Origin of the sequence: Streptomyces sp. NBC_01260 (assembly GCF_036226405.1) — a bacterium.
In the GTDB taxonomy this organism is placed as follows: Bacteria; Actinomycetota; Actinomycetes; order Streptomycetales; family Streptomycetaceae; genus Streptomyces; species Streptomyces laculatispora.
Genome location: NZ_CP108464.1, coordinates 4971797 through 5028849 on the forward strand (window position 1 = coordinate 4971797; position 57053 = coordinate 5028849).

A 57053-nucleotide genomic window follows, 5' to 3' on the forward strand; every position below is an offset into this window, starting at 1 on the left:
GGGATGGACCGTATGAGCCAGTCCCCCGTCGCCCCCGTGCCGACCCCGCCGCCGTCCCTGGAGGTCGGCGGTCTCGCCTACGCCTACCCCGACGGCCACCAGGCGCTCTTCGGCGTCGATCTGACCGTCGCGCGCGGCGAGCGCGTCGCCCTGCTCGGCCCGAACGGAGCCGGCAAGACCACGCTCGTCCTGCACCTCAACGGCATCCTCGACGCGGGCGCCGGCACCGTCCGGGTCGCCGGGCTCCCGGTGGAGAAGCGCAACCTCGCCGAGATCCGCCGCCGCGTCGGCATCGTCTTCCAGGACCCCGACGACCAGCTCTTCATGCCCACCGTCCGCGAGGACGTCGCCTTCGGGCCCGCGTCGAGCGGTCTGCGCGGCGCCGAACTGGAGGAGCGGGTCACCGACGCACTGAAGCAGGTCGGCATGGAGGAGTACCTCAACCGGCCGCCGCACCACCTCTCCTTCGGCCAGCGCCGCCGCGTCGCCGTCGCCACGGTCCTCGCGATGCGGCCCGAGATCCTCGTCCTGGACGAGCCCTCCTCCAACCTGGACCCGGCCTCCCGCCGCGAACTCGCCGACATCCTGCGGTCCTTGGACGTCACCGTGCTGATGGTCACGCACGACCTGCCGTACGCCCTGGAGCTGTGCGGCCGCGCGGTCATCCTCAGCGACGGGGTCATCGTCGCCGACGACCGCACCCAGGACCTGCTCTGCGACGAGCAACTGATGCGCGCGCACCGGCTGGAGCTCCCCTTCGGGTTCGACCCGCGCTCCGTGAAGGTGAACATGAGGTAACGACCTCACCCGCGATTGGCAGCGGCGTCCGCTGACAATCGCGGGTGAGGTCGTGCCCCGCCCCACATCCGACCTGCGGCGCAATGCACCATGGGGGGATGAGCGGGAGCGCGGGAACAGGCGTGGACGTACGGGGCGCGGTGGTGCCCGGATTCGAACCGGTCCGGGATGCCTTCATCCGTAACTTCGAGCAGCGCGGCGACCGCGGGGCAGCGGTCACCGTCTACCGGCACGGGCGCAAGGTTGTCGATCTGTGGGCCGGGACCAGAGACGTCGACGGCGTGGAGCCGTGGGCCGTCGACACCGTGCAGGTCGTCCGCTCGGCCGGCAAGGGCATCGCCGCCGCCGTCCCGCTGCTGCTGCACCAGCGCGGCCAGATCGATCTGCACGCGCCGGTCGGCACCTACTGGCCCGAGTTCAAGGCCAACGGCAAGGAGCGCGTACTCGTGCGCCACCTCCTCGCCCACCGCGCCGGGGTCCCGGCCCTGGACCGGACGCTGACCCCCGAGGAGGCGGCCGACGGGGTGAGCGGGCCGCGGGCCGTCGCCGCCCAGCGCCCCGAGTGGGAGCCCGGCGCCGAACACGGCTACCACGCGCAGACCTACAGCTGGCTCCTCGGTGAACTGGTGCGACGCGTCACCGGACGCACCGTCGGCCGCTGGGTGGCCGAGGAGATCGCCCGCCCGCTCGGCCTGGACTTCTGGTTCGGCATCCCGGCGGACGAGGCACACCGGGTGGGCCGGATCGGACCGGCCGAGGCACCCGCGGGCGACGGCACGGGCGCGCTGCGGATGCGCCCCAAGCGCTCCGTCGTCGACGCCTACCGCGACCCGGACTCGCTGACCCGCCGGGCGTTCGGCGCCATCGACCCGTTCCCCGACGAGAACGACCCCGGCTACCGGGCGGCCGAACTCCCCGCGTCCAACGGCATCGCCACCGCCCGGGGTCTGGCCCGCTGCTACGCCGCGATGATCGGGCCGGTCGACGGCCACCGGCTGTTCGCCCCCGCCACGCTGACGCTGGCCCGCACCGAGGAGTCCGCGGGCCCCGACCGGGTGCTGGTCGTCAACACCCGTTTCGGGCTCGGCTACATGCTGCACGGACCGGCCTCCCCGCTGCTCTCCCCGGGCTCCTTCGGTCACCCCGGCCGGGGCGGTTCGCTCGGCTTCGCCGACCCCGAAGCGGGCATCGCGCTCGGCTATGTGACGAACGGTCTGCAGAAGGGAGTCACCGCCGACCCCCGTGCCCAGGCACTGGTCCGCGCAGTACGGTCGGCGCTATGACTTCTGCTGAGCTCGCGCGATTCGACGGATACGGCGTCCTCATCACCGGTGCGGGCCAGGGCATCGGCGCCGCCACGGCTCACCGGCTCGCGGCCGAGGGGGCCCGGGTCCTGGTCACCGACCTGGACCCGGACCGGGCCGCGCGGGTGGCGGCGCGGATCGTGGCGTCGGGCGGCACGGCAGAGTCGCTGGGCTGCGACGTGACCGACCGGGCGGCGGTCGAGGCGGCGGTGGCCCACGCGGTCTCGGCGTTCGGCGCGCTCGACGTACTGGTGAACAACGCCTACGCGTGCACCGCGGACGCCGCGCTCTTCGAGGACGAGCAGGACGAGGTCTGGGAGCGCGACCTCGACGTCACACTCAGCGGCGCCTACCGCTGCTCGCGTGCCGCGCTGCCCCACCTCGTGGCGTCCGGCCGGGGCGCGATCGTCAGCATCGGATCGGTCAACGGCGTGCAGGACTTCGGCAACCACGCCTACAGCGCCGCCAAGGCGGGCCTGGGCAGCCTCACCCGTACGCTCGCGGGCCACGCCGGACCGCGCGGGGTGCGGGTCAACCTGGTCACGCCCGGCACGATCCGTACCGACGCCTGGTCCGGCCGCGACGCCGAACTCTCCCGGGTCAGCGGCCTCTACCCGCTCGGCCGGATCGGCGAGCCGGAGGACATCGCGGCCGCCGTCGCCTTCCTCGCCTCCCGCGACGCGGCCTGGGTCACCGGGACGACGCTGTGCGTGGACGGCGGGCTGACCGCGGTGAACACGGGCTTCCGGCAGGCGATCGCGAAGGAGTAGCGGGCCGCCGCGAACGCTCGCTCCGCTCCTGTGCAAGTACGGGGTGAGACCGCCACCCGGGCGGGATCGGACAGGAGACCCCATGGATCCGGACGAGGACCTGCTCACTCGCGCCGCACGCGAGCCGACGGCCTTCGAGCCACTGGTCGCCCGGCACTCCGCCGCCCTGCACGGCTATCTCGTACGCCGGGCGCCCGCGGCCGCCGACGACCTGCTCTCCGAGGTATGGCTCCAGGCCTATGCCCACCGCGGCACCTACGACGCGGCGCGCGGCTCCGCCAAGGGCTGGCTGTTCGGCGTCGCCAGGAACGTCCTGGCCCGGCACCGGCAGTCCACGGCCCGCGCCGCCGATCGCCCGCAGGTGCCTGCCGACGCCGTCGTGGGCGACCCGTGGCAGGCCGTCGACCAGCGGCTCGACGCCGCCGCCGTGGGCCCGCAGCTGCGCAGCAGACTCGCCGAACTGTCCGAAGCGGAAAGGGAGCTGCTGCTGCTCGTGGCCTGGGAGCAGCTGACCCCGGCCGAGGCGGCCGCCGCCCTGGGGATACCCGCCGGCACCGCCCGCTCCCGACTGCACCGGGCCCGCGCCCGGCTGCGCGACGGACTCTCCGGCCCCGCCCGTACGACCCTCACGGGAGACTTCGCATGACGAACGACGACCAGTACACCGACGTGCTCGACTTTCCCGGCGCCGCCGCCCTCGAACGCGCGGGCCGGACCGAACCGCTCGACCCCGTCGTCCAGGCGCGGGCCCACTCACTCGTCCTCGGGGCGATCGCCGCGGACGCCGAGGCGACCGCCGTGCCCGCGCCCGCGGTGCGGCCCCGCTCCGGCCGGCGTCGGCTGCTCGTCGCCGCCGCCGCGGTCGCGGCCGTCGCGGCGGGCGCTGCCGTCCTCCCGGTCACCGACATCGGCGGCGGGCCCGCCGCCGGCGCCTCGGCGGCCGATGTGTTCGGCGCCATGGCGGACCGGGCGGCCGCGGGGAGCCCGAGCGCCGCCCCGTACTGGAGGACGACCGTGAAGACGTGGGTGGAGGGCCGACGGGCCTACACCGACGACATCCTTCTGGGCCGGGACGCGGTGGTCGTCAAGGCCGCGGACGGCCGGACCGTCACCAAGAGGATTCCGGGGGGCACCAGTTGGCCCGTCGGCAAGGGCGAGGTGAGCTGGGACGGCCTCGGCGATCTGCCCTCGGAGCCGGACGCGCTGCGGCGTGCCCTGTCGGCCGGGGCCGACGGGCCGGACGACGCCGCCGAGCAGACCGTCCAGCAGGCCGGCCGGCTGCTGACCGACGCACCCCTCTCACCGCGTCTGCGGTCCGCGCTCTTCCGCGTCCTGGCGAAGACGCCCGGGGCCACGGTGACGGAGGGGGTGAAGGACGGCAACGGCCGTTTTGGCACCCGGATCTCCTGGAGGTGGGAGGCGCGTCCCACCGAGAGCAACAAGGAGGACTGGGGCTGGGAGCCGGCGCGGGTCGCGGGCGAGGAGGACAAGGGCGGCTGGAAGATGGCCACGGCCGCGACACTGCGCCCGAACTGGATCGTGTCCCCGTCCGACGGCCGCCTCCTGGAGCTCGGCCTCGACCCGGACGACAGGCCCGGTCATGTCGTCCAGCGGCAGACGTATCTGTACGCGGGCCCGGCGAACAGCACGCGCTGAGGTCCCGTACCGCACACAGCGCGGCACCGGCCTCCCGGGGCAGTCCCGGGAGGCCGGTGCGGTGGGTATCCCGTGTGCCGCCGGGACCCGGCCCTGCTCCGGGTCAGCGGTTGGTCGCGTCGTCGTACACGCCCACGATCCGCTCCAGGAAGGCTGCCACGACGGCCTGTTCGCCCGGCGAGAGCTCCGCGGCGGCGTCGGTGACGCCCCTGATGACCGGTGCCACGTGCTCGTACGCCGTGGCGCCCCAGTGCTCGGCCGGGGTGACGATCACCTTGCGGCGATCGGTGGGGTGCGGCTCGCGGGTGGCGTGACCGGCCGCGACGAGCCGGTCGATCACCAGGGTCGTCGCCGCCGTCGAGGCGTCCAGCCTGCGGGCGAGCTCGGTGGGCGTCGTCGGCCCGACGTTGACGAGGTGGTCCATCACGGCGAGGCCCGCCGCGTCCACCCGCAACCGCCGCCCCAGATATCGCTCGAAACGCTGCTGCCGGAGCGTCAGGTTCCGTAGCTGCTCGCGGATGGCGTCGCCGGTCATCGCGGAGCCTGCGGGCGCCGGTGCGACCGCGGCGGGGTCGGTGGCGGGCGGTTTGACATCCATGCCGCTCAGGATACTCTCGATATTGCTAAGAATATTGGTAATCAATGATCTGAGGTAAAATGAGCGCGACGGAGCCGATCGCCGCACCGGGCGCCGACCAGGGCCCGCATCCGACCGGGGAAACCCCCTACCGGTGGCGCTGGCTGATCCTGGCGGTGATGCTCGTCGCGGAGATCATGGACCTGCTGGACGCGTCCATCGTCAACGTGGCCGGACCGGAGCTGGAGAAGTCGCTCGGGGCGGGCCCGGTCGGCCTCCAGTGGGTGATCGGCGGCTACGCACTCACCCTGGGCGCGGGCCTGATCCTCGGCGGCAGGCTCGGCGACCGGTACGGGCGGCGCCCGATGTTCCTGCTGGGCCTCGCCGCCTTCACGCTCACCTCGCTGCTCTGCGCGTGCGCACCCACCATCGAGTCGCTGATCGTCTTCCGGCTGCTCCAGGGCACCGCGGGCGCGATGCTCCTGCCACAGGGCCTCGGGCTGCTGCGGGAGAACTTCTCCGGCGCCGAACTCACCAAGGTCTTCGGCATCTTCGGCCCCGTCCTGGGCCTCGGCGGCATCGTCGGCCCGGTCCTGGGCGGCGGACTGATCCAGGGCGACTTCCTGGGCCTGGGCTGGCGGCTGGTCTTCCTGGTCAACCTGCCCATCGGCATCGTGGCCCTGATCGTCGCCGCGAAGGCCGTACCGAAGAGACCGGGCGACCGCACCGTGGTCGTGGACGGCGTGGGGGCCGCCCTGGTGGCCCTGTCCTGCGCCCTGCTGGTCCTGCCGCTGAACCAGGGCCAGGACGCCGGCTGGCCGCTGTGGACCTGGCTGTGCATGGCCGCGTCCGCCCTCGGCTTCGCCGCCTTCGCGCTCCAGCAGCGCCGCACCGCCGCCCGGGGGCGTCAGCCGCTGGTGACACCCGCGCTGCTGCGCAAGCCCGCGTTCACCGTGGGGCTCGGCGGGATCGCGCTGTTCTTCGGCGGACTGGTCGGCAGCCAGCTCGTCCTGACCCTCTACCTCCAGATCGGGCAGCGCTTCACCGCGGGTGAGGCCGGTCTCGGTAATCTGCCGCTCGCCGTGGGGACCGCGATCGGCGGTGCGGTCAGCGGCGCGTTCCTCGCCGAGCGGATCGGCCGGGCGGTCCTGCAGATCGGCCCGCTCGTGCAGCTCGCGGGCGCCGGACTGCTCTGGTACGAGCTCGGCGCCACCGGCTCGTTCTCCGTCTGGGACATCGCGCCGGGCGTGGCCGTCTCCGGCATCGGCGCGGGCATGGTGATCGCCGCCCTGTTCAGCTTCATCCTCGCCGCCGTCGACGACAGCGAGATCGGCTCCGCCTCCGGCGTGCTCACGGCGGTGCAGTCCATTGGCGGTTCGATCGGGGTGGCGGTCTTCGGTTCGGTGTTCTTCGACCGGGCCGGGGCGGGTGAGTTCACCGCCGGCTACCGCCACGCACTGATCGCCCAGGCCTGCCTGCTGGTCGCCTTCCTGGCCATCACCCTGCTGCTGCCGAAGAAGGCGCGGCCCGAGGGCGAGGAGTACGCGGGGGTTCGCGAGGACGCCGCGGTGTGAGGGCTGCGGGCAGGGGGCGCCACGCACACCACCGGCCTCCCGGGGGCAGTCCCGGGAGGCCGGTGCGCGGGGTAGCCGTCCCCTCAGGCGGGTATCCGCAGGTGCCGCTTCTGCTTGCCCTCCGCGTTCTCCGCGTCCCCCCGGGTGGCTCCGCGGGAGGTGAGCAGCCGGTCCGCGGCCAGCACGCCGGGACCGGAGAAGGCGATCAGCAGCAGCGTCCAGCAGAAGAGGACCGCGGCCTCGCCGCCGTTCTCCATCGGGAGCAGGCCCCGCTGCTGGTGCACGTCGAAGTACGCGAACGCCATGGAGCCGGAGCCCACCAGAGCGGCCGTTCTCGTACCGAGGCCGAGGAACACCAGGGCGCCCCCGGCCAGTTGGATGACAGCGGCGTACCAGCCCGGCCAGGTGCCCGCCGGAACCGGTGAGTCACCGAGGACGCCGAACAGCGAGGCGACCCCGTGGCAGGTGAAGAGCAACCCGATGACGATGCGGAACAGGCTGAGCGCGTAGGGCTGTGCCCGCCCCGGGCGAGTGATCATCATGAGGGCCGGTCTCCCGTCAGCTGTAGACGCCGAACTCGTAGATCGAGTAGCCGTAGTCGGTGCCGCGGGCCGTGCCGTTGATCCGCACGTACCGGCCCGTGCCATTGACGTCGAAGTCGTCGATGTCACCGTTGCCGTCGGTCACCGACTTCACCGTCGTCCAGTTCTGCCCGTCCTGGGACGTCTGGATTTCGTACCCCTTGGCGTACGCCGACTCCCAGGCGATCTGCACGTGCTTGAAGCTCTTCGAGGTGCCGAGGTCGACCTGGAGCCACTGCGGGTCGCTCCAGTCACTGGCCCAGCGGGTGTCGGACTTCCCGTCCACCGCGTTGGCCGCACCGCACGGGCAGCCGCCGGTCGGGTCGGTCTGGAACGAGGACGCGGTGGCGGTCCTGCCCAGGGCCACGTTCGTCCCGTCCGCCCTCGGCGGGATCACCTTCAGCGACTTGGTCTCGATGCCCGCGTTGCCGTGGCCGTCGGTGGCCTTCACATAGACCTTGTAGACACCCGTCCTGCTCGGCGCCTTCGCGGTCAGCGTGCCGTCACCGTTGTTCCTGGTCTCGGCGGGGACGAGCGACTTGTTCTGGTCGATGTAGTTGCTGCTGAACAGCACCTGGTAGCTGATCGCGTCGCCGTCCGGGTCGGACGCCCGGGTCCTGATCCTCACGTCACCCCCGGTGGGGACGCCGGAAGTGGCGCCGTCCACCGCCATGTCCGTGACTACCGGCGGGGTGTTGTCGCCCGAGGTGTTCGCCCCGTACGCCTTCTTCACGGCGTAGTACGAGAGCCGCTTCTGGCCGCCCGGCAGCAGGTTGAACCAGACGCCGCCGAAGTCGTCCTCGACGCCGTAGTGGAACATCGTGGCGCCGAGCGCGACCCCGGTGTGGCCGGTGATACAGCCCCACGCCTTGGTGTAGCCCTCGCCCTTGGCGACATCGGTCGGCTCGGTCGGTACGCCGTTCGCGTCGTCGTCGACCTCCCACTCACCGGCCGGGCCCGTCTCGGTGACGATGTAGGGCTTGTCGTAACCACCCTGCTCCCAGTCGGACTTGATGGTGCACACCGCGTTGTAGGCGTTGACGGCGTACAGGTCGAGATCCGGGGCGTTCCTCTTGTAGTACGGCCAGGCGCCCGTCCAGGCGTCGGTCGAGGTGACCGGGTGGTTGGGGTCGACCGCGTGGATCTTCTTCGCGATGTCGTTCACGAAGGTGGTGTACGCGTTGCGCTGGGCCTCCAGCTCGTCACCGCCGTAGCAGTTCTGCAGGCCGAGCGTCGACTCGTTGCCGACGTTCCACATCAGCACGCCGGGGTTGTCCTTGTAGGTGTCCACCCACTTGGGGAACTCCGCGAGCATGTTGTTCTTGTACTCGGTGTCCGTCAGGTAGTTGACGCAGCCGCCGCTGCCCGGCCCGCCGCCCGGCTGGAGCCAGAAGCCCGCGATCACCTTGACGCCGTGGGCCGCCGCCGAGTCGAAGAGCGGCTTGCTGGTGGCGTCGGTGCCCCAGGTGCGGATGGTGTTGACGCCCATGGACGCCACGTCCGGCATGTACTTCTCGGCGTCGGCGGCCGAGGGGCCCCAGGTCAGACCCTTGACCGTATACGGCGAACCGTCCACGGTCAGCTGCCAGGCACCCTGCGAACCGGTGACCTTGACGACGCTGCCGGCCGCCTGGGCGGCGGGCGCCTGGAGGGCCACCAGGGCGCCGGCCAGCAGTGCCGTGGCCGCCCAGGGGGCCACGAGGCGTTTGGCCGATCGGGTGGGGGGTTGGCGCATCTCATTCTCCTTGCGGGTGGGGGGAGGCCGGTGGGGGAGCAGCGGCCCGGGTGATCTTGGAGAGCGCTCTCCAAGACAGGCCGAAAAAAGGCCCCTGACCCGGGGGTGCGGATGTGCTGCCGTGCGGGCTACGGGAGTTCGTAGTCCCCGTTGAGCACGGGGCCCGCCCCGGGGTGGTTCTCGTCGTAGCCGCGCGGGTCGCACTGGAGGCCGCCCTTGACGCAGTGGGTGACCATCGCGTCGAGCGTGGCGGCGTCCCAGCCGTTCATGAAGTCGTAGTGGAAGGAGAAGCCGGCACCGCTGGCCAGTTTCACCCGTGACATGTCTCCGTTGACCGGCCAGGCCATCTTGAACTCGATCATCGGCAGCGCGACGGGGTGGTCGGCCGGGCAGGAGTTGTAGTTGGCGCCGCCCGCCACCGGGTACGCCATGTGGCTCTTGTGGTCGGGCGTGTCCAGGTGGATGCCGTCCCAGCAACTCGGAGCCTGGAGGCGCAGGTTGAGGTAGGTGTCCCGGCTGGTCGGGCAGGTGGCCGGGAAGTCGTAGTTCTTGAACGACTCGCCGCACTCCCAGCCCTCGACGGTGCCCTTGAGGTTCTTGAACTCGTCCTTGGTCTGCATCGGGCTGCCGACGACGTAGCGCAGTCCCCTCGGGAAGGGGCGGACGCTTCGGTAGTCGGTGACTCCCGACTTGTAGTAGATGGTCTGGACGCCCTCGGGGAGGATCTTCGTGTCCCCGTTGAACAGGCTCGGCATCCAGTACCCGGACTTGTCGCCGGGGGCCAGGCAGGTGGTGTCGCCCGCCTCCAGCGAGGCCGTGGTGGTGTTGGCGTTCGTCGTGGTGTTGCCCATGAACGTGTGGTCATGGGACTTCCCGGGCTGCCCCGGGTAGACGATCGGGTCGTCCGGAGCGGTGTGCGTCGGGGCGCACTTGGCCTGGAACTCGTGGAAGTACGCCTGCGGCGGAACCTCCATCGAGGGGGTGACGCCGGTGACCGGCGGGTCGGCCATGATGTAGCCGTCCCCGTCCGGGTCGTCGCCCGAGGCCTTGGTGGAGGCGGCCATGCCGGGCATCCCCGGCATGGAGTACGCGGCGTGCCCGGCGTGCGAACCCGCCGCCGCGGCCGTCGTTTCGGTGGACGCGTTCGCTGTCGCGGCGATCCCGGCGATCCCGGCCGTCGTCAGGGTCAGCGAGGTGAACAAGAGCAGTCCGGTGAGTGTTCTCGACCTCCGTGGCATGGAGACCTCCTGCTGCGTGGGTGGGGGTGCATGAGGGCGGGAGAGCGCTCTCCCGGTTCGGAGTGTTCCGCTCCTGACAAGAGCGTGTCAATAGTTTGTGAACGACCTCCGCCCCGCCCGGAGTTGCCGGAGCGGGGCAGCTTGGTGGCGGTGGGGCCGGGTGACCTGCGAGGAGGTCCACGGAGTGTTCAACTCGTGTGCAACGTGAACCTGTTACCAGTAGGCCGGCTGTCGGTGAGGTGGCCCACGTGGAGCGTCCGGACGGGCGGGTGTCGTGTCCAGGTGGAGCCGGCGGCTGAAGGTGCCTCGCCCGGTCAGGAGGCGGTCAGGGGAACCCCGTTCCCCGTGGAGGTCGTGGCCAGCAGGACGAGGTCGGCCTCCAGGGCGCTCGGGTAGCGGCGGAGCTGGCGCCGGCTGATCTCCTGAATCGGCAGGCGCTCCAGGTGAGGGTCGTATCCGCCAAACGCGTCCCGGCTGAGCACGCGTGCCGTTCCGGCCCATGCGCATGAGCGTTCCGGCAGGCAGGGCCTCCCGTTGCGGCGATCAGGGCCGGCACCTCGTGCTCATCGGGAGGCCTGCCTGCCTCCGCTCCCGCCCCGCGAAGCGATCCGAGCGCGTGCCGCGGTGGTGCGGGCCCGGTGACCTGGTGCTGGTCCGGGGCAGTGGCTCGCAGCGCGGGGATCGCGGCTGGATCGCTTCGCGGCCGGCGGCGTGGTTGCGGCTCCTCTGCATCGAGTCGGGGCGTCCGTGGCGGCTCCCCGACTTCAACTCGTGTGCAGCATCAGCCCGATGCCGACCACCATCAGCCCGGCCGCCGCGACCCGCGGGGCGCCGAACCGTTCCTTGAAGAACACCGTGCCGATGGCCGCGCCGACGATGATCGAGGACTCGCGCAGCGCCGCGACCGGGGCCAGCGGCGCCCGGGTCTGGGCCCACAGGACGAGTCCGTACGCGGTCACCGACAGGGCCGCGCCGAGCAGGCCGCGCACCGCGTACGGACGGAGCTGGGCGGTCAGGGCGGAGCGGCGGCGGTACAGGGCGTAGAGGGGGATGGCGGTGCCCTCCAGGATCATCAGCCAGGCGATGTACCCGAGCGAACTGCCCGAGGCGCGTACCCCCACGCCGTCGACCGTCGTGTAGCCGGCGATGGCGAGACCGGTCGCCAGCGCGGCCAGGATCGCGGGCCAGTGGGGGCGCTTGCCGGAGCCGCGGATGCCCCACAGGGCCAGCCCGACCAGCCCCGCCGAGGCCACCGCGACACCGGCGGTGGCCCAGCCGTCCGGGCGCTCTCCCACGAAGACGGCGGCGAGGACGGTGACCACGAGCGGGGCGGTGCCGCGGGCGATCGGGTACATCTGGCCGAAGTCGCCCAGGGTGAACGACCGCATCAGCAGCAGCATGTACGCCACGTGCAGGGCGGCGGAGAAGATCAGGTACGGCCAGGCCTCCGCCGCCGGGAACGGGACGAAGGGGGCCGCGGCGGCGCCGATCAGCAGTCCGCCGCCGGAGATCAGGGTGAACGAGATCAGCTGGTCCTTGATCGCGTGCGCGATCGCGTTCCACCCGGCGTGCGTGAACGCGGCGATCAGGACGGCGGTGGCCACCAGCGGCGTCATGCGGCCTGCTCGCGTACGTCCACCACCGTGCCGCCCGCGTGCCTGATCAGCGTCCCGGGGTCGAGCGGGAAGACCGTGTACGGGGTACCGGCCGCCGCCCAGACCACCTCGTGGGCGAGCAGCCCGCGGTCGGCGAGCACCCGGGTCCTGGTGCGGTGCCCGAAGGGCGGCACCCCGCCGATCGCGTAACCGGTGGCCTCCCGGACCACATCCGCTCCGGGCCGCCGGACCTTCGCCGCGCCCAACTCCTGCCGTACGCGTTCCACATCGACCCGCGAGGAGCCGTCCATCAGGACCAGGACCGGTACCCCGTCGGCCTCGAAGATCAGCGACTTGACGATCTCGCTGAGCGCGCAGCCCACGGCGGCCGCCGCCTCGGCGGCGGTCCGGGTGGCTTCCGGGAAGCGGCGGATCTCGACGTCCAGGCCCAGCTCGCGCAGGGCCTCGGCGAATCGGGGGTGGGCGGCGGCGCCGTCGCTGCCTGCCGGGGCGTTGGTGTCGGAAGTGCTCATGCCCCGCACGCTATCGGCCGTGGTCAGGGGCGGGCGAGCCGGATTCCCGGGCCGGGCGGACAGGCGTGCGAGCCGCCGTCACGGCCCCGCGAGCAGGACCTCCGCGACGACCGGGCCGGCCGCGTCCCCGCCGTGGCCGCCGGACTGGACGAGGGCCGCTGCCGCCAGGTCGTTGCTGAAACCGGTGAACCAGCTGTCGGACGTGGCGTGACCGCCGATCTCCGCCGAACCCGTCTTGGCGCCCTTGTCGCCGCCCACGCGCGCCATGGCCTGGGTGGCGGTGCCCTCCGGGGCCGTGGCGGTGTAGTGCAGCATCTCCTTCAGCTGCGCCGAGACCCCGCCCGGCAGCGGGTTCGCGGTGGCGAAGACCCGGTTGTCCAGGCTCTGCGCAACGATGTACGGCTGCCGGAAACGTCCGTTGACGGCGGTGGCGGTGACCGACGCCATGTTCAGCGGGTTCATCTGGACCTTGCCCTGGCCGATGTACGAGGCCGCCGTCTCCGCGCCTTCCGAGGCGGGCACCTTGCCGTCGACCGTGGCGATGCCGGTCCGCCAGACCTGGCCGATCCCGAAGTACTGCCCGGCTTCGTCCCGGAGCGCCGTGTCCCGCTTGCCGGCGCCGAGCGGCAGCACCGGCTTGATGAACGCGGTGTTGCAGGACCGGGCGAAGGCGGTCTTCAGGGTGGGATGCGGCATCGAGAACTCGTCCAGGTTGTGGAAGGTCACGCCCTCCCAGGGCACCGTGGACGGGCACTCGACCGCTGAGTTCGCGTTGCCGAGGCCGTTCTGGATGATCATCGCGGCGGTGATGATCTTCATCGTCGAGCCGGGGGCCACCGCTCCGCTCCGGGCCGGTTCGAAGCCGCTCGCCGGGTTGTTGGCGATGGCCCGGATCGCGCCGGTCGACGGCTCGACGGCCGTTACGGACGTCTTGTCGAACTTCTTCACCGCCCGCTCGGCCGCCGCCTGGACCTTCGCGTCCAGCGTGGTCGGGACCCTGCCCGGCTTCCCCTTCGCCAGGGTCAGCAGCGTCTTGTCGATGCCGTCCGCGTTCGCGCTGTTGATCCAGGTCTCGATACCGGTGGAGCCGCCGGCCTTCTCGCCGTACTTCTTGCGCAGTTCGTCCAGGATGCCGCCCAGCGAGGGGTACTTCTCCTTGCTGAGTACCTGGCCGTTGCGGTCGACCGCCTCGATCGACGCGGTCGACGCCTCGCCCGTCTCCAGCGTTTCGCCGGCCCGCAGTTCCGGGTGGACGACGGCGGGTTTCCAGTCGACGAGCGCGTGGCCGGTGGTCAGGCCGCGCACCACGGTCAGGTCGGATTCGTACGACCAGGCCTTGGTCTTCCCCTTGTACGAGACGGTTGCCCTGACCGTGTACGGGACCTTCGAGCCGGTCGCCGTGCCGGGGGTGATCACGGCCTTGGTGACATGAGCCGACTCGCTGTACTGCGTCAGGAGTGACTCGGCGTCCGCCTCGTTGTTGGTGAGCCGGGACGCGCCGGCCGCGTCACCCTTCGCCCACGCCGCGAGGAACTTCTTCGACGTCTCGGCTGTCTCCTGCTCGGTGACCGGGCCGGTCCTCACCTCTTCCGAGGCGGCCGTGATGTCCTTGCCGCCCCCGACGCCACTGTCCCCGAGCCCGTCCAGGACGTTGTACGCCCCGTAGCCCACCCCACCGACCACGACCGCGAACACCCCGCCGATCACGGCCACCTTCGTTCCACTGCGCATGTGCGCGGTCCCCCTCCCCAGGAAGCCCCCTTGAACACGTTCAAGGGGGCTTTTCCGGGCACCTTACGGGACTGCCGTGACAGCGGAGCCGGTTGTTATCGGAATGCGACCCGTTGCGGCATGAACGGAACGGTCAAATCCAGGTATCCAGCCACATGCGATCGCGCCAGGAGTTCTCCGGAATGGGGGTTCCTGTGTACAACGGCCAGAAATAGATGAAATTCCAGACGATCAGCAGGACCAGTACGCCTGCCACGACCGCCCCCAGTGTCCGGCGCCGTTCGCCCGAGGGATCACTGGTCGGCAGGCCCAATTCGTGTTTTGTCCCGGTACCCGCCGCCGGCCCCAGCATCGCGCCGATCATCATCGCCACCGCGAGGCACAGGAACGGCACGAACACGACCGCGTAGAAAAGGAAGATGGTGCGTTCCTGGTACAGGAACCACGGCACCCAGCCCGCGGCCACCCCGCAGGCGATCGCGCCCGCCCGCCAGTCGCGGCGGAAGAGCCAGCGCCACAGCACGTACAGCAGCGCGAAGCACGAGGCCCACCACAGCAGCGGCGTGCCGATGGCCAGCACCTCGCGGGCGCACTTGCCGGTCTCCGACGCGGCGCAGCCGTTCTGCTCCTCGTAGAAGTACGAGACCGGCCGGCCCAGCACGATCCAGCTCCACGGATTGGACTGGTAGGTGTGACCGGACGTCAGGTTCACATGGAATTCGTAGACCTGGTACTCGTAGTGCCACAGGCTGCGCAGCCAGTCCGGCAGCCAGGTCCAGCTGCCGCCCTTGCCGTCGGTCGCCGCCCAGTCCCGGTAGTAGCCGTGCCGGGTGGGGGAGTTGTGGACGATCCAGCCGGTCCACGAGGCGACGTAGGTGAGGATCGCGACCGGCACCGTGGAGACGAACGCCGGGACCAGGTCCCGCTTCAGCACCGTCACGTACGGCCGCACCGCACCCGCCGTACGCCTCGCGCCCACGTCCCACAGGACCGTCATCAGGCCGAACGCGACCATGATGTACAGCCCGTTCCACTTGGTGGCGAAGGCCAGGCCGAGCATGAGTCCGGCCGCGATCCGCCACGGCCGCCAGCCGAGCCGCAGCCGCTCGGCGACCCCGGCGTCCGGCCGCAGCACCCCGTCCGCGTCGACCGGCAGCGCGGCCGCGAGCCGGCGCCGCGCCCAGTCCCGGTCGATCAGCAGACAGCCGAACGAGGCCAGCACGAAGAACATCAGCACCAGGTCGAGCAGCGCGGTGCGGCTCATCACGAAGTGCAGCCCGTCCACCGCGAGCAGCGCGCCCGCCAGGCAGCCCAGGAACGTCGAGCGGAAGAGCCTGCGGCCGATCCGGCACAGCATCAGCACCGACAGCGTGCCGAGCACCGCGACCATGAACCGCCAGCCGAACGGGGTGAAGCCGAAGATCTGCTCACCGATCCCGATGATCCACTTGCCGACCGGCGGGTGCACCACGTAGCCGGGATCGACCGGGATGGTCACCTTGGACGGGTCGCTGAGGATCAGCTTGTCGATGTCCTTGGGCCAGGCCCCCTCGTAGCCCTGGTTGATCAGCGCCCAGGAGTCCTTGGCGTAGTACGTCTCGTCGAATATCACCGCGTGCGGGCTGCCCAGGTTCCAGAACCGCAGCACCCCGGCGACCAGTGCCACCAGCAGCGGGCCGCCCCAGGCCGACCAGCGCAGCAGCCGGTCCGCGAGCACCGGGGGCACTCCGAGCACCGCCCACAGCCGGCTCCCGGGGCGGGTGTACGGCGGCACCAGCCGTTCCCGCAGCCCGATCCCGGGCCGCGGTGAATGGCCGAAGCGGCGCAGCCGCTGCTGCCAGGAAGTCGGCTCCGGGCCGTACTGATCCCCGGCGTCTTGGCCCTGCCGGGCATCGGGCGCTGTACTCGTCACCGCGCCATCGTAGGGAACGCATCTGTGCGAGCGGCGCCGCCCGTGCTGGGAGGATGGACGTTGTGACGGAGACGACTGGAACGCTGGTACTCGCAGGGACCCCCATCGGCGATGTGGCGGACGCCCCGCCACGCCTCGCCACCGAACTGGAGACGGCGGACGTCGTCGCCGCCGAGGACACCCGCCGGCTGCGCCGGCTGACCCAGGCGCTGGGCATCCACACCACGGGGCGTGTCGTGTCCTATTTCGAGGGCAACGAGTCCGCCCGTACGCCGGAACTCGTCGAGGCGCTGACCGGCGGCGCCCGGGTGCTGCTGGTCACGGACGCCGGAATGCCGTCCGTCTCCGACCCCGGCTACCGGCTCGTCGCCGCCGCCGTGGAGCAGGGCATCAAGGTCACCGCGGTGCCCGGCCCGTCGGCCGTGCTCACCGCGCTCGCCCTGTCCGGGCTGCCGGTGGACCGGTTCTGCTTCGAGGGCTTCCTGCCGCGCAAGGGCGGCGAACGCCTCGGTAAGCTGCGCGAGGTCGCCGACGAGCGCCGCACCATGGTCTTCTTCGAGGCCCCGCACCGCCTCGACGACACCCTGGCCGCGATGGCCGAGGTGTTCGGCGCCGACCGGCGCGCCGCCGTGTGCCGGGAGCTGACCAAGACGTACGAGGAAGTGAAGCGCGGTCCGCTGGGCGAACTCGCCGCCTGGGCAGCGAGCGGCGTACGCGGTGAGATCACCGTCGTCGTCGAGGGCGCGGCCGACTCCGGAGCCGAGGAACTGGACGCCGGGGAGCTGGTGCGCAGGGTGCAGGTGCGCGAGGAGGCGGGGGAGCGGCGCAAGGAGGCGATCGCCGCCGTCGCCGCGGCGGCCGGGCTGCCCAAACGCGACGTGTTCGACGCGGTAGTGGCAGCAAAGAATGCGGCTCGGACCGGCCCGTCGGAGGGCAAAGGACTATCGTGAAAAGCAAAGCGACAGCCGCGTACCGGCCCCTTTTGCCACGAGAAGGCCAAGACCGCTCCAACACTCGACAGGGCCCGGTGCGCTTCCGCCGGTAAAGGCGTCCACTGGATAACAGGACGCATTCTCCGGAGTGCTTGTCCGGCGGACAAGAGGAGCAGGCATGAGTGAGATCGCAGCAACCACCGTGCACGAGGCATATGCCTTCGCCTGCATGAGGTGCGGACACGGCTGGGAACAGGCCTACGAAATAGAGCACCACGTCGACGCGTCCAACAACGCTTTCGTGGTCTACAAGGCGGACGGCGAACGAGTGCCCTCCCCCCTTTCCACGCCCACCTGCACCAACTGCGGCGGGCACGTCGTGCGGATCATGCGGGCCGGCCGGGTCTCCACCGTTCAGCAGCTGCTGCAGAACCGCCGGCCCTCCGACGACGCCCGCGAACGGAAGGCCGAGGCGGTGGCCGCCACCGCGGCCCCCGCGGCCGAGCACCACTGGCACCTCGCCGACCTGCTGCATCCCTTCCACCGCAAGTGAGGTCAGGGCCACGGTCCTCGTACGATCGTGGCCATGAGCCGTACCGAACCCCCGCCGCTGCCCGAACCCCTCCGGGTACCGGTCGCCGATTCGCACACCCACCTGGACATGCAGGACGGCACCGTGGAGGAGGGCCTCGCCAGGGCCGCCGCGGTGAACGTGACCACCGTGATCCAGGTGGGATGCGACGTGAAGGGCTCGCACTGGGCCGCCGAGACCGCCGCCGCCCACGCGAGCGTGCACGCGGCGGTGGCCCTGCACCCCAACGAGGCGCCGCGGATCGTGCACGGGGACCAGGGGGGCACCTCCCAGCCCCCCGGGGCTGGGGGAGGCCGGTCGCGGCAGGGGGCGCGCGAGGCGGGCGGCAGGGGCGCCCTGGAGGAAGCCCTCGCCGAGATCGACGCACTGGCCGCGCTGGACCACGTACGGGGCGTCGGGGAGACCGGACTCGACTACTACCGGACCGGCCCCGAGGGCATGGCCGCCCAGGAGGAGTCCTTCCGGGCCCATATCGAGATCGCCAAGCGGCACGGCAAGGCGCTCGTCATCCACGATCGCGAGGCGCACGCCGATGTGCTGCGCGTCCTGGCCGACGCGGGCGCCCCCGAGCGGACCGTGTTCCACTGCTACTCCGGCGACGCGGACATGGCCCGGATCTGCGCGGACGCCGGGTACTTCATGTCCTTCGCGGGCAACATGACGTTCAAGAACGCCCAGCCGCTGCGCGACGCACTGGCCGTCGCGCCCACCGAACTGGTCCTGGTCGAGACGGACGCACCGTTCCTGACCCCCGCCCCGTACCGCGGACGGCCTAACGCGCCGTACCTGATTCCGGTCACGCTGCGCGCCATGGCGGCGGTGAAGGGCATCGACGAGGACACCCTGGCTTCGGCGATCGCCGACAACACGGCTCGCGCGTTCGACTACTGATCCGGTTGTCCCACGACTGTCGCGACGGTGGGTAGTCGCGCCGCTTTGGAGAGTCACCACCGCTCCGCTGTCGTCCGGGCGCCAAGAGTGAGCCGGCCGGTACGGATCTTCTGGAGCGTCGTGAGCAATTCGCAGGGCAGTCACCGCGCGGTACGGGGCAGGGGGCGGGCGGCGGACGCGGCGGCGCGCGGCCCCGCCACCGTCGTCGTTCCGGGCCCCTCGCCCGTACCGCGGCCCGTGCCGCCGCACGAGGAGCCGACACTTCCGGCGTGGCCACCGCACGCACCGACCGCCGTCGACCTGCCGAGGCCACCGCGCCCGCCCACCGCCGTCGGCCCGCCGCGCCCCGGCGCCGGGGCGGCCGCACCGGCGCGCGACTCCCGTACGGGCCCCGCGCAGGCCGCCATGGCCGCCGCCCTCACCGTCGCGTCCGGCGCCGTGCCCGCTGCCGGTGGTGGCCGGGCCGGTGCGCGGCGGGCGGGGCGGCGGCGCAGGGTGTCCGGCCGCCCCGAGAACCTGCGCCGCCTGGTGCCGCAGGCGCTCGTCGTCGCGTTCCTGGCGGGCGGCACCTGCGCGTTCATCGCCGACGACAAGGCGGTGACGCTGGACATCGACGGGGAGCCGCACCCTGCACACCTTCGCGGACGACGTCGGTGAGCTCCTCGCCGACGAGGGCATCGCCGTGGACGGGCACCGGACGGTCTCCCCGGTCCCCGCCACCGCTCTCCCCGGCCCTGGCCGCGCAGGCGGCGGGGGCGAGATCCGGGGCCGCCCGGCGGCCGTAGGCTTGACGGGTGAGCACCACAGAGCCCGACGCCCTCCTGGGCCCCGCAGACATCCGCGAGCTGGCCGCGACGCTGGGCGTACGCCCCACCAAGCAGCGCGGCCAGAACTTCGTCATCGACGCCAACACGGTCCGGCGGATCGTGCGGACCGCGGAAGTCCGCCCGGACGACGTGGTGGTCGAGGTCGGCCCCGGTCTGGGTTCGCTGACCCTGGCGCTCCTGGAGGCGGCCGACCGGGTCGTCGCCGTCGAGATCGACGACGTGCTCGCCGGCGCCCTGCCGGCCACGGTCGCCGCCCGGATGCCGGAGCGCGCGGACCGGTTCACTCTCGTCCACTCGGACGCGATGCAGGTACGGGAACTGCCGGGCCCGCCGCCGACCGCACTGGTCGCCAACCTTCCGTACAACGTCGCCGTGCCCGTGCTCCTCACCATGCTCGACCGCTTCCCGACCATCGAGCGGACCCTGGTCATGGTCCAGGCCGAGGTCGCCGACCGGCTGGCCGCGCGGCCGGGCAACAAGGTCTACGGCGTGCCGTCGGTGAAGGCCAACTGGTACACGGACGTCAAGCGCGCCGGCTCCATCGGCCGCAAGGTCTTCTGGCCCGCCCCGAACGTCGACTCGGGACTGGTGTCCCTGGTGCGCCGGGCCGAGCCGGTCGCGACCACGGCGAGCAAGGCCGAGGTCTTCGCGGTCGTCGACGCCGCCTTCGCCCAGCGCCGCAAGACCCTGCGCGCGGCCCTGTCCGGCTGGGCGGGCTCCGCGCCCGCAGCCGAAGCCGCCCTGGTCGCGGCCGGGATCTCGCCGCAGGCCCGCGGCGAGGCACTGACCGTCGAGGAGTTCGCCGCCATCGCCGAGAACAAGCCCGCGCTGCCCGAAAGCGACAGCGCCGGAAGCGACAGTGCCGGGAGCGACAGCGCCGGGAGTGCCGAGTGAGCGTCACCGTCCGGGTACCGGCCAAGGTCAACGTCCAGCTCGCGGTCGGCGCCGCGCGCCCCGACGGCTTCCACGGCCTGGCCAACGTCTTCCTCGCCGTCGGCCTCTACGACGAGGTCACCGTCACCCCGGCCGACGAGCTGCGCATCACCTGCTCCGGGCCGGACGCCGCCCAGGTCCCGCTGGACGCCACCAACCTCGCCGCCCGCGCCGCCATCGCCCTGGCCGGGCGGCACGGCATCGACCCCCGGGTGCACATCCACATCGCCAAGGACATCCCGGTCGCGGGCGGTATGGCGGGCGGCAGCGCCGACGGGGCCGGTGCCCTGCTGGCCTGCGACGCGCTCTGGTCCACCGGCGCCACCCGGGACGAGCTCCTGGCCATCTGCGCGGAGCTGGGCAGCGATGTCCCGTTCAGCCTGGTCGGCGGCGCGGCCCTCGGGGTGGGCCGCGGCGAGCAGCTGACCCCGGTCGAGGTCGGCGGCACCTTCCACTGGGTCTTCGCGGTCGCCGACGGCGGCCTCTCCACCCCGGCCGTGTACCGCGAGTTCGACCGGCTCACGGCGGGAACCCGGGTGCCCGAGCCGGCCGCTTCCGGCGCGCTCCTGGACGCCCTGCGGACCGGTGACACCGCCGCCCTCGCCGCCGCCCTGAGCAACGGCCTGCAGCCCGCGGCGCTGTCGCTGCGGCCCTCGCTGGCCGACACCCTGGCGGCGGGCACCACCGCGGGCGCGGCGGCCGCGCTGGTCTCCGGCTCCGGGCCGACCACGGCGTTCCTGGCCGAGGACGGGGCAGCCGCCCGCAAGGTCGCCGATGCGCTGATGGCCTCGGGGACGTGCCGCGACGTCCGGATCGCCACGTCCCCGGCGCCGGGCGCCTCGCTCTGCTGACCGGGGCCGCGCGGAGGCCGGCCGGCGGGCCGGCCCCGGCCTGCCGGGCTCAGCCGAGCCGCAGGCTCCGCTTCGCCAGCTCGAACGCGGGCAGCATGGCCCGGTGCTCCTGGGAGTCCAGCCCGCCCAGGTGCACCACGACCGGTCCGTCCGGCGTGGCGACGGCGAAGGCCCTCGCCTCACGCGACTCCTCCATGATCTTGCTGTGGACGGTGTAGGCGACCTCGGTCACCGACAGCTTCCCGACCGTGCTCCGGGTGTACGCCGTCCTCGACGCGTTCTCGTCGGCCGCCACGAAGTCCTCCAGCACCTGACGGGGTGTGCCGCCCTTGCCGTCGCCCTGCCACACCCGCAGGAACCCGATGTGCCCGGCGGGCTTCGCGTCGATCTCGCAGACCATGGAGACCGGGCCCTGCGTCCCGAGCGCGGCGTCCACGGGCGAGTCGGACTCGACGGCGACCGCCTGCGCCTTCCACCGCTTCGCCATGTCGAACGTGACCCGCAGCTCGCACCCGGAACCGGCGCCCCCGACCGTGCCGCCCTTGGCGGCCGTCTTCCCGGCAGCGCTCTTCGCCGCTGTTCCACCGCCCGGCTTCGCACCCGGTCCCGTGCCGTCGCCCGACTCCGGCGAACAGCCGGTCAACGCCCCCGCGACCAGCAGCACGGGGACGAGCCCCCGAACCGTACGACCCACCATGAAGTTCCCCACCCAGCGAAATCCGGGGCCCGCCCCCGGGGCCTTGATCATTTCGGGCAAGGTACCGCAGGCGCGAAGCCGTGCGGGGGCCGGTCCAGGACCGGCCCCCGCACGGGTGAGCGGGCGCTCGTACGGAGCTCCGCACCGTGGCGACTACGCTGAAGGTCAGTGTTTTCCTTCGAGCTGGAGCGTACGTGGCCGTCAACCTCGTCAATGTCGAGCAGGTCAGCAAGGTGTACGGCACCCGTGCGCTGCTCGACGGTGTGTCCCTCGGTGTGTCCGAGGGGGACCGGATCGGTGTCGTCGGTCGTAACGGAGACGGCAAGACGACCCTCATCCGGATGCTCGCCAAGCTGGAGGACGCGGACACCGGCCGCGTCACCCACAACGGCGGGCTGCGTCTGGGTGTCCTGACCCAGCACGACTCGCTCGACCCGCAGGCGACGGTCCGCCACGAGGTCATCGGCGACCTCGCCGACCACGAGTGGGCGGGCAGCGCCAAGATCCGCGACGTGCTGACCGGGCTCTTCGGCGGCCTCGACCTGCCGGGCTTCGAGCACGGCCTGGACACCGTCATCGCGCCCCTCTCCGGCGGTGAGCGCCGCCGGATCGCGCTCGCGAAGCTGCTCATCGCCGAACAGGACCTGATCGTCCTCGACGAGCCGACCAACCACCTCGACGTCGAGGGGATCTCCTGGCTGGCCGGCCATCTGCGCGCCCGCCGCTCGGCGCTGGTCTGCGTCACCCACGACCGGTGGTTCCTCGACCAGGTCTGCACGCGCATGTGGGACGTCCAGCGCGGCACCGTCCACGAGTACGAGGGCGGCTACAGCGACTACGTCTTCGCCCGTGCCGAACGGGAGCGGATCGCGGCCACCGAGGAGGGCAAGCGGCAGAACCTGATGCGCAAGGAGCTGGCCTGGCTGCGGCGCGGCGCCCCCGCCCGTACGTCCAAGCCGCGCTACCGCATCGAGGCGGCCAACGAGCTGATCGCCGATGTGCCGCCGCCCCGCGACACCAGCGCGCTGATGAAGTTCGCCAACGCCCGGCTCGGCAAGACCGTCTTCGACCTGGAGGACGTGACCGTCCAGGCCGGACCCAAGACGCTGCTCACCCACCTCACCTGGCAGCTCGGCCCCGGCGACCGGATCGGCCTGGTCGGGGTCAACGGCGCGGGCAAGACCTCGCTGCTGCGGGCACTGGCCGTGGCCGCCCGCACTCAGGGCGAGGAGCAGCCCGCGGCCGGGAAGGTCGTCGTCGGCAAGACGGTCAAGCTGGCCTACCTCTCCCAGGAGGTCGCCGAGCTCAACCCGAACCTGCGGGTGCTGGAGGCGGTGCAGCAGGTGCGCGACCGGGTCGACCTCGGCAAGGGCCGGGAGATGACCGCGGGCCAGCTCTGCGAGCAGTTCGGGTTCACGAAGGAGAAGCAGTGGACCCCGGTCGGCGACCTGTCGGGCGGTGAGCGCCGGCGGCTCCAGATCCTGCGCCTGCTGATGGACGAGCCCAACGTCCTCTTCCTCGACGAGCCCACCAACGACCTCGACATCGAGACCCTGACCCAGCTGGAGGACCTCCTCGACGGCTGGCCCGGGTCGATGATCGTGATCTCCCACGACCGGTTCTTCATCGAGCGGACCACGGACCGGGTGATGGCGCTGCTCGGCGACCAGTCGCTGCGGATGCTGCCGCGCGGCATCGACGAGTACCTGGAGCGCAGGCTGGGGATGGCCGGGACGACTGCCCCCGCCGCGCCCGCGTCGGCCTCGAAGACCGCCGCCGCCCCCGCCCCGTCCGCCTCGCCGCAGGCCACGCGTGCGGCGAAGAAGGAGCTGCAGAAGGTCGAGCGGCAGCTCGACAAGATGTCGACCCGCGAGACGACGCTGCACGCCCAGATCGCCGACAACGCCACGGACTTCGAGAAGGTGGCGAAGCTGGACGCCGAGCTGCGTGAACTGGTGGCGGAGCGCGATGTGCTGGAGATGCGCTGGCTGGAACTGGCCGAGGAGGCCTGACCGTTGGGCCGCACCCCCGTGCAACTGGCACGGCGGGTGCGGCTGGTGTGGCGAGTGCAGTTGATGGGGTCTGTGTGGCCTGTGGGGCAGATGGTAGAAAGAGATCTTGCCCGGCGCGGTAGCCGGACCGTGCCACACCGCAGGTGACAAAGGAACAGGGGGACGGGCCGATGAGCCAGCCGCCCGGACAGCAGCCGCCGCAGGGTGAGTTCGGAGCCCCTTACGGCCCGCCGCCCGAGACGTTTCCGCCCCCGGGCCAGGGCACGGCACAGCCGTCCGGTCCGTACGCGGCGCCCGCGCAGCCCGGCCCGTACGGACCACCCGCACCGCCCGCCCAGCCCGCGCCGGGATACGGATATCCGCCGCAGCCAGGCCCGTACGGTCAGCCGCCGCAGGGATACGGATATCCGGGACAGCAGCCGCCGCAGCCGCCGCAGTCCGGCGGGCCTCGGGGCGGGGGGCGTTTCCGCGGCAGGACCGGGACGATCGTCGCTGCCGTGCTCGCGGTGGCGCTCCTGGCCGGCGGCGGCATCTGGTTCGCCCTCGACGGGGACGGCGGGAGCGGGAAGCCCACGGCCGGACCGGAGTTGAGCTCCGGGCCGCCCGACCCGTCCCCCTCGCCCTCGCCGAGCAGGCGGAAGAACAGGAACGACGACCAGCTCAGCCCCGGCGCGGAGGCCGAAGCCGTCAACGCCAAGCGCAAGCCCGGCGAGGCGAAGATGCTCTGGCTCCAGGAGAGCGGCGTCGATCTGCCCGAGGGCGGTGAGGACGTGTACGGCCCGTGGATCTTCGGCGACACCGTCGTCAAGGCGATGTTCCACACCGTCACGGGCTACGACGTCACGGACGGCAGGCTCAAGTGGAGCCTGCGGCTGCCCACCAACGCGTGTGCGGCGCCCTCGCAGGCCACCGCCGACGGCAAGATCGTCCTGGGCGTCAGACACACCACCTCGGGTGACTCGGAGTGCAACGCCCTCCAGATGGTCGACCTCAGGACCGGCAAGGCCGGCTGGCACAGGTCGTACGTCCGCAAGGGCGTCTGGGACGGTCTCTCCGACCTCAGGATGGCGATCAACGGCGACACCGTGACCGTGGGGCGCACCTCCAGGACCGACGCCTTCCGGGTCAGCGACGGCAAGGTGCTGTTCGGGAAACTGCCGGGCAACTGCCAGCCGTTCGGGTTCGCCAGTGGCGATGTGCCCATCGCGGCGGCCAGCTGCCAGACCGCCGCGGACGACCACAAGGAACAGCTGGTACAGAAGAGGGACCCCGTCACCGGCAAGGTGCTGTGGTCGTACAAGGTCAAGAAGGGCTGGGAGGTCGCGCAGATCTACTCCGCCGACCCGCCGGTGGTCTCGCTCAAGAAGCCGGACAAGTGGGCGATCCTGGTGCTCAACACCGACGGCACCTACCGTTCCCAGCTCTCCGGCGGACCCGGCGACTACGCGCCCCAGTGCGACACCGACGTGGTGGTCCAGGGCATCAACCTCGACAACTGCCTCGGGGTGGCCGCCGATGCGGACACCTTCTACATGTCGACCGGGCCCGTCGACATCAAGGTCGGTGACGGCAACAAGGTCGCCGCCTTCGATCTGGCCACCGGCAAGCACAAGTGGACGGTCTCCTCCCCGGCCGACCAGTCCCTCAGCCCGATGCGGACGGAGGGCGGCAAGCTGCTGATGTACCTCGCGCCGAGCAAGGGCAAGGGGGGCGGCATCGCCTCGCTCCCGCCCACCGGCGGGAAGTGGGAGATGGTGGTGCGGCACCCGGCTTCGGGGGACGTCGTCGAGCGCGAGTTCATCGAACCGCGCATCGTCTATGTGGACGGACGCACCTTCATCGGGCAGACGAGGATCAGCGGCATCGACGACGAGGAGATCAGGACGCGGTCGTTGGTGGCTTTCGGCAGTTGAGGGATTGCGGGACAGCCCAGGGGCCCGCTCGGCCGGATCATGCCGGGCCCGCGGGGGTCCGGTCCGAGCGAAAGGCCCTGACGGCCGGGGCGTAACGGCGGCATCACGGGCCGGTTCTCCCTTGGGAACAGGGGTGGACCGAACCGGGGCCCGCGGTGGGGCGGGTGGTACAAAGAAGCCCCGCTCGACTGTCGTGACACTGCGGGATCCATGCCCGATTCGCTCCATTTCACTGGGGATTCAGGGGGTCTTGTCCGACTCCCGGAACCCCGGCGGAACCGCGGGGGAGTCCGGAACGGGCACCGGACCGCACGAAGGGGGACGCGCTGATGACCCAGCCGCCCAGCCAGCAACCGCCGCAGGGAGGCTTCGGCGCTCCGCAGGAGCCGCCGCAGGGGATACCTCAGCCGCCCCAGGGCCCGCCGCAGACGCCGCCGCCCGCGCAGCCGCCCCAGGCACCGGCCGCCCCGCCCGGTTACGGCTACCCGCAGCAGCCGGGCCGGCCGCAGCAGCCCCCGTACGGGCAACAGCAGCCCGGTCCCTATGCCCAGCAGCCGGGTCCGTACGGGCAACAGCAGCCGGGTCCCTACGCCCAGCAGCCCGGTCCGTACGGCCGGCCCCAGCAGCCGGGCCCGTACGGCCAGCCGCAGCAGCCCGGTTACGGCTATCCGCAGCAGCAGTACCCCGGCGCACCGGTCGCCGCAGGTCCGACGGGTCCCGGCGGCCGCAACCCCTTCAAGGGGAAGCCCGCGATGATCATCGGTGCCGCGGTCGCCGCGCTCGTGGTCGTCGGCGGCGGCGTCTACCTGGCCACGAGCGGCGGGGACGACGACAAGAAGCCCGTTGCGCAGAAGAGCACCGACGCCCCGAAGCCGTCCGTCTCGCCGTCCGTGGACGAGGGCGACGGCAACGGGACCGGCCGTGAGGGCGACGACGACCTGAACGCCGGGCGCAAGCCCGGCGAGGCGAAGGTCCTCTGGCTCCAGAAGAACGACGTCGACCTCCCGCGCACCGGCGCCGACGTGTACGGCCCGTGGATAGTCGGCGACACCGTCGTCAAGGGCATGTACCGCACCGTCTCCGGCTTCTCGGTGGCCGACGGCAAGCAGAAGTGGACGCTGAAGCTCGGCACGGACATCTGCTCCGCACCGGCGCAGACCACCACCGACGGCAAGATCGTCATCGCGGTGAAGAACGGCACCACCGACAAGGCCGACTGCTCGGACCTCCAGCTGATCGACCTCAACACCGGCAAGGCCGGCTGGAAGAAGCCGGTCAAGAGCACCGGTCTGTTCGACGTACTGACGGACATCTCCCTCGCGATCAGCGGTGACACCGTGACGGTCGGCCGCATCGACGCCTCCACCGCCTTCCGGGTGAGCGACGGCAAGGAGCTGTTCGGCAAGCGCGACGGCAAGTGCCAGCCGTTCTCCTTCGCGGGCGGCACCAAGCTGATCGCCGCCACCAGCTGCCGCACCGACGACCTCGACAACCCGCAGCACGAGGTCGAGGAGATCGACCCGGTCACCGGGAAGCCCAAGTGGACGTACAAGCCCGCGCGCGGCTGGGAGATCGACAGGTACTACTCGGTGAGCCCGCTCATCGTCTCGCTGACCAAGGGCAGCGGCGACAAGAAGCAGTGGAGCCTCCTCGCGCTCAAGGAGAACGGGTCGCTCCGCTCCCAGGTGGTCAGTGACAAGGGCGACAAGTTCGATACCAGCTGTGGCCAGTCCTTCGCCGACTTCGGCAAGTACGTCGACGGCTGCGAAGGCGTCACGGCCGACGCCAACACGCTCTACATGGCGACGCAGGACGACACCAGCGGCTCCGCCCGGACCAACAAGGTCATCGCGTTCAGCCTGAACACCGGCAAGACGAAGTGGAAGGCGAACGCCCCGGCCGAGCGGACGATGCGGCCGCTGCGGATGGAGGGCGGCAACCTGCTGCTCTACGTGGGCGCCGGCTACAACAAGGGCGGCGGGATCGCCACCCTCGCGCCGACCGGCGGCGCCCCGCAGATGGTGCTCCAGCACCCGGACTCGACGTCGCTGATCGAGAGCACCTTCTACGACGAGAAGGTCCTCTACACGGGCGGCCGTTCGTTCATCGCGAGCGGGCGGGTCAGCGCCGCCAACGACAAGGAAGAGCTGGAGACGAAGACCATGATGGCCTTCGGCAAGTAACGGCTCACCACGGCACCCGCAGGAACCCGGCCGGCCGCGGGCGGCGGCAGACCCGCCCGCGGCCGGTTCCGGCCCACCGACTGATCCCCCTTCTCCAGAGGTACGCAACGCCATGACGCAGCCGCCCCAGCCGCCGCCCAACGAGCCGCCCCAGGGCGGGTTCGGCGCACCGCAGGATCCGCCGCCCGGTGGTTTCGGCGCCCCGACGCCGCCGCCCGCCGACCAGTTCGGCAAGCCGCCCGCCACCCAGCCGGCCCCGCCCCAGGGCGGATACGGCGCCCCGCCGCCCGCCGGCCCGCCCCAGCAGCAGCCCGGCTACGGCTACCCGCAGACGCCGCCGCAGGGCCAGCAGCCGCAGCCCGGCTACGGGTTCCCGCAGGGCCAGCAGCCGCAGCCCGGCTACGGGTTCCCCCAGGGCCAGCAGCCGCAGCAGGGTTACGGCTATCCGCAGCAGGGCCAGCCGCCGCAGCAGGGCTACGGATACCCGACCACCCCGATGCAGCAGCCGTACCAGCCGCCGCAGAACGGGAACGGGCCGAAGAAGTTCTCCACCCAGGCGAAGATCATCGTCGCCGCGGTGGTCGCCGTGGTGCTGATCGTCGGCGGCGGTCTCTGGTACGCCTCCGGCGACGGCGGCGGCAAGAAGAAGGACGAGGCTTCCACCTCCTCCGGCACCGACGGCGAGAGCAAGGGCACCGACGGCAAGGGCCTCGACGGCGGCGGCAAGGAGAAGGTCCCCTCGAACACCAGGGGCACGGTCGCCTTCCAGCTGCCGCAGCCCAAGGTCACCGACGTCAGCACGGTCGACGGCTCCTGGCTGACGGACAAGGCGTACGTGAAGACGGGCGTCAACGAGGTCATCGGCTACGACCAGGACAAGGGCACCAAGCTCTGGTCGATCCCGCTGTCCGGCCAGGTCTGCGCCGCCTCCCGGCACATGAGCAAGGACTTCAAGACGGCCGTCGTCTTCGAGGAAGGCAAGCGGACCGCGGCGAACAAGTACCAGACCTGCAACCACGTGGCCGCCCTCGACCTCAGCACCGGCAAGCTCATGTGGAGCAAGACGGTGATCGCCGCCACCGGCGGCGACGACCCCGTCCGGTTCGATCAGGTCACCCTCAGCGGCACCACGGTCGCCGCGGCCGGCGGCGAGGGCGGTGCCGCCTTCGACCTGGGCACCGGCGCCGAGCGCTGGAAGCCGAAGGTCAGCACCGACGGCTGCTACGACACGGGCTACGGCGGCGGCGAGGCACTCGCCGTGGTCCGCAAGTGCGGTAAGTACGACGACCCCCAGCTCACCATCCAGGCGCTGAACCCGACCACGGGCGCCCCGATCTCCACGTACAAGATGCCGCCCGGCGTCGAGTACGCGAGCATCGTCTCCACCAAGCCCCTGGTCGTCGCCGCCGACGTCGGCGACACCGCGGGTGACGGCAGCGGGATCTCCGACTTCTTCTCGATCGACGCCGCCACCGGCAAGCTGCTCGTCAGGATCCCGGCCGACGCGGAGAAGTACGCGGCGAACTGCCGGTCCACCGAGGTCGAGAGCTGCCAGCAGCTCGCGGTCGGCAACAACCGCATCTACCTGCCCACCGAGGAGCACGAGGGCGGCGGCGAGTACGGCGACACCAACGAGATCGTCTCCTTCGACCTGACCACCGGCAAGCAGACCGGTGACCGGGCCGACGCGGGCGACCGCTACACGATGTTCCCGCTCCGCATGGACGGCGGGAACATCATCGCGTACAAGGAGCCCCCGTACGACAAGGGCGGCCAGGTCGTCTCCATCGACGGCAGCACCCTCAAGCAGACCGTGCTGCTGGAGAACCCGGACGACGAGTCGGTCCGGGACGCGGAGACCAGCTTCTCCGCGGACTACGCCGAATTCCGGTACGGCAGCGGGCGGCTGTACATCTCCCAGACGGCGATCAGCAAGCCGCGGGAGGGCTCGCTGAACGACAAGGAGTACCTCGTCGTCGCGTTCGCCGCGAAGTGATCTGACGTCAGCACCGCCCCCGGCCCTGCCGGTCGATCAGTCGACCGGCAGGGCCGGTCGTTTTCCGACCGTCAAGTGGGCGCGAACGGAACACGATTGGGCATTGAGTGGGCCTTCTGCCGACTAAGGCGCCCGCAGCGTCGAACAAGCGTGTAACTTGCCGGGTCTAGAGGGCCGGGGGGCCCGTTGCCGGTGCTACGGGGGGTTGCTCGATGGGCGTGCGGCTGATGGTGGTCGATGACCACCGACTGCTCGCCGAGGCGCTCGCCTCGGCGCTCAAACTACGTGGCCACCGGGTGCTGGCCGCCGCCGCGCCCACCGCGGGAGCGGCGGACCTGGTGGTCAGCAGGGCACCGGAGGTCTGCCTGTTCGGCACCGCGGCACCTGCCGAACCGGGCGCCTTCGAACCGATCGTGAGGATCAGGCGCGAGCGTCCGCAGATCGCCGTCGTGGTGCTCGGACCGGTGCCGAGCCCGCTGGGGATCGCGGCCGCCTTCGCGGCCGGCGCGGTCGGCTACGTCCGTCACGACGAGCGCATCGAGGGCGTCGAGCGGGCGATCGTCAAGGCGCGGGCCGGTGAGGCGGCGGTCGCGCCGCAACTGCTCCAGGGCGCCTTCGCCGAGCTGCTCAACCCGGCGGCCCAGCCGGACGACGAGGGGCAGCGGCTGCTCCAGCTGCTCACCCCGCGCGAGGTCGAGGTCCTGGTCAGGGTCGCGGAGGGCGAGGGAACCCGGCTGATCGCGGCCGGTATGCGGATCGCGCCGAGCACCGCCCGTACCCATGTGCAGCGGGTACTGATGAAGCTGGGCGTCGGCTCCCGGCTGGAGGCGGCGGCCCTCGCCGCCCGCACCGGCCTGCTGGACCGGGCGGCCGTCGGGACGCGGCAGGGGCCGGGCACCGTCGGCTGACGGTGCCCGGCCCCTGCCGGTGGTACGGGCGCCTCGGCGGGTCAGCCGCCGGGCACGTCCGCGGTGTCCGGGGCGTCCGGTACGGCAGCCGGCGGCTGGGCCGGCCGCAGCTTCAGCCAGACCAGGAAGAACAGCCCGAGCGCCAGCATGGCCAGCCCGGTCCACAGGTTGATGTGGACGCCCTCGGCCTTCTTCAGGTCCGCGTCGGACGGGCTGATCCCGGCGACGGTGACGATGACTCCGTAGACCACGAAGAGGCCGCCGATGATCCGCCTGATGTCGAAGAGGCGGGCCGCTGTCGCGGACTTCTTCTCCAGATCGGAGACTTCCTTGTGCAGTTCGGACATGGTGAGTTACTCCGATCAGAACGAGTAGGGGACGTAGCACAGGGCGGCGAGCACGATCGCACCCCAGCCCAGCAGGGCCGGCCTGCGGTACCAGGCGCTGTCGCCCTCCTCAGGTACCTCATCGGCGTCCGGCGACTCGGTTCCGTATACGAGACCGGCCAGTTCGGCCTCCGGCTTGGGAGCCGTGAACAGCGTGACGGCGACCATGACGACCGCACCTGCGACGAACCCGACGATCGCGGAGACGAAGTTGGCGCCCTGGTCGCTCGGGATGTCGATGACGCCCTGCTTGTAGATGACGAAGTAGTTGACCATCGCGGCCGTGGTGCCCGCGACCAGCCCCCAGACGCCCGACTTCATCGAGGCGCGCTTCCAGAACATGCCGATGATGAAGACGACGAAGAGCGGGACGTTGAAGAAGGAGAACAGTGTCTGGAGGTAGGTCATGATGTTGGAGAAGCTGGCGGCGATGTACGCCGTGCCGATGGATGCCAGCACCCCTAGCACCGTGATCAGCCGGCCGAAGCGCAGGTAGTACGCGTCCGGCTGGTCCTTCTTCACGTACCGCGCCCAGATGTCCGTGGTGAACACGGTGTTGAACGAGGAGACGTTGGCGGCCATGCCCGCCATGAACGCGGCCAGCAGACCGGTCACCGCGATACCGAGCACACCGTTGGGCAGCAGCTCCCGCATCAGCAGCGGTATCGCGTCGTTGTAGGCCAGATCCGAGCCCGGGGTGCCGATCTTCGGTACGAGGACGGCGGCGACCAGGCCGGGGATCATCACGATGAAGACGATGAAGATCTTCGGGAACGCGGCGATCAGCGGGGTGCGCCGGGCGGCCGAGAGGTTCTTCGCGGACAGGGCGCGCTGCACCTCGGCGAAGTTGGTCGTCCAGTAGCCGAAGGAGAGCACGAAGCCCAGGCCGAGGACGATCGTCAGCCAGTTGGCGCCGAGCGGGTTGGCGTCACCGATGCCCGTACCGCCCCAGGCCGACATGAAGTCCTGCCCGTGACTCTTCTCCAGCGAGCCGGTCAGCCCGTCCCAGCCGTCGACGCGCTTGAGCCCCAGCACGGTCAGCGGAATCAGCGCGGCGAGGATGACGAAGAACTGCAGTACCTCGTTGTAGATGGCGGAGGAGAGCCCTCCGACGGTGATGTAGAGCAGGACGAAGATGCCCGCGACGATGATGGCCACCGACCGCGGCCAGCCGAGGAGCGCCTCCACGACGATCGACAGGGCGTACAGGTTGACGCCCGCGATCAGGACCGCCGAGAAGGCGAAGAGTATGGAACTCAGCAGATGCGCCGACTTGTCGAAGCGGTGGAGCAGGAACTCCGGTACGGAGCGCACCTTCGACCGGTAGTAGAAGGGCATCATCACGAGCCCCAGGAAGACCATGGCCGGGATGGCGCCGATCCAGTACCAGTGGACGACCGCGACGCCGTACTGCGCGCCGGTCGCCGCCATGCCCAGGATCTCGGTGGCGCCGAGGTTGGCCGCCACGAAGGCCAGACCGGTCACCCACGCGGGCAGTGACCGTCCGGAGAGAAAGAAGTCGAGGCTCGTTCTCACGCTCGCCCGAGCGGCGAAGCCGATGCCGAGAACGACGACGAAGTAGATCGCCAGAATCGTGTAATCGAGCCCGTTCGTGGGGAGCCGGAGCCCGGATGCCAGTGAGTGCATGGGGGGAACTCGCTTCGTTGCGTGTATTGAACCCGAGGGAAGCTATGCCTTTGTGTTCAGAAAATGAACAGTTTCGTTGAGGTTCTTTGTTTGATTGTGATCGTATGGCCCGGGAATCCGGCCTTAATCCACGAGAACCCCACGAGAGTCCCGCGAGGGCCGCAGGAGATCCCGCTCGCATCCGACCGCACTTGGTTGACGTTGACTCATTGACGCGCCTGTTGATTTGTGGTTCCTTGTGTTGAGTTATGTTTGAGAGGAGTCTGGTGAAGAAGACGGTTACGACGCTCGCCGACGGCCGGGAGCTGCTCTACTACGACAGCCGCGACGACGTGGTCCGGGACGCCGTCGACCGGCGGCCGCTCGACGCCGTGGCGACCTCCTCCGAGATCCGCCGGGACCCCCTCCTCGGGGACAGCGTCGCCATCGCCTCGCACCGCCAGGGCCGTCCGTACCATCCGCCGGCCGACGAGTGCCCGCTCTGCCCCTCCCAGGAGGGACGGCTCAGCGAGATCCCCGACGACAGGTACGACGTCGTCGTCTTCGAGAACCGCTTCCCCTCGCTCGCCGGTGACTCCGGCCGCTGCGAGGTCGTCTGCTTCACCTCCGACCACGACGCGTCGTTCGCCGGTCTCAGCGAGGAGCAGGCCGGCCTCGTACTGGAGGCCTGGACCGACCGCACCGCCGAGTTCGCCGGGCTCGACCAGGTCAAGCAGGTGTTCTGCTTCGAGAACCGGGGCGCCGAGATCGGCGTGACGCTCGGACACCCGCACGGGCAGATCTACGGCTACCCGTTCGTCACCCCGCGCACCGAGCTGATGCTGAGCTCGATGGAGAAGCACCGTGCGCGGACCGGCGGCAACCTCTTCGATGACATCGTCGCCCGCGAGCTGTCCGACGGCGGCCGGATCGTGCTTTCCGGTGAGCACTGGGTGGCGTTCGTGCCCTACGCGGCCCACTGGCCGTACGAGGTCCATCTGTACCCGCTCCGGCGCGTCCCCGACCTGCGGGACCTCGAAGACGGGGCACGCACGGAGTTCACACAGATCTATCTGGAACTCTTGAGGCGGTTCGACCGGATATTCGGCCCCGGCCAGCCTCCGACGCCGTACATCTCGGCCTGGCACCAGGCGCCGTTCGACATCCCCGGACGGGAGGAGTTCGCGCTCCACCTCGAGCTCTTCACCGTCCGACGGACGCCCAGCAAGCTGAAGTTCCTCGCGGGTTCCGAATCCGGCATGAGTGTGTTCATCAACGATGTGCCGCCGGAGGCCGCGGCCGCGCGACTGCGAGAGGTAGCGAGCGAGTGAGCAAGTCCCCCAAGAAGTACCTGGTGACCGGCGGCGCGGGATACGTGGGCAGCGTGGTCGCCCAGCACCTGCTGGAGGCGGGTCACGCCGTCACCGTCCTCGATGACCTCTCCACCGGATTTCGCGCGGGAGTGCCGGCCGGCGCCGAGTTCATCGAGGGCCGCGTCCAGGACGCGGCGAAGTGGCTGGACGCCTCCTACGACGGGGTGCTGCACTTCGCCGCGTACTCCCAGGTCGGCGAGTCCGTCACCGACCCGGAGAAGTACTGGGTCAACAACGTCGGCGGGTCCACCGCCCTGCTCGCCGCGATGCGTGACGCCGGGGTGCGCACCCTGGTCTTCTCCTCCACCGCCGCCACCTACGGCGAGCCGGTCTCCAGCCCCATCACGGAGGCCGACCGCACCGCTCCGACCAGCCCCTACGGCGCGACCAAGCTCGCCGTCGACCACATGATCACCGGCGAGGCGGCCGCCCACGGGCTGGCCGCGGTCTCGCTGCGGTACTTCAACGTGGCCGGGGCGTACGGCAGCTGCGGTGAACGGCACAGCCCCGAGTCCCATCTGATCCCGCTGGTCCTCCAGGTCGCCCTCGGACAGCGCGAGTCGATCTCCGTCTACGGCGACGACTACCCCACCCCCGACGGCACCTGCGTCCGCGACTACATCCATGTCGCGGACCTCGCCGAGGCCCACCTCCTGGCCCTCGAAACCGCCACCGCGGGCGAGCACCTGATCTGCAACCTCGGCAACGGCAACGGCTTCTCGGTCCGCGAGGTCATCGAGACGGTCCGTGAGGTCACCGGCCACCCGGTCCCCGAGACCGCGGCCCCGCGCCGCGGCGGCGATCCGGCCGTCCTGGTCGCCTCCGCCACCACCGCCCGGGAGCGCCTCGGCTGGCAGCCGTCCCGCGCGGACCTGGCCGCAATCGTCTCCGACGCCTGGACGTTCGCCCGCCGAGAGGAGCACACCGCACCATGACCGACAACGCTGAGCCGACCGCCGCCCCCACCGAGCCGACCGCTTCATTCACCGAGCCGACCGCTTCATTCACCGAGCTGACCGCTTCATTCACCGAGCTGTACGGGGCCGCACCCGAGGGGATCTGGGCCGCCCCCGGCCGGGTCAACCTGATCGGCGAGTACACCGACTTCAACGACGGCTTCGTGATGCCGCTCGCGCTGCCGCACACCGCACGGGCCGCCGTCGCCCGCCGCACGGACGGCGAGCTGCGGCTGCACTCCACCGATGTGCCGGGCGGTGTCGTCCAGCTCCGCGTCGACGAGCTGGCCCCGCACTCCGGCCACGGCTGGGCCGCCTACCCGGCCGGGGTCGTCTGGGCGCTGCGCGAGGCCGGCCACCCGGTCACCGGCGCCGACATCCAGCTGACCTCCACCGTCCCCACCGGCGCCGGGCTCTCCTCGTCCGCCGCCCTCGAAGTGGTCACCGCGCTGGCCCTGAACGACCTGTTCGGGCTCGGGCTCACCGCCGCCGAGCTGGCGGTGCTGGCCCAGCGCGCGGAGAACGCCTTCGTCGGCGTCCCCTGCGGCGTCATGGACCAGATGGCCTCGGCCTGCTGCACCGAGGGCCACGCCCTGCACCTGGACACCCGCGACCTCACCCAGCGCCAGGTCCCCTTCGACCTGGCCGCCCACGGCCTCCAGCTCCTCGTCGTCGACACCCGCGTCAAGCACGCGCTCGGCGACGGCGCGTACGCGGAGCGACGCGCGGCCTGCGAGGAGGGCGCCCGCGTACTCGGCATCCGTACGCTGCGCGAGCTTCCGTACGAGGGCCTGGGCGCCGGGCTCGACACGCTGGCCGCGGCCGGCGCGGACGAGTCCGTCGTGCGCTGCGTACGCCATGTGGTCAGCGACAACCAGCGCGTCGAGCAGGTCATCGCGCTGCTCGACGCGGGCGATGTGCGCGCGGCCGGTCCGGTCCTCACCGCGGGCCATGTCTCGCTCCGGGACGATCTGCGGGTCTCCTGCGTGGAGCTGGACCTGGTGGTCGAGACGGCGAACGCGGCCGGGGCGCTCGGTGCGCGGATGACCGGCGGCGGCTTCGGCGGCTCGGCGATCGTGCTGGTGGAGGAGGCGCAGGCGGACACCGTCACCAAGTCCGTCCTGGAGGCCTTCGCTTCGGCGGGCTACGCGGCCCCCGGCGTCTTCCCCGCGGTCCCGTCCGCGGGCGCCCGCCGGCTCGGCTGAACCCCGGGCGGCTCAGAGGCGGTCGGTGACCTCCGACCGGGCGGTCCGAAGTCGCCGACAGCCTCTCGGCCGAGCTGCTTGGTGAGGGTGAACTCGGTGACGCCCGGCGGGTAGTTCTCGACCCGCCCGGTCACCTCGTAACCCCGCTTCCGGTAGAAGTCCGGGGCCTGGAAGCCCCAGGTCTCCAGCCGGGAGCGGGTGCAGGACCGGTCCGTGCGGGCCACCCGTTCCGCCTCGGCGAGCAGCCGCGAGCCGAGGCCGGAGCCGCGGTGCCCGGCGTCGACCCAGAGCATGTCCACATGCAGCCAGTGCGCCCAGGTGCGCCCGGTCAGCCCGGCGGCGAGCTGCCCGTGGGCGTCCATCGCCCATACCTCCAGCGGGACTTCGTGCGCGGCCGGGCCGTCGCGCAGCGCACGGATCTCCGGCGACCTCGCGGTGTTGTCCTCGCGGAGCCGCCTGTTCAGCAGCTGACGACGTTCTTGGTCCACTTCTGTCTCAAGACGGAACATGAACAACACCCTAGGACCGCCCGGACCCTCAGTTCCGCGAATCGCCTCCCGCTCCGGTCCGCCGCCCGTACGCTGATGCACAGCACCGGTGGGGGCCGGTGCTGATTCAGGGGTACGAGACAGCCGGGTGCGACACCCGGGCGGGGCGGGAGTCGGTGCACGGCGGCGGCCGTGGCACTGAGGTCCGAATCCCCGTTCCGGGTGTCGCACCCGTGCCGGTCCGTCACTGCCGGGGGTCGCACGCTACGGGGCGCCCCAGAACACACAGCATGGGGGTGTCTGTGGTCCGTATCCGGGTTCTCGTGGTCGACGACCACCGCATTTTCGCCGAGTCGCTCGCCGCGGCGCTCGCGGCCGAGCCGGACGTCGATGTGGCGGCGGCGGGCAGCGGCCCGGCCGCCCTGCGCTGTCTGGAGCGCGCGGCCGCCGAGGGGCGTGGTTACGACGTGATGCTGGTCGACGCGGAGCTGGGCATCCTGGCCCCGGCGGGCGGCCGCAGGGCCGTCGGTCAGGTGCCGGCGCCCGCTCCGGACGCCGGGGGGAACGGGCAGGCCGACGGCATCTCGCTGGTCGCCGGGGTCCGTGCGGACCGGCCGTCGGTGCGCACGGTGGTGCTCGCCGAGAAGGACGACCCGCGCCGGGCCGCGCTCGCGCTCCAGGCCGGGGCCTGCGGCTGGGTCGCCAAGGACTGCTCGCTCCAGCGGCTGCTCGCGGTCATCCGGGGTGTGCTGCGCGACGAGACGCATCTGCCCGCCGCCCTGCTCACCGGGGTGCTGCGGGAGCTGCTGGCTGACCGCAAGCACCGCAGCGAGAGCGAACTGCTCGTCGAGTCGCTGACCCCGCGCGAGCGCGAGGTGCTGCGCTGCATGGTGGCGGGGCTCGGCCGCAAGGCGGTGGCGGAGCGGCTCTTCCTCTCCCCGCACACGGTGCGTACCCATATGCAGAACGTGCTGGGCAAGCTGGGGGTGCACTCGACGCTGGCGGCGGTCGCGCTGGCCAGACGGGCGGGCGTCGGGCCCGCCGATCCGGTGGCGCCCCGGGAGCCGGGCCTAGCCGGGGATGTTGTCGAACGGGGCAGTCAACTGGCGTAGCAGGCCTGCCAGTTCGCCGCGCTGGTGGCGGGATAGTTCGCCCAGGATGGCGCGCTCCTGGGCGAGCAGGCCGGCCAGTGACTGGTCGGCCTTGTCGCGGCCCTCGGCGGTGAGCCGGACCAGTACGCCGCGGCGGTCGCTGGGGTCGGGGAGCCGCTCGACGAGGTTCTTCTTGGTCAGCCGGTCGATGCGGTTGGTCATCGTGCCCGAGGTGACCAGCGTCTGGGTGAGCAGCTGGCCGGGGGAGAGCTGGTACGGATCGCCGGCGCGGCGCAGCGACGTGAGGACGTCGAACTCCCACGGCTCCAGACTGTGCTCGGAGAAGGCGATCCGGCGGGCCCGGTCGAGGTGGCGGGCCAGGCGGGAGACGCGGCTGAGGACCTCGAGTGGTTCCACGTCGAGGTCGGGGCGCTCTCGGCGCCATGCAGCGACCAGTCGGTCGACCTCGTCCTCCATGTGGATCAGTGTAGAGGGTCTGTCGACATGAAGTCTCTTGAATCCGAGTGTCTTGACATCAAGATACTTTCGGGATGATCCTGGTTCCCATGACCGCACCCCTCTGGGATCCGCAGCAGTACCTGCGCCACGCGGACCACCGCACCCGCCCCTTCCACGATCTGCTGGCCCGCGTCCCCCCGCTCCCGGGCGCCCCCGCCCCCCGGATCGCCGACCTCGGCTGCGGAGCGGGCAACGTCACCGCCCTGCTCGCGGAGCGCTGGCCCGCCGCCCGCATCACCGGCTACGACAACTCCCCGCAGATGCTGGAGCGGGCCCGCGCCCACGCCACCGCGCTGCTGGACTTCGCCGAGGCCGACGCCGCGACCTGGACGCCCGGGGAACCGTACGACCTCATCGTCTCCAACGCCCTGCTCCAGTGGGTCCCCGGCCACGCCGACCGCTTCCCGGCCTGGCTGGACGGCCTCGCCCCCGGCGGCACCCTCGCCCTCCAGGTGCCCGGGAACTTCGAGCAGCCCAGCCACGTCCTGATGCGCGAACTCGCCGAGTCTCCGCGCTGGCGCGCCCGGCTGGGCGGCCTGCTGCGCCACGCCGACGCGGTCCTGAGCCCCGCCGGTTACCTCGACCGGCTCACGGGCCCCGGCCTCATCGCGGACGTCTGGGAGACCACCTACCTCCACCTGCTGCCCGGCGAGGACGCCGTACTCGACTGGGTGAAGGGCACCGGCCTGCGCCCCGTCCTCACCGCGCTGGCCGACGACGAGGAGGCCAGGAGCGCCTTCCTCGCCGAGTACCGCGACCTGCTGCGCACCGCGTACCCCGCGGGGGCGTCCGGCACCGTCTTCCCGTTCCGCCGTATCTTCGCCGTCACCCACCGGGAGAAGTGATGATCGCCGCCCTCGACCACGTCCAGCTCGCCGCCCCCGCAGGCTCGGAGGACGAGCTGCGCGGCTACTACGCGCACACCCTCGGGATGACCGAGATCGCCAAGCCCCCGGTCCTGGCCGCCCGCGGCGGCTGCTGGTTCCAGGCGGGCCCGGTCCAGCTCCACCTGGGCATCGAGGCGGACTTCCGCCCGGCCCGCAAGGCCCACCCGGGGCTGCGGGTGACGGACATCGGGGCGTACGCGGCCCGGCTGACGGAGCGCGGCGCCGAGGTGACGTGGGACGAGGACCTGCCCGGCCACCGCCGCTTCTTCAGCCACGACCCGGTGGGCAACCGGCTGGAGTTCCTGGAGCCGGTGACCGGCTGAGCGGGCGGAGCGGTCCGGGGACGCGGAAGCGCCCCGCCCCCGTAGGACCGGGGACAGGGCGCTTCCGCGCCGAACGGGAGGCTCAGTACATGTTGTTGTAGATGTCCCAGCCGTAGCCGATCTTCACGCGCGTGGCGATCGGTTTGCTGTCGAGGCCGGTGGACGTATAGAGGTACACGTCTCCCTTGCCGTTGACGCCGACCAGATCGGCCTTGCCGTCACCGTTGAGGTCGCCCGGTGCGGCGAACGTCTTGTAGATGCTGAATCCGACGCCGATCACCGTGCGCAGCGACTCGAACGGCGCGGAGGCCTTGCCCGTGCCCTTGTAGAGGTAGAGCGTGCCGCTCGGCGTACGGGCCACCATGTCGTTCAGACCGTCGCCGTTGAGGTCGCCGGCGCCGAAGATGTCGTTGTACGTGTCGTAGCCGTAGCCGTAGCCGACCTTGATCCTGGCGGAGAAGCCGGTGCCCGAGCCGTTGCCCCGGTAGAGGTACAGGTCGCCGGACTTGGTGCGGGCGAGCAGATCGCCCTTGCCGTCGCCGCTCATGTCGCCAGGACCGACGAGGGTGTCGTAGTCGCCCCACCCGCTGCTGACGGGCGCACCCTCGTTGTAGAGCGTGCCGTTGTGTGTCTCCAGCAGGTCGGCGTAGCCGTCGTTGTCGAGCGACGACGGGAAGCTGATGTCGGCGCCGGCCCAGCCGCCGCTGTCACTGGCCTGGACGCGGGCGCTGAGCGTGCCGTTGTTCTTCGTGTAGTACCAGTAGAGCGTGCCGCCCGTGGTGCGGGCCATCAGCTCGTTCTTGCCGACGTAAGGGTTGCCGCCCTCGCTCGCGAAGAGCGACGCCACGTGCCAGCCCGTACCGATCTGCGTCCGCTTGAGGAGGGTGCCGTCACCGGTGGACTCGTACGCGTACAGCGTGCCGTCGGGCATACGGGCCATCAGGTCGCCGAGGCCGTCGCCGGTCATGTCGTCGGTGGCGATGATCTGGTTGTACACGCCGTAGCCGTAGCCGACCTTGACGCGTTTCTTGTACGGCGACGCGGCGATTCCGGTACCCGCGTAGTAGTACAGGTCACCGGCGGGGGTACGGGTGTAGAGGTCGCCGATCCCGTCGCCGTCGGCGTCGTTCGCGCCGACGATCTGGTCGTAGACGTTCCAGCCGTAGCCGACCTTGACGCCGGCCTTGAAGGGCGCGCTGGTGACGTTGCCGGTGGCCGCGTACAGGTAGATGTCGCCGGACGGGGTCCGGGCGAGCAGGTCGCCCCGGCCGTCGCCGGTCAGGTCGCCCGCGGCGACGACCTTGTTGTACTTCTGCCAGCCGGTGCCCGACCAGTCGGCGGAACCGGAAGGGTTGGTGTTCCAGGCCTGGTGGAGCGAGAGCTTGCCGGTCGCTGACAGCATGAGCAGCTCGGGGTTGCCGTCGCCGTTCAGGTCGCCCGGCGTGATGACGTCCTTCAACCGCTCGTTCGGGTCGTCGGTGTTGAGGGTGAACGGGTAGGTGTCCCCACCGTTCGTCGGACTGATGTAGTACTTCCCGTCGATCCCGCGGTACAGGGTGTCGCTGTAGCCGTCGCCGTCCACGTCGAAGCGCGGCTTGGCGGGAACGACCGCGGCCTTCGCGCCCTCGGCGGCCGCCGCCGGCGACTTCCGCGCGGTGCGCTTCGGCAGTGTCAGCGTGGGCTGCGCGTCGGCAGCGGGGATGCGGGGCTGGGTGGCGCCATGCGGTGCGGGCGCCGGGGCATCGGCCGAGGCCGGGGCCGCCAGCAGCGTGCCGGCCGAGAGGACGAGTGCGGTGCAGGCCGCGATCCGCCGCGCGCGCTTCGAGCGCGCGGGCACGGAACGGCGGGGTTCAGTGGAAGACAAAGCCCCCCCCAGGGGTAAGTGGTGGAACAGCGCCCCGCGAACCGGGTTCCGGGGGCGGGGCGCTGTGCTGTGCTGTGTGGCGGGATGCTCAGGACACGTTGTTGTAGATGTCCCAGCCGTAGCCGATCTTCACGCGCGTGGCGATCGTGCCGGTGCCGGTGGACGTGTAGCGGTACAGGTCGCCCTTGCCGTCGACGCCGATCAGGTCGGCCTTGCCGTCACCGTTGATGTCGCCCGGTGCGGCGAACAGCCTGTAGGTGTTGTACCCGTAGCCGATCTTCACCCGCGCCTTGAAGGGCGCGGAGGCCTTGCCCGTGCCCTGGTACAGGTACAGGTCTCCCTTGGTGTCGCGCGCCACCACATCGGCGAGACCGTCGCCGCTGAGGTCGCCGGCGCCGACGATCTTGTTGTAGATGTCCCAGCCGTAGCCGACCTTGAGCTTGGGCGCGAACTTGCTGCCGAGCCCGTTGCCCTCGTACAGGTACACGTTGCCCTTGGCGTCCCGTGCCAGCAGGTCGCCCTTGCCGTCGCCGCTCAGGTCGCCCGGACCGGTCAGGCTGTTGTAGACATCCCAGCCGAGGCCGATGAAGTGGCCCCCCGTGAACAACTGGCCCTGGTGGACCCAGAGCGGATCGGGCTCGCCGTCGTTGTCGAGTGAGGATGCGAGCCCCCTGGTCCCCAGGTTCATGCCACCGCTGGGCAGGCCGTTCAGGTTGCCGGTGCTGCGGGCGAAGAACTGCCCGTTGTTCCTGGACTTGTACCACCAGGAGTAGCCGGAGTTGGTGATGGCCTGGACCTCGTGCTTGCCGAAGTCCGGGTTGCCGCCCGCGCCGACGAACAGCCCCGCCGTGTTCCATCCGGTGCCGCCGGAGACCGGCGTGCGGTCGAGGGTGCCGTACCCGGAGGCCAGGTAGAGGATGACGTCGCCGTTCGGCTTGCGGGCGGCGATGTCGCCGAGACCGTCACCGTTGATGTCGTCCATGGCGACGAGCTGGTTGTAGATGTTGAAGCCGTAGCCGGTCTTCACACGTGGCTTGAACGGCTTCGTGATGTCGCCCGTGCCGGAGTAGAGGTAGAGGTCGCCGGCCGGGGTGCGGGCGAAGACGTCGCCGATGCCGTCGCGGTTGACATCGTTGGCGCCCACGATCTGGTCGTAGGAGTCCCAGCCGGAGTCGACCTTGACACCCGCCTCGAACGGCTCGCTGTCGACGCTGCCGGTGGACCGGTAGGCGTAGAGGTCGCCCGAGGGCGTACGCGCCAGCACATCGCCGCGGCCGTCACCGCTCAGGTCACCGGCCGCGACGACCTTGTTGTACTTCTGCCAGCCGGTGCCGGACCAGGTGGCGCGGCCGGCGACGCCATTGGTCACGGCCTGGTGCAGCGAGAGCTTCCCCGTCGCCGACAGCGTGAGGATTTCGGGCATGCCGTTGCCGTCCAGGTCGCCCGGCGTGACGATGTCCTTGGCCAACTCATTGGGCTCGTCGCGTTCGAGGAGGTACGGGAAGCCGCCCTGCCAACGATTCTGGATGACGTTCAGCTCGCCGTCCAGAGTCCGGTACGCGAAGTCGCTCTGCCCGTCGCGGTTCACGTCGAAGCGTGGCTTGACGGTCACGGCCGACGCGCCCTCGGCACCCGCTGCCCGCGGCTTCTGCGCGGTGCGCTCCGGGAGGACGAGAGTCGGCTGCGGGGCCGGGTCGGGGGCCGGCCGCGGTGCGGCGCCGCGCGGTGCGGCCGCCGGGCCGTCGGCTGAGGCAGGGACGGCCAGCAGCATGCCGGCCGAGAGGACGAGTGCGGTGCAGGCCGCGATCCGCCGCCCGCGCTTCGTGCGCGCGGGAAGAGAACGGCCGGGTTCCACAGAAGACAAAGCCCCCCCAGGGGTAAGCGGTGGAACCGGGTGAAACGCCTTCATGGATGTGTCACATGTAGGGCGAAGTGTTCCCGGAATGTTCACAGACCCTATAGCTGTGAACACTGGGACCGCATTGGTTCAGTGCCGAATCAATGTCCTGGTCTGGCAACAACGCAGCCGGTGTCCGGCCGGGCGGGCCGCCGGCTGGAGACGCGGGAGCGCCCTGCCCCCGAGGAATCCGGGGACAGGGCGCTCCTCGCCGAACAGGACGCTCAGTACATGTTGTTGTAGATGTCCCAGCCGTAGCCGATCTTGACCCGCTTGGCGATCGTCCCGGTGCCGGTGGACGTGTAGAGGTACACGTCGCCCTTGCCGTCGACGCCGATCAGATCGGCCTTGCCGTCACCGTTGAGGTCGCCCGGTGCCACGAACTTCTTGTACGTGTTGTAGCCGGTGCCGATCTTGACGCGCGCCTTGAAGGGCTTGGTGGCCGAGCCCGTCCCCTTGTACAGGTAGAGCGTGCCGTCCGACGCGCGGGCCACCATGTCGTTCAGACCGTCGCCGCTGAAGTCACCGGCGCCGACCAGCTTGTTGTACGACTTGTAGCCGTAGCCGACCTTGATCTTGGCGGAGAAGCCGGTGCCCGAGCCGTTGCCCCGGTAGAGGTACAGGTCGCCGGAGGTGGTGCGGGCGAGCAGGTCGCCCTTGCCGTCGCCGCTCAGGTCGCCAGGACCGACGAGGGTGTTGTAGCCGCCCCAGCCGCTGCTGATGGTCGAACCCTCGTTGTAGAGCTTGCCGGAGTACGTCTCCAGCAGGTCCGCGTAGCCGTCGTTGTCGAGCGACGACGGGAAGCTGATGTTGGCGCCGGCCCAGCCGCCGCTGTCACTGGCCTGGACGCGGGCGCTGAGCTTGCCGTTGTTCTTCGCGTAGTACCAGTAGAGCGTGCCGCCCTTGGTGCGGGCCATCAGCTCGTTCTTGCCGAACGTCGGGTTGCTGCCCTGGCCCCCGAAGAGCGACGCGACGTTCCAGCCGGTGCCGATCTCGGTCCGCTTGAGGAAGGTGCCGTATCCGGTGGACTCGTACGCGTAGAGCGTGCCGCCCGGCGTACGGGCCATCAGGTCGCCGAGGCCGTCACCGGTGGCGTCGTCGGTGGCGATGATCTGGTTGTACGTGTCGAAGCCGTAGCCGACCTTGACGCGCGCCTTGTACGGCGCCGAGGCCTTTCCGGAACCGGCGTAGTAGTACAGGTCACCGGCGGGCGTACGGGTGTAGAGGTCGCCGATCCCGTCGCCGTTGACGTCGTTCGCGCCGACGATCTGGTCGTACGAGGCCCAGCCGTAGCCCACCTTGACGCCGGCCTTGAACGGGCCGCTGGTGACGTTGCCGGTGCCCGCGTACAGGTAGATGTCGCCGGACGGGGTCCGGGCGAGCAGGTCGCCCCGGCCGTCGCCGGTCAGGTCGCCCGCGGCGATGATCTTGTTGTACTTCTGCCAGCCGGTGCCGGACCAGTCGGCGTATCCGGCGCTGTCGGCGCTCCAGGCCTGGTGGAGCGAGAGCTTGCCGGTCGCCGACAGGGTGAGCAGCTCGGGCCTGCCGTCGCCGTTCAGGTCGCCCGGCGTGATGACGTCCTTGAACTTCTCGTTCGGGTCGTCGGGGTTCAGGGCGAACTCGTAGGAGCTCGACCCGTTCGTCGGAACGACGTAGTAGTGCCCGTCGATCCCGCGGTACAGGGTGTCGCTGTAGCCGTCGGCGTCCACGTCGAAGCGCGGCTTGGCGGGAACGACCGCGGCCTTGGCGCCCGCGGCGGCCGCGGCCGGCGACTTCTTCTTCGCGGTGTGCTTCGGCAGCGTCAGCGAGGGCTGCGCGTCGGCGGCGGGGACGCGGGGCTGGGTGGCGCGGTGCGGCGCGGGCGCCGAGTCATCGGCCGAGGCCGGAGCGGCCAGCAGCATGCCGGCCGAGAGAACGAGTGCGGTGCAGGCCGCGATCCGCCGCGCGCGCTTCGAGCGCGCGGGAACGAAACGGCCGGGTTCCACAGAAGACAAAGCCCCCCCAGGGGTACGTGGTGGAACCGGGAGAAACGTCTTCACAAGTGCATTACATGCAGGGTGAATGTGTTCCCGGGATGGTCACAGACTCTACAACTGTGACCCCCGCGACAGAAGTGGTTTAGCAATGGATCAATGTCTCGGCTTGGACACGCCACGGCCAACCCCTCCCGTGCACCACCCGCTCAGTTCTTGCGGTGGCCGATCAGCCGCGGCTTGGACTCCAGGTTCTCCAGTCCGTGCCACGCCAGATTCACCAGATGCGCCGCCACCTCGGCCTTCTTCGGCTTACGGGCGTTCATCCACCACTGGCCCGTCAGCGCCACCATGCCGACCAGTGCCTGCGCGTACAGCGGAGCCAGCTTCGGATCGAAACCCCGGGCCTTGAACTCCAGACCCAGGATGTCCTCCACCTGGGTGGCGATATCGCTGATGAGCGAGGCGAACGTGCCGGTCGACTGGGCGACCGGCGAATCACGCACCAGAATCCGGAACCCGTCCGTGTACGTCTCGATGTAGTCCAGCAGCGCGAACGCCGCCTGCTCCAGCAGCTCACGCGGGTGCCCGGCGGTCAGGGCGCTGGTGACCATGTCCAGGAGCTGGCGCATCTCCCGGTCGACCACCACGGCGTACAGCCCCTCCTTGCCGCCGAAGTGTTCGTAGACAACCGGCTTGGAGACCCCGGCACGCGCCGCGATCTCCTCCACCGAAGTGCCCTCGAAACCCTTGTCGGCGAAGAGGGTGCGACCGATGTCCAGCAGTTGCTCGCGGCGTTCCTTGCCCGTCATCCGCACCCGCCGGGCCCGCCGGGTCGAGGGTGCGCGGGATTTCTCGCTGCTTGTGCTTCCGTCGGTCGCCACATCATCAATCATGCCGCGTCGGCCTCCGCCGGGTGGCGCCGGGACTCGATACGGGCGGAGTCGGGCCAGCGCACATCGGTCGCCCAGCCCAGCTTCTCGAACCAGCGGATCAGCCGGGCACTCGAATCGATCTGCCCCCTCATCACGCCGTGCCGGGCACTCGTCGGGTCCGCGTGGTGCAGGTTGTGCCAGGACTCACCGCACGAAAGGACCGCCAGCCACCACACGTTCCCCGACTTGTCACGGGACTTGAAGGGACGCTTGCCGACCGCGTGGCAGATCGAGTTGATCGACCACGTCACGTGGTGCAGCAGCGCGACCCGGACCAGGGAACCCCAGAAGAACGCCGTGGCCGCACCCCACCACGACATCGTCACCAGACCGCCGACCAGCGGCGGGATCGCCAGCGACAGAATCGTGAAGGACAGGAAGTGACGGGAGATCCCGCGGATCGCCGGGTCCCTGATCAGGTCAGGAGCGTACTTCTGCTGCGATGTCTGCTCCTCGTCGAACATCCAGGCGATATGGGCCCACCACAACCCCTTCATCAGGGCCGGCAGCGTCTCGCCGAAGCGCCACGGGGAGTGCGGATCGCCCTCGGCGTCCGAGAAGCGGTGGTGCTTGCGGTGATCGGCCACCCAGCGCACCAGGGGACCCTCCACAGCGAGCGAACCGGCCACGGCCAGGGCGATACGGAGCGGACGCTTCGCCTTGAACGAGCCATGTGTGAAGTAGCGGTGGAAGCCGATCGTGATGCCGTGGCAGCCGATGAAGTACATCGCCACCATCAGACCCAGATCGAGCCAGCTGACACCGCGGCCCCAGGCCAGCGGCACCGCCGCGACCAGGGCCAGGAACGGCACGACGATGAACAGCAGGAGCGCGAACTGCTCGATCGACCGCTTGTTGTCCCCGCCGAGCGTGGCGGAGGGAGGACCGTCGGCCGCCGGAGCGGCCTCGATCACATCGGGGCTGGTCTTCATGGGGAGTCCCCTGTGGGGTGAGAACGCAACGGGAAGCCGGGGCTACGCATGCGTAACCTACGGCGTCGTAAGTATGGCAGCGCGGAGCCCCGCCACAAGAGGGAGCGGCCGACCGGGCACAGAGTGGCGCCTTACGGGGTAGGGGACACAGCGCGTACCCCGGAGGTACCCGCCGCGAACAGCGGACACCCTTCGGGGCGCGAACAGCACCGAAAGCACGGACACCTATCCTGGAGAGGTCGGACAGCGCGGTCCGCACTCTGCTTTCCCGGGGGTGGCGTGGCACCCGCTGCCAGCCGCGGCCCCGGATCCCGTGCTCAACCACTGCAAGGAGCCGCACACTGTGAGCAGTGCCGACCAGACCCCTGCCGCCAGCCCCGAGCTGCGCGCCGACATCCGCCGCCTCGGTGACCTGCTGGGCGAGACTCTCGTACGCCAGGAGGGCCAGGAGCTCCTCGACCTCGTCGAACGGGTCCGCGCCCTGACCCGCACCGACGGCGAAGCGGCGGCCCAGCTTCTCGGCGACACGGACCTGGAGACCGCCGCACAGCTCGTGCGCGCCTTCTCCACCTACTTCCACCTCGCCAACGTCACCGAGCAGGTTCACCGCGCCCACGAGATGCGCGACCGGCGCGCCGCCGAGGGCGGGCTCCTCGCCCGCACCGCCGACCGCCTCAAGGACGCCGACCCGGAGCACCTGCGGGCCACCGTCAAGAACCTGAACGTACGGCCCGTCTTCACCGCGCACCCCACCGAGGCCGCGCGGCGCTCCGTACTGAACAAGCTGCGCCGCATCGCCGCACTCCTCGAAACCCCCGTCATCGAGGCCGACCGGCGCCGCCACGACCTCCGGCTCGCCGAGAACATCGACCTCATCTGGCAGACCGACGAGCTCCGTGTCGTCCGCCCGGAGCCCGCCGACGAGGCCCGCAACGCCATCTACTACCTCGACGAGCTCCACGCCAACGCCGTGGGCGACGTCCTGGAGGACCTGGCCGCCGAACTGGAGCGCGTCGGCGTCGAACTGCCCGCCGGCACCCGCCCCCTCACCTTCGGCACCTGGATCGGCGGCGACCGCGACGGCAACCCCAACGTGACGCCCGCCGTCACCTGGGAGGTGCTGATCCTCCAGCACGAGCACGGCATCACCGACGCCCTCGAACTCGTCGACTACCTGCGCGGACTGCTCTCCAACTCCATCCGCTACACCGGAGCCACCGACGAGCTCCTCGCCTCACTCCAGGCCGACCTGGAACGCCTCCCCGAGATCAGCCCCCGCTACAAGCGGCTGAACGCCGAGGAACCCTACCGGCTCAAGGCCACCTGCATCCGGCAGAAGCTCGTCAACACCCGCGAGCGCCTCGCCTCCGGCACCCCGCACCGCCCCGGCTGCGACTACCTCGGCACCTCCGAGCTCATCGCCGACCTGGCCCTCATCCAGACCTCGCTGCGCGAACACCGCGGCGGCCTCTTCGCCGACGGCCGGATGGACCGCACCATCCGCACGCTCTCCGCGTTCGGCCTCCAGCTCGCCACCATGGACGTGCGCGAACACGCCGACGCCCACCACCACGCGCTCGGCCAGCTCTTCGACCGGCTCGGCGAGGAGTCCTGGCGCTACGCCGACATGCCGCGCGACTACCGGCAGAAGCTCCTCGCCAAGGAACTCCGCTCCCGCCGCCCGCTCGCGCCGACCCCGGCCCCGCTCGACGCCGCGGGCGAGAAGACCCTCGGCGTCTTCCACACCATCAAGGAAGCCTTCGAGCGCTTCGGCCCCGAGGTCATCGAGTCCTACATCATCTCGATGTGCCAGGGCGCCGACGACGTCTTCGCCGCCGCTGTCCTCGCCCGCGAAGCCGGCCTCCTCGACCTGCACGGCGGCTGGGCCAAGATCGGCATCGTCCCGCTCCTGGAGACCACCGACGAGCTCAAGGCCGCCGACGTCATCCTCGACGAGATGCTCGCCGACCCCTCCTACCGCCGCCTCGTCTCCCTGCGCGGCGACGTCCAGGAGGTCATGCTCGGATACTCCGACTCCTCCAAGTTCGGCGGCATCACCACCTCCCAGTGGGAGATCCACCGCGCCCAGCGCCGCCTGCGCGACGTCGCCCACCGCTACGGCGTGCGCCTGCGCCTCTTCCACGGCCGCGGCGGCACCGTCGGCCGCGGCGGCGGTCCCTCGCACGACGCGATCCTCGCGCAGCCCTGGGGCACGCTGGAGGGCGAGATCAAGGTGACCGAGCAGGGCGAGGTCATCTCCGACAAGTACCTCATCCCCGCGCTCGCCCGCGAGAACCTGGAACTGACCGTCGCGGCCACCCTCCAGGCCTCCGCGCTGCACACCGCACCCCGCCAGTCCGACGAGGCGCTGGCCCGCTGGGACGCGGCCATGGACACCGTCTCCGACGCCGCCCACGCCGCGTACCGCAAGCTCGTCGAGGACCCCGACCTGCCGACGTACTTCCTCGCCTCCACCCCGGTGGACCAGCTCGCCGACCTGCACCTGGGCTCGCGGCCCTCCCGCCGCCCCGGCTCGGGCGTCTCACTCGACGGCCTGCGCGCCATCCCGTGGGTCTTCGGCTGGACCCAGTCCCGTCAGATCGTCCCCGGCTGGTTCGGCGTCGGCTCCGGCCTCAAGGCGCTGCGCGAGGCCGGCCTCGACACCGTCCTGGAAGAGATGCACGAACAGTGGCACTTCTTCCAGAACTTCCTGTCCAACGTCGAGATGACCCTCGCCAAGACCGACCTGCGCATCGCCCGGCACTACGTCGACACGCTCGTCCCCGACGAGCTGAAGCACGTCTTCGCCGACATCGAGGCCGAGCACGCGCTCACCGTCAGCGAGGTCCTCAAGATCACGGGCAACACCGAACTGCTCGGCACCAGCCCGGTGCTCCAGCAGACCTTCGCCATCCGTGACGCCTACCTGGACCCGATCTCCTACCTCCAGGTATCCCTGCTGGCCCGTCAGCGCCAGGCGGCCGAACGCGGCGAGGAAGCAGACCCGCTGCTCGCCCGCGCCCTGCTGCTCACGGTCAACGGCGTAGCCGCCGGACTGCGCAACACCGGCTGATCAACGCCGCCGCGGGTGCGGTCCCGTCACAGGGCGAAGAACGTCGCCACCAGCAGGACCGCACCCGCGATCCCGGCGCCCCACGCGATCCGGGGCAGCCGCAGACCGCCGCCGATCACCAGCGCCGCGAGAACCAGCGCGCCGCCCAGCGGCAGCCACGCGTGCAGGAAGCCCGGCGTCCCCGTCCGCACGACCTCAAAGGTGCCCGGCTTCACGACGACGGGGAAACGGTCCCCCTTCTTCGCCGCCACGGACTTGTCGACCGACACCCGGGAACGCCCGGACCCGCCGTCCGACGGCACGTACGGGCCCGTGCAGACCTCGCTGCCACACCCGGTGACCGTCATCGTGCCGTGCTCGCGGCCCTTGGCCAGCACGATGTGATGCGCCGAGTCCCACGAGGACAGCGCACCCGCCACCAGCAGCAGCAGGACGACACAGCCGAGCGCGGCGGTGCGGCCGTAATGCAGGGCACGTTGGGAGGAGCTGCGCTTCATGGGGGCCGATCCTTGGCCAGCGCCCCGCACCCGGTCAAGCTGTGGCTGAAAACAGCATGATTACCGGTGGGTATGTCGGGATTCGCGTATGCCGGAGCTCAGGAGTTGTACGCGCTCTGCGCGCGCTCCAGACCCTCCGCCAACAGGCACTCCACCGAATCCGCCGCCCGGTCCACCAGGAAGCCCAGCTCCTTGCGCTCCGTGGACGAGAAGTCCTTCAGAACGAAGTCGGCGACCTGCATCCGGCCCGGCGGACGCCCGATCCCGAACCGGATCCGGTGATAGTCCGGCCCCATCGACTTCGTCATCGACTTCAGCCCGTTGTGACCGTTGTCGCCACCGCCCAGCTTCAGCCGCAGCGACCCGTAGTCGATGTCCAGCTCGTCATGGACCGCCACGACATGGTCGAGCGGCACCTTGTAGAAGTCGCGCAGCGCCGTCACAGGGCCGCCGGACAGGTTCATGTACGACATCGGCTTCGCCACCACCACCCGGCGGCTCAGCGGACCCGGCGGACCGATCCGGCCCTCCAGCACCTGCGCCTGGGCCTTCGGTGCCCGCTTGAACTTCCCGCCGATCCGCTCCGCGAGCAGGTCGGCGACCATGAAGCCCACGTTGTGCCGGTTCGCCGCGTACTCGGGGCCGGGATTGCCCAGGCCCACGATCAGCCAGGGGTCGGTGGCGTCGGACATCGCGCTGGGTCTCCTCGCGTACGGGCGGGTCACGGACAGGGAAAACGGGGCGGCGGATCCCCCGGAGGGAGACCGCCGCCCCGTCAGTCAAGCAGGTGGCGCGAGGCTCAGGCCTCGGCGCCCTCGCCCTCGGCGCCCTCGGCGGACGGCTCCTCGGCCTGAGCGGCGACGACCGCGAGGACAACCGCGTCCGGGTCGGCCTCGGCCAGCACGGAACCGGCCGGCAGCGGGATGTCCTTGGCGAGGATGGACGCGCCGGCGTCCAGGCCCGCGATGGAGACGGTGACGGAGTTGGGGATGTGGGTGGCCTCGGCCTCGACGAGCAGGGTGTTCTGCACGTACTCCAGCAGGTTGCCGCCCGGGGCCAGCTCGCCCTCGACGTGCACCGCGACCTCGACGTTGACCTTCTCGCCGCGCTTCACGGTCAGCAGGTCGACGTGCTCGATGTTGCCCTTGAGGGCGTTGCGCTGCACGGCCTTCGGGATGACCAGCGCGTCCTTGCCGTCGATCTCCAGACCGATCAGGACGTTGGCGGTACGGAGCGCGAGCTGAAGCTCGTGAGCCGGCAGCGTGATGTGGACCGCTTCGGCGCCGTGGCCGTAGATGACGGCGGGAACGAGGTTGGCGCGACGGGTGCGGCGGGCAGCGCCCTTGCCGAACTCGGAACGGACCTCGGCGTTGAGCTTGATCTCGGCCATGACTGCACTCCTCGTAAGGTGACGAAACTCCGGTTGGTCACCCGGCCCACGACAGGCCTGCTACGAAGAGCGCGTCGATAACGGACCGCCGTACCTATGAGTACGGCCTCCCTCGCCGAGCAACTCGCTGAGTCTACCCGGCGGGGAGGCCGCACCCAAAGTGGATCTTCTGTGACGCTTTCGCCTACTGCTCCTCGAAGAGGCTCGTGACCGAACCGTCCTCGAAGACCTCGCGCACCGCACGGGCGATCGTCGGCGCGATCGAGAGCACCGTGATCTTGTCGAGCTCCAGCTCACCCGGCGTCGGCAGGGTGTCCGTGAACACGAACTCGCTGACCTTCGAGTTCTTCAGCCGGTCCGCGGCCGGACCCGAGAGCACACCGTGGGTGGCCGTCACTATGACGTCCTCCGCACCGTGCGCGAACAGGGCGTCGGCGGCGGCACAGATCGTGCCACCCGTGTCGATCATGTCGTCGACCAGGACACAGACCCGGCCCTCGACGTTGCCCACGACCTCGTGGACGCTGACCTGGTTGGGCACGTCCTTGTCACGCCGCTTGTGCACGATCGCCAGCGGGGCGTCCAGCCGGTCGCACCAGCGGTCGGCGACCCGGACGCGGCCCGCGTCCGGCGAGACGATCGTCAGCTTCGAGCGGTCGACCTTCGCACCGACGTAGTCGGCCAGGATCGGCAGCGCGAAGAGGTGGTCGACCGGACCGTCGAAGAAGCCCTGGATCTGGTCGGTGTGCAGGTCGACGGTGAGAATGCGGTCCGCACCCGCCGTCTTCATCAGGTCCGCGATCAGACGGGCCGAGATCGGCTCGCGGCCACGGTGCTTCTTGTCCTGGCGGGCGTAGCCGTAGAACGGCACGATCACCGTGATCGAACGGGCCGACGCGCGCTTCAGCGCGTCCAGCATGATCAGCTGCTCCATGATCCACTTGTTGATCGGAGCCGTGTGGCTCTGGATCAGGAAGCAGTCGGCGCCGCGGGCGGACTCCTGGAATCGGACGTAGATCTCACCGTTGGCGAAATCGAAGGCCTTCGTCGGCACGAGGCCGACACCCAGTTGGTGTGCAACCTCCTCGGCCAGCTCGGGGTGGGCGCGGCCGGAGAAGAACATCAGTTTCTTCTCGCCGGTCGTCTTGATCCCGGTCACAGCACAGTCTCCTCAGACGTGTTCCTGGCGCTGCACGCAGATGTCCCGATGTGCAACGAGCCAGCCGAAATGGGGTGAGCATCTATCACGGTACGCCGTGCGCGACGCGCCTGATTCCGGTCAGCTTTCGCCGCTGGCCTCCTCCGTCGCGGACTGAGCCGCCTGCGCGGCGGCACTACCCGGACGCTTCCTGGCCACCCAACCCTCGATATTCCTTTGCTGGCCGCGGGCCACGGCCAGCGAACCGGACGGCACGTCCTTCGTGATGACCGACCCGGCCGCGGTGTAGACACCGTCCCCGACCGTGACGGGAGCCACAAACATATTGTCCGACCCGGTACGGCAGTGCGAGCCGATCGTCGTGTGGTGCTTGGCCACACCGTCGTAGTTCACGAACACGCTCGCGGCACCGATGTTGGTGTGATCGCCGATCGTCGCGTCACCCACGTACGACAGGTGGGGAACCTTCGTGCCCTCGCCGATCGTGGCGTTCTTCATCTCCACGTACGTACCGGCCTTGGCCTTCGCGCCCAGCCGCGTACCCGGCCGCAGATAGGCGTACGGACCGACCAGCGCGCCCGGACCCACCTCGGCCCCGTCCGCCACGGTGTTGTCCACCCGTGCGCCCGCTCCGACGACCGTGTCCGTCAGCCGCGAGTTCGGGCCGACCTCGGCGTCCTCCGCGAGATGCGTCGAACCCAGCAACTGGGTACCCGGGTGCACGATCGCGTCCCGCTCGTACGTCACGGTGGCATCGATCAGCGTCGACGCCGGGTCCACCACGGTCACACCGGCCGTCATCGCCCGCTCCAGCAGCCGCTGGTTCAGCAGCCGGCGGGCCTCGGCGAGCTGCACCCGGTTGTTGATCCCGAGGATCTCCCGGTGGTCGCCGGCGACCGAGGCGCCGACCCGGTGCCCGGCCTCGCGCAGGATGGACAGCACATCGGTGAGGTACTCCTCGCCCTGGCTGTTGTCCGTACGGACCTTGCCCAGCGCGTCCGTCAGGAGCTGCCCGTCGAACGCGAACACCCCGGAGTTGATCTCCCGGATCGCCCGCTGGGCCTCGGTGGCGTCCTTGTGCTCGACGATCTCGGTGACCGCGCCGGTCGCCGGGTCGCGGACGATCCGGCCGTAGCCGGTCGAGTCGGGGACCTCGGCGCTCAGCACGGTGACGGCGTTGCCGTCGGCGGTGTGGGTGGCGGCGAGCGCGGAAAGCGTTCCGCCGGACAGCAGCGGGGTGTCGCCGCAGACCACGATGACGGTGCCCGCGACGGTCCCGCCCAGCTCGTCGAGCCCGACGCGCACCGCGTTCCCGGTGCCCTTCTGCTCGGCCTGGTAGGCGGTGCGCACCTGGGCGTCCGCGGCGGTGAGATGGGCGGTGACCTGCTCGCTCGCGTGGCCGACGACCACGACGAGGTGCTGGGGCTCCAGCTCGCGGGAGGCGGCGACGACATGTCCGACGAGCGAGCGCCCGGAGATCTCGTGCAGAACCTTGGGGGTCTTCGACTTCATGCGGGTGCCCTCACCCGCTGCGAGGACGACGACGGCTGCCGGGCGTTCGGAGCTCACGGATATGTCCTTCGGCTTCGGGTGGTGGACATCCGCAGGATACCGGGGGGCATGGGGCCGGATATGAGTGCGGGCCCCGACCGGTGAGGTCGGGGCCCGTGCGCTGAGCTCCCCCACCAGGACTCGAACCCGGACAAATAGCACCAAAAGCTACTGTGCTGCCAATTACACCATGGGGGATAAATTCCGACGAAGCCGGGCATTGGCCCGAGTCGCCGGATCGGCACCCAACACTATGCCGTACCAAGCCCCTTGTACGCGACGACAGAATCCGGCGCTCTTGGTCACGTGGGTGACGAGGCGGCCGTGACAGGCGTTGCCGGTGTTCTCGCGGTCGGCCTTCGGGGCGTTCGATTCGCTGTTTCGGGCGATCACCGATCGTTTCGTCCCCGTTCGAACGTGCGACGTGCTGTCCAGGTCACCCGAAAATGAGATGCGCCCGCCCGTACGCTGGATGCCATGACCGCAACGGGGGCAGACCGGGAAGCGGCGGGACCGACCACCCGCGGCTACTGGTGGTGGGAACGGCGACGGAGTGTCGCACTGGATGTGGGACTGGCGCTGTTCTCGGCGCTGGAGTGTGCGTTGGAAGGGGTGGAATTCGCGGGGGACACCGGGCTGCCGGTGCCGCTGGGGGTGCTTTTCGGGCTGTTGGCCGGGGCCGTGCTGCTGGCGCGCCGGCGGTGGCCGATCGCCGTGGTGCTGGTGTCGGTCGCGACGACACCGGCCGAGATGGGCTTCCTGATGGGCCTGGTCGGCCTGTACACGCTGGCCGCGTCCGACGTGCCGCGGCGGATCACCGTGGTGCTGATGAGCATGTCGCTGGTGGGCACGTTCATCGTCACGTACGTACGGCTGCGTCAGGGCGTGTCGGCCAGTGCCGACTTCGGCCCCGGCGACTGGTACGTCCCGATGCTGTCGCTCTTCATGGCGCTGGGGCTCACCGCGCCGCCCATGCTGTTCGGCCTCTACATAGGGGCCCGGCGCCGGCTGATGGAGAGCCTGCGGGAGCGGGCGGACTCGCTGGAGCGGGAGCTGTCGCTGCTCGCGGACCGGGCCGAGGAGCGGGCCGAGTGGGCGCGTACGGAGGAGCGGACCCGGATCGCCCGCGAGATGCACGACGTGGTCGCCCACCGGGTGAGCCTGATGGTGGTCCACGCCGCGGCGCTCCAGGCGGTCGCGCCCAAGGACCCGGCGAAGGCGGTGCGCAACGCGGCGCTGGTCGGTGACATGGGGCGGCAGGCGCTGACCGAGTTGCGCGAGATGCTCGGGGTGCTGCGCACCGGGGAGCCGATGGTGGCCCGGGTGACCAAGGTGCCGCTCGCCTCGGTCGGCCGGGTGGCCGCGGTGGAGGACGGGCCCCGGCTGCACGAGCTGGAGACGCTGGTCGGGGAGTCGCGGGCGGCGGGCATGACGGTGGAGCTCTCGGTGGAGGGCCGGACGCGTCCGTACGCGCCCGAGGTCGAGCAGACGGCGTACCGGGTCGTGCAGGAGGCCCTGACGAACGTGCACAAGCACGCGGCCGGCGCGAAGACATGGGTGCGGCTGGCACATCGGGGGGCGGAGGTCGCCATGCAGGTGGAGAACGGTCCCTCGGACTCGGCCACGGCGGATGCGGGGCTGCCCAGCGGGGGCAACGGGCTGGTGGGGATGCGGGAGCGGGTGCTGGGTCTGGGCGGCGTCTTCGTCTCCGGCCCGACGGACGCGGGCGGCTTCCGGGTGTCGGCGGTGCTGCCGGACGCGGACGGCCCCGAGGTGAGTCCAAGCCCGTCCGGCGTTTGAGGACGGAACCCGGGCCGTGGGCGCCGGGGTTCCGCGTGCGCCCGCCCGCGACCGGTACCGGCCCCGGGCGGAGCGCTCTCGTCCGCAATCGCCGGACGGGCCCGATGGGGGCACCTGCCCCGGTCAGGCCGAGGTGAGGCGGGCGGGTTGGGCGCCCGTGACCAGAGTGGCCAGGGCCTGGTCGATGTCCGGTCCGAGGTACCAGTCACCGGTGTGGTCGATGCTGTAGACCCGCCCCTCGGTGTCGATCGCGAGTACCGCCTGCCCGTCCCCTTCCTCCCCCAGCGGGGCGACCTCGGTCTCCAGGGCGCGTCCCAGGTCCGCCAGGGTCCGGGCCAGGTGCAGGCCGCGCAGGGGGTCGATCCGTACCGCCGTCGGTGCGATCTGGC

Annotated in this window: 50 protein-coding genes, 1 tRNA gene and 1 pseudogene (2 of these 52 running past the window's edge); 26 read left to right on the top strand and 26 right to left on the bottom strand. The window is 70.9% G+C overall.

What is annotated here, in order from left to right:
* The 6 genes from cbiQ to OG322_RS22150 form a co-directional block, all read left to right on the top strand.
* Window positions 1-16: the 3' portion of a cobalt ECF transporter T component CbiQ gene (gene cbiQ / locus OG322_RS22125; protein WP_123459841.1), read on the top strand. 746 nt of this gene lie to the left of the window's left edge; only the last 16 of its 762 coding nucleotides appear in the window; its start codon lies beyond the left edge, outside the window; it ends in the stop codon at window positions 14-16.
* Window positions 13-798 (top strand): energy-coupling factor ABC transporter ATP-binding protein, encoded by a 786-nt coding sequence (locus tag OG322_RS22130; RefSeq protein WP_123459840.1) that lies wholly within the window; start codon window positions 13-15, stop codon window positions 796-798. The genes cbiQ and OG322_RS22130 overlap by 4 nt, the downstream gene beginning before the upstream one ends.
* A gap of 122 nt (window positions 799-920) precedes the next feature.
* Window positions 921-2081, top strand: coding sequence for a serine hydrolase domain-containing protein (locus OG322_RS22135; RefSeq protein ID WP_123459839.1), 1161 nt, complete (start codon window positions 921-923; stop codon window positions 2079-2081).
* Window positions 2078-2872, top strand: coding sequence for an SDR family NAD(P)-dependent oxidoreductase (locus OG322_RS22140; RefSeq protein ID WP_124284220.1), 795 nt, complete (start codon window positions 2078-2080; stop codon window positions 2870-2872). Before OG322_RS22135 ends, OG322_RS22140 begins: the two co-directional genes overlap by 4 nt.
* A gap of 82 nt (window positions 2873-2954) precedes the next feature.
* Entirely contained in the window at window positions 2955-3518 is a 564-nt protein-coding gene (locus OG322_RS22145) for an RNA polymerase sigma factor (RefSeq protein WP_124284219.1), read from the top strand.
* Entirely contained in the window at window positions 3515-4528 is a 1014-nt protein-coding gene (locus OG322_RS22150; protein WP_266411820.1) for a hypothetical protein, read from the top strand. The genes OG322_RS22145 and OG322_RS22150 overlap by 4 nt, the downstream gene beginning before the upstream one ends.
* Before the next feature lie 103 nt (window positions 4529-4631).
* Here OG322_RS22150 and OG322_RS22155 read toward each other — a convergent pair whose 3' ends face one another.
* A complete protein-coding gene (locus tag OG322_RS22155; protein WP_266411822.1) occupies window positions 4632-5126 on the bottom strand; it encodes a MarR family winged helix-turn-helix transcriptional regulator in 495 nt (164 codons plus the stop codon).
* A 59-nt stretch (window positions 5127-5185) separates the two neighbouring features.
* Here OG322_RS22155 and OG322_RS22160 point away from each other — a divergent pair, with 59 nt between their 5' ends.
* Window positions 5186-6679: an MFS transporter gene (locus OG322_RS22160; RefSeq protein ID WP_443066554.1), complete on the top strand. Its 1494-nt coding sequence runs from the start codon at window positions 5186-5188 to the stop codon at window positions 6677-6679.
* Window positions 6680-6762: 83 nt separating this feature from the next.
* Here OG322_RS22160 and OG322_RS22165 read toward each other — a convergent pair whose 3' ends face one another.
* From OG322_RS22165 to OG322_RS22200, 8 genes are all read right to left on the bottom strand, one after another.
* Window positions 6763-7218 (bottom strand): DoxX family protein, encoded by a 456-nt coding sequence (locus OG322_RS22165; RefSeq protein WP_398911700.1) that lies wholly within the window; start codon window positions 7216-7218, stop codon window positions 6763-6765.
* Window positions 7219-7237: 19 nt separating this feature from the next.
* On the bottom strand, window positions 7238-8995 hold the full coding sequence (locus OG322_RS22170; protein ID WP_123459832.1) for a discoidin domain-containing protein: 1758 nt from the start codon (window positions 8993-8995) through the stop codon (window positions 7238-7240).
* A 128-nt stretch (window positions 8996-9123) separates the two neighbouring features.
* Window positions 9124-10233, bottom strand: a complete 1110-nt coding sequence (locus OG322_RS22175; RefSeq protein ID WP_164494336.1) for a DUF1996 domain-containing protein — start codon at window positions 10231-10233, stop codon at window positions 9124-9126.
* 314 nt (window positions 10234-10547) lie between these two features.
* Window positions 10548-10715, bottom strand: coding sequence for a hypothetical protein (locus tag OG322_RS22180; RefSeq protein ID WP_164494335.1), 168 nt, complete (start codon window positions 10713-10715; stop codon window positions 10548-10550).
* Between the two features lie 282 nt (window positions 10716-10997).
* On the bottom strand, window positions 10998-11849 hold the full coding sequence (locus tag OG322_RS22185) for an EamA family transporter (RefSeq protein WP_123459830.1): 852 nt from the start codon (window positions 11847-11849) through the stop codon (window positions 10998-11000).
* A complete protein-coding gene (locus tag OG322_RS22190; RefSeq protein ID WP_123459829.1) occupies window positions 11846-12361 on the bottom strand; it encodes a YbaK/EbsC family protein in 516 nt (171 codons plus the stop codon). Before OG322_RS22190 ends, OG322_RS22185 begins: the two co-directional genes overlap by 4 nt.
* Window positions 12362-12439: 78 nt before the next feature.
* Window positions 12440-14092: a penicillin-binding transpeptidase domain-containing protein gene (locus tag OG322_RS22195; RefSeq protein ID WP_329306829.1), complete on the bottom strand. Its 1653-nt coding sequence runs from the start codon at window positions 14090-14092 to the stop codon at window positions 12440-12442.
* A gap of 133 nt (window positions 14093-14225) precedes the next feature.
* Window positions 14226-16004 carry a dolichyl-phosphate-mannose--protein mannosyltransferase gene (locus OG322_RS22200; RefSeq protein ID WP_123459828.1) on the bottom strand — a complete coding sequence of 593 codons (1779 nt, stop codon included), beginning with the start codon at window positions 16002-16004 and terminating at the stop codon, window positions 14226-14228.
* 53 nt (window positions 16005-16057) lie between these two features.
* Here OG322_RS22200 and rsmI point away from each other — a divergent pair, with 53 nt between their 5' ends.
* The 6 genes from rsmI (at window position 16058) to OG322_RS22230 (ending at window position 21030) form a co-directional block, all read left to right on the top strand.
* Window positions 16058-16954, top strand: coding sequence for a 16S rRNA (cytidine(1402)-2'-O)-methyltransferase (gene rsmI, locus OG322_RS22205; protein ID WP_123459827.1), 897 nt, complete (start codon window positions 16058-16060; stop codon window positions 16952-16954).
* Window positions 16955-17114: 160 nt separating this feature from the next.
* Window positions 17115-17489, top strand: coding sequence for a hypothetical protein (locus tag OG322_RS22210; protein ID WP_123459826.1), 375 nt, complete (start codon window positions 17115-17117; stop codon window positions 17487-17489).
* Window positions 17490-17522: 33 nt separating this feature from the next.
* Complete coding sequence (locus OG322_RS22215; protein ID WP_123459825.1) at window positions 17523-18419, top strand: TatD family hydrolase; 897 nt, start codon at window positions 17523-17525, stop codon at window positions 18417-18419.
* Window positions 18420-18539: 120 nt separating this feature from the next.
* Window positions 18540-19076 (top strand): hypothetical protein, encoded by a 537-nt coding sequence (locus tag OG322_RS22220; protein WP_405700678.1) that lies wholly within the window; start codon window positions 18540-18542, stop codon window positions 19074-19076.
* Window positions 19077-19213: 137 nt separating this feature from the next.
* Window positions 19214-20140, top strand: a complete 927-nt coding sequence (gene rsmA, locus OG322_RS22225) for a 16S rRNA (adenine(1518)-N(6)/adenine(1519)-N(6))-dimethyltransferase RsmA (protein ID WP_329306830.1) — start codon at window positions 19214-19216, stop codon at window positions 20138-20140.
* Window positions 20137-21030 carry a 4-(cytidine 5'-diphospho)-2-C-methyl-D-erythritol kinase gene (locus tag OG322_RS22230; protein WP_124285181.1) on the top strand — a complete coding sequence of 298 codons (894 nt, stop codon included), beginning with the start codon at window positions 20137-20139 and terminating at the stop codon, window positions 21028-21030. Before rsmA ends, OG322_RS22230 begins: the two co-directional genes overlap by 4 nt.
* A 49-nt stretch (window positions 21031-21079) precedes the next feature.
* On the opposite strand, the gene OG322_RS22235 is transcribed toward OG322_RS22230, so the two are convergent.
* Window positions 21080-21727 carry a lipoprotein gene (locus OG322_RS22235; protein WP_123462010.1) on the bottom strand — a complete coding sequence of 216 codons (648 nt, stop codon included), beginning with the start codon at window positions 21725-21727 and terminating at the stop codon, window positions 21080-21082.
* A 194-nt stretch (window positions 21728-21921) separates the two neighbouring features.
* On the opposite strand from OG322_RS22235, the gene OG322_RS22240 reads away from it, so the two are divergent.
* The 5 genes from OG322_RS22240 to OG322_RS22260 all read left to right on the top strand — a co-directional run bounded on the left by OG322_RS22240 (window position 21922) and on the right by OG322_RS22260 (window position 30739).
* Entirely contained in the window at window positions 21922-23739 is a 1818-nt protein-coding gene (locus OG322_RS22240) for an ABC-F family ATP-binding cassette domain-containing protein (RefSeq protein WP_123459822.1), read from the top strand.
* Between the two features lie 170 nt (window positions 23740-23909).
* Complete coding sequence (locus OG322_RS22245; RefSeq protein WP_329306831.1) at window positions 23910-25652, top strand: outer membrane protein assembly factor BamB family protein; 1743 nt, start codon at window positions 23910-23912, stop codon at window positions 25650-25652.
* Window positions 25653-25981: 329 nt separating this feature from the next.
* A complete protein-coding gene (locus OG322_RS22250; RefSeq protein ID WP_123459820.1) occupies window positions 25982-27835 on the top strand; it encodes an outer membrane protein assembly factor BamB family protein in 1854 nt (617 codons plus the stop codon).
* Between the two features lie 112 nt (window positions 27836-27947).
* Entirely contained in the window at window positions 27948-29831 is a 1884-nt protein-coding gene (locus OG322_RS22255) for an outer membrane protein assembly factor BamB family protein (RefSeq protein WP_123459819.1), read from the top strand.
* Between the two features lie 212 nt (window positions 29832-30043).
* Window positions 30044-30739 (top strand): response regulator transcription factor, encoded by a 696-nt coding sequence (locus OG322_RS22260; RefSeq protein WP_123459818.1) that lies wholly within the window; start codon window positions 30044-30046, stop codon window positions 30737-30739.
* Window positions 30740-30780: 41 nt separating this feature from the next.
* On the opposite strand, the gene OG322_RS22265 is transcribed toward OG322_RS22260, so the two are convergent.
* Together OG322_RS22265 and OG322_RS22270 are read right to left on the bottom strand one after the other, a co-directional pair.
* The gene (locus OG322_RS22265; protein WP_123459817.1) at window positions 30781-31086 is read right to left on the bottom strand and encodes a hypothetical protein; all 306 of its coding nucleotides are present in this window, start codon (window positions 31084-31086) and stop codon (window positions 30781-30783) included.
* A 15-nt stretch (window positions 31087-31101) separates the two neighbouring features.
* The gene (locus OG322_RS22270) at window positions 31102-32772 is read right to left on the bottom strand and encodes a sodium:solute symporter family protein (RefSeq protein ID WP_123459816.1); all 1671 of its coding nucleotides are present in this window, start codon (window positions 32770-32772) and stop codon (window positions 31102-31104) included.
* Between the two features lie 266 nt (window positions 32773-33038).
* Here OG322_RS22270 and galT point away from each other — a divergent pair, with 266 nt between their 5' ends.
* The 3 genes from galT to galK are packed head-to-tail and all read left to right on the top strand — an operon-like array spanning window position 33039 to window position 36285.
* Window positions 33039-34082 (top strand): galactose-1-phosphate uridylyltransferase, encoded by a 1044-nt coding sequence (gene galT / locus OG322_RS22275; protein WP_329306832.1) that lies wholly within the window; start codon window positions 33039-33041, stop codon window positions 34080-34082.
* A complete protein-coding gene (gene galE / locus OG322_RS22280; protein WP_123459814.1) occupies window positions 34079-35059 on the top strand; it encodes a UDP-glucose 4-epimerase GalE in 981 nt (326 codons plus the stop codon). Before galT ends, galE begins: the two co-directional genes overlap by 4 nt.
* Complete coding sequence (galK, locus tag OG322_RS22285) at window positions 35056-36285, top strand: galactokinase (RefSeq protein WP_329306833.1); 1230 nt, start codon at window positions 35056-35058, stop codon at window positions 36283-36285. Before galE ends, galK begins: the two co-directional genes overlap by 4 nt.
* Before the next feature lie 71 nt (window positions 36286-36356).
* Here galK and OG322_RS22290 read toward each other — a convergent pair.
* A pseudogene (locus OG322_RS22290) lies at window positions 36357-36794 on the bottom strand (GNAT family N-acetyltransferase); the annotation flags it as partial.
* 269 nt (window positions 36795-37063) lie between these two features.
* Here OG322_RS22290 and OG322_RS22295 point away from each other — a divergent pair.
* Entirely contained in the window at window positions 37064-37885 is an 822-nt protein-coding gene (locus tag OG322_RS22295; protein ID WP_123459813.1) for a response regulator transcription factor, read from the top strand.
* On the opposite strand, the gene OG322_RS22300 is transcribed toward OG322_RS22295, so the two are convergent.
* Window positions 37844-38341 (bottom strand): MarR family winged helix-turn-helix transcriptional regulator, encoded by a 498-nt coding sequence (locus OG322_RS22300; RefSeq protein ID WP_123459812.1) that lies wholly within the window; start codon window positions 38339-38341, stop codon window positions 37844-37846. The two genes, OG322_RS22295 and OG322_RS22300, sit on opposite strands and share 42 nt — an antisense overlap.
* 89 nt (window positions 38342-38430) lie before the next feature.
* Between OG322_RS22300 and OG322_RS22305 the strand changes: the two genes are divergently transcribed.
* Together OG322_RS22305 and OG322_RS22310 are read left to right on the top strand one after the other, a co-directional pair.
* Window positions 38431-39228, top strand: a complete 798-nt coding sequence (locus OG322_RS22305; RefSeq protein WP_124284208.1) for a trans-aconitate 2-methyltransferase — start codon at window positions 38431-38433, stop codon at window positions 39226-39228.
* Entirely contained in the window at window positions 39228-39593 is a 366-nt protein-coding gene (locus OG322_RS22310; RefSeq protein ID WP_124284207.1) for a VOC family protein, read from the top strand. The genes OG322_RS22305 and OG322_RS22310 overlap by 1 nt, the downstream gene beginning before the upstream one ends.
* An 82-nt stretch (window positions 39594-39675) precedes the next feature.
* On the opposite strand, the gene OG322_RS22315 is transcribed toward OG322_RS22310, so the two are convergent.
* The 5 genes from OG322_RS22315 to OG322_RS22335 all read right to left on the bottom strand — a co-directional run bounded on the left by OG322_RS22315 (window position 39676) and on the right by OG322_RS22335 (window position 47194).
* Window positions 39676-41430, bottom strand: coding sequence for an FG-GAP repeat domain-containing protein (locus OG322_RS22315; protein WP_329306834.1), 1755 nt, complete (start codon window positions 41428-41430; stop codon window positions 39676-39678).
* Between the two features lie 115 nt (window positions 41431-41545).
* The gene (locus OG322_RS22320; protein WP_329307757.1) at window positions 41546-43312 is read right to left on the bottom strand and encodes an FG-GAP repeat domain-containing protein; all 1767 of its coding nucleotides are present in this window, start codon (window positions 43310-43312) and stop codon (window positions 41546-41548) included.
* 266 nt (window positions 43313-43578) lie between these two features.
* The gene (locus OG322_RS22325; RefSeq protein WP_405703227.1) at window positions 43579-45255 is read right to left on the bottom strand and encodes an FG-GAP repeat domain-containing protein; all 1677 of its coding nucleotides are present in this window, start codon (window positions 45253-45255) and stop codon (window positions 43579-43581) included.
* Between the two features lie 281 nt (window positions 45256-45536).
* A complete protein-coding gene (locus tag OG322_RS22330; RefSeq protein WP_123459807.1) occupies window positions 45537-46223 on the bottom strand; it encodes a TetR/AcrR family transcriptional regulator in 687 nt (228 codons plus the stop codon).
* Entirely contained in the window at window positions 46220-47194 is a 975-nt protein-coding gene (locus tag OG322_RS22335; protein WP_123459806.1) for an acyl-CoA desaturase, read from the bottom strand. Before OG322_RS22335 ends, OG322_RS22330 begins: the two co-directional genes overlap by 4 nt.
* 343 nt (window positions 47195-47537) lie before the next feature.
* Between OG322_RS22335 and ppc the strand changes: the two genes are divergently transcribed.
* Window positions 47538-50267: a phosphoenolpyruvate carboxylase gene (gene ppc, locus OG322_RS22340; RefSeq protein WP_123459805.1), complete on the top strand. Its 2730-nt coding sequence runs from the start codon at window positions 47538-47540 to the stop codon at window positions 50265-50267.
* A 26-nt stretch (window positions 50268-50293) separates the two neighbouring features.
* Here the strand turns inward: ppc and OG322_RS22345 are convergent, their stop codons facing one another.
* From OG322_RS22345 to OG322_RS22370, 6 genes are all read right to left on the bottom strand, one after another.
* Window positions 50294-50764, bottom strand: a complete 471-nt coding sequence (locus OG322_RS22345; protein WP_123459793.1) for a hypothetical protein — start codon at window positions 50762-50764, stop codon at window positions 50294-50296.
* Window positions 50765-50862: 98 nt separating this feature from the next.
* Window positions 50863-51456 (bottom strand): aminoacyl-tRNA hydrolase, encoded by a 594-nt coding sequence (gene pth / locus OG322_RS22350; protein WP_123459792.1) that lies wholly within the window; start codon window positions 51454-51456, stop codon window positions 50863-50865.
* Window positions 51457-51563: 107 nt separating this feature from the next.
* The gene (locus OG322_RS22355) at window positions 51564-52154 is read right to left on the bottom strand and encodes a 50S ribosomal protein L25/general stress protein Ctc (protein ID WP_123459791.1); all 591 of its coding nucleotides are present in this window, start codon (window positions 52152-52154) and stop codon (window positions 51564-51566) included.
* 184 nt (window positions 52155-52338) lie between these two features.
* The gene (locus OG322_RS22360) at window positions 52339-53313 is read right to left on the bottom strand and encodes a ribose-phosphate diphosphokinase (RefSeq protein WP_024490433.1); all 975 of its coding nucleotides are present in this window, start codon (window positions 53311-53313) and stop codon (window positions 52339-52341) included.
* Window positions 53314-53433: 120 nt separating this feature from the next.
* Window positions 53434-54882, bottom strand: coding sequence for a bifunctional UDP-N-acetylglucosamine diphosphorylase/glucosamine-1-phosphate N-acetyltransferase GlmU (gene glmU, locus OG322_RS22365; RefSeq protein ID WP_329306835.1), 1449 nt, complete (start codon window positions 54880-54882; stop codon window positions 53434-53436).
* Between the two features lie 108 nt (window positions 54883-54990).
* Window positions 54991-55062: transfer RNA gene (locus tag OG322_RS22370), tRNA-Gln, on the bottom strand.
* A 279-nt stretch (window positions 55063-55341) separates the two neighbouring features.
* Here OG322_RS22370 and OG322_RS22375 point away from each other — a divergent pair.
* Window positions 55342-56664, top strand: a complete 1323-nt coding sequence (locus tag OG322_RS22375; protein ID WP_329306836.1) for a sensor histidine kinase — start codon at window positions 55342-55344, stop codon at window positions 56662-56664.
* A gap of 123 nt (window positions 56665-56787) precedes the next feature.
* Here OG322_RS22375 and OG322_RS22380 read toward each other — a convergent pair whose 3' ends face one another.
* Window positions 56788-57053: the 3' portion of an SUKH-3 domain-containing protein gene (locus OG322_RS22380; protein WP_123459788.1), read on the bottom strand. It continues 268 nt past the right edge of the window; 266 of the gene's 534 nt are visible here — the last part of the coding sequence; its start codon lies off the right edge, out of view; its stop codon occupies window positions 56788-56790.

Coding starts and splice junctions, on each gene's coding strand:
- OG322_RS22130 (WP_123459840.1), top strand. CDS start 13: ATGAGCCAGTCCCCCGTCGCCCCCGTGCCGACCCCGCCGCCGTCCCTG.
- OG322_RS22265 (WP_123459817.1), bottom strand. CDS start 31,086: ATGTCCGAACTGCACAAGGAAGTCTCCGATCTGGAGAAGAAGTCCGCG.
- OG322_RS22375 (WP_329306836.1), top strand. CDS start 55,342: ATGACCGCAACGGGGGCAGACCGGGAAGCGGCGGGACCGACCACCCGC.
- OG322_RS22335 (WP_123459806.1), bottom strand. CDS start 47,194: ATGAAGACCAGCCCCGATGTGATCGAGGCCGCTCCGGCGGCCGACGGT.
- OG322_RS22270 (WP_123459816.1), bottom strand. CDS start 32,772: ATGCACTCACTGGCATCCGGGCTCCGGCTCCCCACGAACGGGCTCGAT.
- OG322_RS22170 (WP_123459832.1), bottom strand. CDS start 8,995: ATGCGCCAACCCCCCACCCGATCGGCCAAACGCCTCGTGGCCCCCTGG.
- OG322_RS22155 (WP_266411822.1), bottom strand. CDS start 5,126: ATGGATGTCAAACCGCCCGCCACCGACCCCGCCGCGGTCGCACCGGCG.
- rsmI (WP_123459827.1), top strand. CDS start 16,058: ATGGACGTTGTGACGGAGACGACTGGAACGCTGGTACTCGCAGGGACC.
- galK (WP_329306833.1), top strand. CDS start 35,056: ATGACCGACAACGCTGAGCCGACCGCCGCCCCCACCGAGCCGACCGCT.
- OG322_RS22235 (WP_123462010.1), bottom strand. CDS start 21,727: ATGGTGGGTCGTACGGTTCGGGGGCTCGTCCCCGTGCTGCTGGTCGCG.
- OG322_RS22185 (WP_123459830.1), bottom strand. CDS start 11,849: ATGACGCCGCTGGTGGCCACCGCCGTCCTGATCGCCGCGTTCACGCAC.
- OG322_RS22140 (WP_124284220.1), top strand. CDS start 2,078: ATGACTTCTGCTGAGCTCGCGCGATTCGACGGATACGGCGTCCTCATC.
- OG322_RS22250 (WP_123459820.1), top strand. CDS start 25,982: ATGACCCAGCCGCCCAGCCAGCAACCGCCGCAGGGAGGCTTCGGCGCT.
- OG322_RS22215 (WP_123459825.1), top strand. CDS start 17,523: ATGAGCCGTACCGAACCCCCGCCGCTGCCCGAACCCCTCCGGGTACCG.
- OG322_RS22245 (WP_329306831.1), top strand. CDS start 23,910: ATGAGCCAGCCGCCCGGACAGCAGCCGCCGCAGGGTGAGTTCGGAGCC.
- OG322_RS22165 (WP_398911700.1), bottom strand. CDS start 7,218: ATGATCACTCGCCCGGGGCGGGCACAGCCCTACGCGCTCAGCCTGTTC.
- OG322_RS22355 (WP_123459791.1), bottom strand. CDS start 52,154: ATGGCCGAGATCAAGCTCAACGCCGAGGTCCGTTCCGAGTTCGGCAAG.
- OG322_RS22145 (WP_124284219.1), top strand. CDS start 2,955: ATGGATCCGGACGAGGACCTGCTCACTCGCGCCGCACGCGAGCCGACG.
- OG322_RS22160 (WP_443066554.1), top strand. CDS start 5,186: ATGAGCGCGACGGAGCCGATCGCCGCACCGGGCGCCGACCAGGGCCCG.
- OG322_RS22330 (WP_123459807.1), bottom strand. CDS start 46,223: ATGATTGATGATGTGGCGACCGACGGAAGCACAAGCAGCGAGAAATCC.
- OG322_RS22190 (WP_123459829.1), bottom strand. CDS start 12,361: ATGAGCACTTCCGACACCAACGCCCCGGCAGGCAGCGACGGCGCCGCC.
- OG322_RS22195 (WP_329306829.1), bottom strand. CDS start 14,092: ATGCGCAGTGGAACGAAGGTGGCCGTGATCGGCGGGGTGTTCGCGGTC.
- pth (WP_123459792.1), bottom strand. CDS start 51,456: ATGTCCGACGCCACCGACCCCTGGCTGATCGTGGGCCTGGGCAATCCC.
- OG322_RS22295 (WP_123459813.1), top strand. CDS start 37,064: ATGGGGGTGTCTGTGGTCCGTATCCGGGTTCTCGTGGTCGACGACCAC.
- OG322_RS22175 (WP_164494336.1), bottom strand. CDS start 10,233: ATGCCACGGAGGTCGAGAACACTCACCGGACTGCTCTTGTTCACCTCG.
- OG322_RS22150 (WP_266411820.1), top strand. CDS start 3,515: ATGACGAACGACGACCAGTACACCGACGTGCTCGACTTTCCCGGCGCC.
- OG322_RS22300 (WP_123459812.1), bottom strand. CDS start 38,341: ATGGAGGACGAGGTCGACCGACTGGTCGCTGCATGGCGCCGAGAGCGC.
- OG322_RS22260 (WP_123459818.1), top strand. CDS start 30,044: ATGGGCGTGCGGCTGATGGTGGTCGATGACCACCGACTGCTCGCCGAG.
- OG322_RS22325 (WP_405703227.1), bottom strand. CDS start 45,255: ATGCTGCTGGCCGCTCCGGCCTCGGCCGATGACTCGGCGCCCGCGCCG.
- OG322_RS22345 (WP_123459793.1), bottom strand. CDS start 50,764: ATGAAGCGCAGCTCCTCCCAACGTGCCCTGCATTACGGCCGCACCGCC.
- OG322_RS22210 (WP_123459826.1), top strand. CDS start 17,115: ATGAGTGAGATCGCAGCAACCACCGTGCACGAGGCATATGCCTTCGCC.
- OG322_RS22305 (WP_124284208.1), top strand. CDS start 38,431: ATGACCGCACCCCTCTGGGATCCGCAGCAGTACCTGCGCCACGCGGAC.
- OG322_RS22310 (WP_124284207.1), top strand. CDS start 39,228: ATGATCGCCGCCCTCGACCACGTCCAGCTCGCCGCCCCCGCAGGCTCG.
- OG322_RS22255 (WP_123459819.1), top strand. CDS start 27,948: ATGACGCAGCCGCCCCAGCCGCCGCCCAACGAGCCGCCCCAGGGCGGG.